The 57,671-nt window shown below is 71.6% G+C and carries 47 protein-coding genes and 4 pseudogenes (1 of these 51 running past the window's edge); 26 read left to right on the forward strand and 25 right to left on the reverse strand.

Annotated features, from left to right (window positions below):
• The first annotated feature begins 211 nt into the window (after positions 1–211).
• The 5 genes from AB0M03_RS21900 to AB0M03_RS21920 all read left to right on the forward strand — a co-directional run bounded on the left by AB0M03_RS21900 (position 212) and on the right by AB0M03_RS21920 (position 5,959).
• A complete protein-coding gene (locus AB0M03_RS21900) occupies positions 212–1,810 on the forward strand; it encodes a 4-coumarate--CoA ligase family protein (protein ID WP_363493332.1) in 1,599 nt (532 codons plus the stop codon).
• Positions 1,811–1,855: 45 nt separating this feature from the next.
• Entirely contained in the window at positions 1,856–2,515 is a 660-nt protein-coding gene (locus AB0M03_RS21905; RefSeq protein ID WP_363493334.1) for a TetR/AcrR family transcriptional regulator, read from the forward strand.
• A gap of 171 nt (positions 2,516–2,686) precedes the next feature.
• On the forward strand, positions 2,687–5,158 hold the full coding sequence (locus AB0M03_RS21910; RefSeq protein ID WP_363493336.1) for a SpoIIE family protein phosphatase: 2,472 nt from the start codon (positions 2,687–2,689) through the stop codon (positions 5,156–5,158).
• 87 nt (positions 5,159–5,245) lie between these two features.
• On the forward strand, positions 5,246–5,497 hold the full coding sequence (locus AB0M03_RS21915; protein ID WP_363493338.1) for a hypothetical protein: 252 nt from the start codon (positions 5,246–5,248) through the stop codon (positions 5,495–5,497).
• A 78-nt stretch (positions 5,498–5,575) separates the two neighbouring features.
• Entirely contained in the window at positions 5,576–5,959 is a 384-nt protein-coding gene (locus tag AB0M03_RS21920; RefSeq protein ID WP_363493340.1) for a VOC family protein, read from the forward strand.
• A gap of 34 nt (positions 5,960–5,993) precedes the next feature.
• On the opposite strand, the gene AB0M03_RS21925 is transcribed toward AB0M03_RS21920, so the two are convergent.
• The 3 genes from AB0M03_RS21925 to AB0M03_RS21935 all read right to left on the reverse strand — a co-directional run bounded on the left by AB0M03_RS21925 (position 5,994) and on the right by AB0M03_RS21935 (position 9,020).
• Positions 5,994–6,380, reverse strand: a complete 387-nt coding sequence (locus AB0M03_RS21925) for an MmcQ/YjbR family DNA-binding protein (RefSeq protein ID WP_363493342.1) — start codon at positions 6,378–6,380, stop codon at positions 5,994–5,996.
• A 67-nt stretch (positions 6,381–6,447) separates the two neighbouring features.
• Positions 6,448–7,353, reverse strand: a complete 906-nt coding sequence (locus tag AB0M03_RS21930) for a diacylglycerol kinase (protein WP_363493498.1) — start codon at positions 7,351–7,353, stop codon at positions 6,448–6,450.
• A gap of 35 nt (positions 7,354–7,388) precedes the next feature.
• Complete coding sequence (locus AB0M03_RS21935; RefSeq protein ID WP_363493344.1) at positions 7,389–9,020, reverse strand: FAD-binding oxidoreductase; 1,632 nt, start codon at positions 9,018–9,020, stop codon at positions 7,389–7,391.
• Positions 9,021–9,040: 20 nt separating this feature from the next.
• Here AB0M03_RS21935 and AB0M03_RS21940 point away from each other — a divergent pair, with 20 nt between their 5' ends.
• The 6 genes from AB0M03_RS21940 (at position 9,041) to AB0M03_RS21965 (ending at position 18,472) form a co-directional block, all read left to right on the forward strand.
• Complete coding sequence (locus AB0M03_RS21940; RefSeq protein WP_363493346.1) at positions 9,041–9,637, forward strand: TetR/AcrR family transcriptional regulator; 597 nt, start codon at positions 9,041–9,043, stop codon at positions 9,635–9,637.
• A complete protein-coding gene (locus tag AB0M03_RS21945) occupies positions 9,634–11,184 on the forward strand; it encodes a glycerol-3-phosphate dehydrogenase/oxidase (protein ID WP_363493348.1) in 1,551 nt (516 codons plus the stop codon). Before AB0M03_RS21940 ends, AB0M03_RS21945 begins: the two co-directional genes overlap by 4 nt.
• 119 nt (positions 11,185–11,303) lie before the next feature.
• On the forward strand, positions 11,304–11,633 hold the full coding sequence (locus AB0M03_RS21950; protein WP_363493350.1) for a trypco2 family protein: 330 nt from the start codon (positions 11,304–11,306) through the stop codon (positions 11,631–11,633).
• A gap of 40 nt (positions 11,634–11,673) precedes the next feature.
• A complete protein-coding gene (locus tag AB0M03_RS21955; protein WP_363493352.1) occupies positions 11,674–16,371 on the forward strand; it encodes a tetratricopeptide repeat protein in 4,698 nt (1,565 codons plus the stop codon).
• Between the two features lie 86 nt (positions 16,372–16,457).
• Positions 16,458–17,918: an oxidoreductase gene (locus tag AB0M03_RS21960; protein ID WP_363493354.1), complete on the forward strand. Its 1,461-nt coding sequence runs from the start codon at positions 16,458–16,460 to the stop codon at positions 17,916–17,918.
• A 254-nt stretch (positions 17,919–18,172) separates the two neighbouring features.
• Positions 18,173–18,472 carry a hypothetical protein gene (locus AB0M03_RS21965; RefSeq protein ID WP_363493356.1) on the forward strand — a complete coding sequence of 100 codons (300 nt, stop codon included), beginning with the start codon at positions 18,173–18,175 and terminating at the stop codon, positions 18,470–18,472.
• A 50-nt stretch (positions 18,473–18,522) separates the two neighbouring features.
• Here AB0M03_RS21965 and AB0M03_RS21970 read toward each other — a convergent pair whose 3' ends face one another.
• Positions 18,523–19,038, reverse strand: a complete 516-nt coding sequence (locus AB0M03_RS21970) for a hypothetical protein (RefSeq protein ID WP_363493500.1) — start codon at positions 19,036–19,038, stop codon at positions 18,523–18,525.
• Between the two features lie 157 nt (positions 19,039–19,195).
• Positions 19,196–20,074 (reverse strand): hypothetical protein, encoded by an 879-nt coding sequence (locus AB0M03_RS21975; RefSeq protein ID WP_363493358.1) that lies wholly within the window; start codon positions 20,072–20,074, stop codon positions 19,196–19,198.
• On the opposite strand from AB0M03_RS21975, the gene AB0M03_RS21980 reads away from it, so the two are divergent.
• The 3 genes from AB0M03_RS21980 (at position 20,073) to AB0M03_RS21990 (ending at position 22,599) form a co-directional block, all read left to right on the forward strand.
• Positions 20,073–21,191 carry a DUF4037 domain-containing protein gene (locus AB0M03_RS21980; protein ID WP_363493360.1) on the forward strand — a complete coding sequence of 373 codons (1,119 nt, stop codon included), beginning with the start codon at positions 20,073–20,075 and terminating at the stop codon, positions 21,189–21,191. The two genes, AB0M03_RS21975 and AB0M03_RS21980, sit on opposite strands and share 2 nt — an antisense overlap.
• A gap of 64 nt (positions 21,192–21,255) precedes the next feature.
• Complete coding sequence (locus AB0M03_RS21985) at positions 21,256–21,915, forward strand: hypothetical protein (RefSeq protein ID WP_363493362.1); 660 nt, start codon at positions 21,256–21,258, stop codon at positions 21,913–21,915.
• A 141-nt stretch (positions 21,916–22,056) separates the two neighbouring features.
• The gene (locus AB0M03_RS21990) at positions 22,057–22,599 is read left to right on the forward strand and encodes a GNAT family N-acetyltransferase (RefSeq protein WP_363493364.1); all 543 of its coding nucleotides are present in this window, start codon (positions 22,057–22,059) and stop codon (positions 22,597–22,599) included.
• Between the two features lie 60 nt (positions 22,600–22,659).
• Here AB0M03_RS21990 and AB0M03_RS21995 read toward each other — a convergent pair whose 3' ends face one another.
• From AB0M03_RS21995 to AB0M03_RS22015, 5 genes and pseudogenes are all read right to left on the reverse strand, one after another.
• The gene (locus AB0M03_RS21995) at positions 22,660–23,001 is read right to left on the reverse strand and encodes a hypothetical protein (RefSeq protein WP_363493366.1); all 342 of its coding nucleotides are present in this window, start codon (positions 22,999–23,001) and stop codon (positions 22,660–22,662) included.
• A gap of 77 nt (positions 23,002–23,078) precedes the next feature.
• Positions 23,079–23,414 (reverse strand): hypothetical protein, encoded by a 336-nt coding sequence (locus tag AB0M03_RS22000; RefSeq protein ID WP_363493368.1) that lies wholly within the window; start codon positions 23,412–23,414, stop codon positions 23,079–23,081.
• A gap of 303 nt (positions 23,415–23,717) precedes the next feature.
• A pseudogene (locus AB0M03_RS22005) lies at positions 23,718–24,233 on the reverse strand (SDR family NAD(P)-dependent oxidoreductase); the annotation flags it as partial.
• A 329-nt stretch (positions 24,234–24,562) separates the two neighbouring features.
• On the reverse strand, positions 24,563–25,696 hold the full coding sequence (locus AB0M03_RS22010; RefSeq protein ID WP_363493370.1) for a virginiamycin B lyase: 1,134 nt from the start codon (positions 25,694–25,696) through the stop codon (positions 24,563–24,565).
• Between the two features lie 566 nt (positions 25,697–26,262).
• The gene (locus AB0M03_RS22015; RefSeq protein ID WP_363493372.1) at positions 26,263–26,457 is read right to left on the reverse strand and encodes a hypothetical protein; all 195 of its coding nucleotides are present in this window, start codon (positions 26,455–26,457) and stop codon (positions 26,263–26,265) included.
• A 79-nt stretch (positions 26,458–26,536) separates the two neighbouring features.
• Here AB0M03_RS22015 and AB0M03_RS22020 point away from each other — a divergent pair, with 79 nt between their 5' ends.
• Positions 26,537–26,713, forward strand: coding sequence for a hypothetical protein (locus AB0M03_RS22020; protein ID WP_363493374.1), 177 nt, complete (start codon positions 26,537–26,539; stop codon positions 26,711–26,713).
• A gap of 877 nt (positions 26,714–27,590) precedes the next feature.
• Here the strand turns inward: AB0M03_RS22020 and AB0M03_RS22025 are convergent.
• Together AB0M03_RS22025 and AB0M03_RS22030 are read right to left on the reverse strand one after the other, a co-directional pair.
• A complete protein-coding gene (locus AB0M03_RS22025; protein ID WP_363493376.1) occupies positions 27,591–27,752 on the reverse strand; it encodes a hypothetical protein in 162 nt (53 codons plus the stop codon).
• Between the two features lie 507 nt (positions 27,753–28,259).
• Entirely contained in the window at positions 28,260–29,372 is a 1,113-nt protein-coding gene (locus tag AB0M03_RS22030; protein WP_363493378.1) for a virginiamycin B lyase, read from the reverse strand.
• A 448-nt stretch (positions 29,373–29,820) separates the two neighbouring features.
• Between AB0M03_RS22030 and AB0M03_RS22035 the strand changes: the two genes are divergently transcribed.
• Positions 29,821–30,354 (forward strand): hypothetical protein, encoded by a 534-nt coding sequence (locus AB0M03_RS22035; protein WP_363493380.1) that lies wholly within the window; start codon positions 29,821–29,823, stop codon positions 30,352–30,354.
• A gap of 142 nt (positions 30,355–30,496) precedes the next feature.
• Positions 30,497–31,471, forward strand: coding sequence for a peptidase (locus AB0M03_RS22040; RefSeq protein WP_363493382.1), 975 nt, complete (start codon positions 30,497–30,499; stop codon positions 31,469–31,471).
• A 136-nt stretch (positions 31,472–31,607) separates the two neighbouring features.
• Here the strand turns inward: AB0M03_RS22040 and AB0M03_RS22045 are convergent, their stop codons facing one another.
• The 3 genes from AB0M03_RS22045 to AB0M03_RS22055 form a co-directional block, all read right to left on the reverse strand.
• On the reverse strand, positions 31,608–32,165 hold the full coding sequence (locus tag AB0M03_RS22045) for a transposase (protein WP_363493384.1): 558 nt from the start codon (positions 32,163–32,165) through the stop codon (positions 31,608–31,610).
• Positions 32,166–32,785: 620 nt separating this feature from the next.
• Positions 32,786–33,052, reverse strand: a complete 267-nt coding sequence (locus AB0M03_RS22050) for a hypothetical protein (RefSeq protein WP_363493386.1) — start codon at positions 33,050–33,052, stop codon at positions 32,786–32,788.
• Between the two features lie 264 nt (positions 33,053–33,316).
• Positions 33,317–34,609 (reverse strand): hypothetical protein, encoded by a 1,293-nt coding sequence (locus AB0M03_RS22055; protein ID WP_363493388.1) that lies wholly within the window; start codon positions 34,607–34,609, stop codon positions 33,317–33,319.
• A gap of 336 nt (positions 34,610–34,945) precedes the next feature.
• Here AB0M03_RS22055 and AB0M03_RS22060 point away from each other — a divergent pair, with 336 nt between their 5' ends.
• Positions 34,946–35,413: a transposase gene (locus AB0M03_RS22060; protein WP_363493390.1), complete on the forward strand. Its 468-nt coding sequence runs from the start codon at positions 34,946–34,948 to the stop codon at positions 35,411–35,413.
• Between the two features lie 37 nt (positions 35,414–35,450).
• Here the strand turns inward: AB0M03_RS22060 and AB0M03_RS22065 are convergent.
• From AB0M03_RS22065 to AB0M03_RS22075, 3 genes and pseudogenes are all read right to left on the reverse strand, one after another.
• Positions 35,451–35,753, reverse strand: a pseudogene (locus AB0M03_RS22065) (hypothetical protein); the annotation flags it as partial.
• A 144-nt stretch (positions 35,754–35,897) separates the two neighbouring features.
• Complete coding sequence (locus tag AB0M03_RS22070) at positions 35,898–36,197, reverse strand: hypothetical protein (protein WP_363493392.1); 300 nt, start codon at positions 36,195–36,197, stop codon at positions 35,898–35,900.
• A gap of 241 nt (positions 36,198–36,438) precedes the next feature.
• Positions 36,439–37,413, reverse strand: coding sequence for a right-handed parallel beta-helix repeat-containing protein (locus tag AB0M03_RS22075; protein ID WP_363493394.1), 975 nt, complete (start codon positions 37,411–37,413; stop codon positions 36,439–36,441).
• 1,631 nt (positions 37,414–39,044) lie between these two features.
• Here AB0M03_RS22075 and AB0M03_RS22080 point away from each other — a divergent pair.
• The 3 genes and pseudogenes from AB0M03_RS22080 to AB0M03_RS22090 form a co-directional block, all read left to right on the forward strand.
• Positions 39,045–39,716: pseudogene (locus AB0M03_RS22080) on the forward strand (transposase); the annotation flags it as partial.
• A gap of 40 nt (positions 39,717–39,756) precedes the next feature.
• Entirely contained in the window at positions 39,757–41,502 is a 1,746-nt protein-coding gene (locus tag AB0M03_RS22085; RefSeq protein ID WP_363493502.1) for an IS110 family transposase, read from the forward strand.
• Positions 41,412–41,759 (forward strand): annotated as a pseudogene (locus tag AB0M03_RS22090) (ISL3 family transposase); the annotation flags it as partial. The gene AB0M03_RS22085 and the pseudogene AB0M03_RS22090, both read left to right, overlap by 91 nt.
• Positions 41,760–42,272: 513 nt before the next feature.
• Here AB0M03_RS22090 and AB0M03_RS22095 read toward each other — a convergent pair.
• The 5 genes from AB0M03_RS22095 to AB0M03_RS22115 form a co-directional block, all read right to left on the reverse strand.
• Positions 42,273–43,991, reverse strand: coding sequence for a DUF4012 domain-containing protein (locus tag AB0M03_RS22095; RefSeq protein ID WP_363493396.1), 1,719 nt, complete (start codon positions 43,989–43,991; stop codon positions 42,273–42,275).
• Between the two features lie 91 nt (positions 43,992–44,082).
• Positions 44,083–44,763, reverse strand: coding sequence for a hypothetical protein (locus AB0M03_RS22100; protein ID WP_363493398.1), 681 nt, complete (start codon positions 44,761–44,763; stop codon positions 44,083–44,085).
• Positions 44,764–44,915: 152 nt separating this feature from the next.
• Positions 44,916–46,130, reverse strand: coding sequence for a DegT/DnrJ/EryC1/StrS family aminotransferase (locus AB0M03_RS22105; RefSeq protein WP_363493400.1), 1,215 nt, complete (start codon positions 46,128–46,130; stop codon positions 44,916–44,918).
• A 77-nt stretch (positions 46,131–46,207) separates the two neighbouring features.
• Positions 46,208–46,870 carry a hypothetical protein gene (locus tag AB0M03_RS22110; protein WP_363493402.1) on the reverse strand — a complete coding sequence of 221 codons (663 nt, stop codon included), beginning with the start codon at positions 46,868–46,870 and terminating at the stop codon, positions 46,208–46,210.
• A 15-nt stretch (positions 46,871–46,885) separates the two neighbouring features.
• Positions 46,886–48,388: a polysaccharide biosynthesis tyrosine autokinase gene (locus AB0M03_RS22115; RefSeq protein WP_363493404.1), complete on the reverse strand. Its 1,503-nt coding sequence runs from the start codon at positions 48,386–48,388 to the stop codon at positions 46,886–46,888.
• A gap of 316 nt (positions 48,389–48,704) precedes the next feature.
• Here AB0M03_RS22115 and AB0M03_RS22120 point away from each other — a divergent pair, with 316 nt between their 5' ends.
• From AB0M03_RS22120 to AB0M03_RS22140, 5 genes are read left to right on the forward strand one after another with little or no spacing between them, the layout of a single operon-like run.
• Positions 48,705–50,549 carry an SDR family NAD(P)-dependent oxidoreductase gene (locus AB0M03_RS22120; protein ID WP_363493406.1) on the forward strand — a complete coding sequence of 615 codons (1,845 nt, stop codon included), beginning with the start codon at positions 48,705–48,707 and terminating at the stop codon, positions 50,547–50,549.
• Positions 50,546–51,259 carry a sugar transferase gene (locus tag AB0M03_RS22125; protein WP_363493408.1) on the forward strand — a complete coding sequence of 238 codons (714 nt, stop codon included), beginning with the start codon at positions 50,546–50,548 and terminating at the stop codon, positions 51,257–51,259. Before AB0M03_RS22120 ends, AB0M03_RS22125 begins: the two co-directional genes overlap by 4 nt.
• Positions 51,252–52,502, forward strand: coding sequence for a DegT/DnrJ/EryC1/StrS family aminotransferase (locus AB0M03_RS22130; RefSeq protein ID WP_363493410.1), 1,251 nt, complete (start codon positions 51,252–51,254; stop codon positions 52,500–52,502). Before AB0M03_RS22125 ends, AB0M03_RS22130 begins: the two co-directional genes overlap by 8 nt.
• Positions 52,499–53,671 carry a Gfo/Idh/MocA family oxidoreductase gene (locus AB0M03_RS22135; RefSeq protein WP_363493412.1) on the forward strand — a complete coding sequence of 391 codons (1,173 nt, stop codon included), beginning with the start codon at positions 52,499–52,501 and terminating at the stop codon, positions 53,669–53,671. The genes AB0M03_RS22130 and AB0M03_RS22135 overlap by 4 nt, the downstream gene beginning before the upstream one ends.
• A complete protein-coding gene (locus tag AB0M03_RS22140) occupies positions 53,671–55,050 on the forward strand; it encodes a nucleotide sugar dehydrogenase (RefSeq protein WP_363493414.1) in 1,380 nt (459 codons plus the stop codon). The genes AB0M03_RS22135 and AB0M03_RS22140 overlap by 1 nt, the downstream gene beginning before the upstream one ends.
• Before the next feature lie 208 nt (positions 55,051–55,258).
• On the opposite strand, the gene AB0M03_RS22145 is transcribed toward AB0M03_RS22140, so the two are convergent.
• The gene (locus AB0M03_RS22145) at positions 55,259–56,569 is read right to left on the reverse strand and encodes a glycosyltransferase family 4 protein (protein ID WP_363493416.1); all 1,311 of its coding nucleotides are present in this window, start codon (positions 56,567–56,569) and stop codon (positions 55,259–55,261) included.
• 256 nt (positions 56,570–56,825) lie between these two features.
• Positions 56,826–57,671, reverse strand: partial view of a UDP-N-acetylglucosamine 2-epimerase (non-hydrolyzing) gene (wecB, locus tag AB0M03_RS22150; RefSeq protein WP_363493417.1) — the 3' portion only. Its footprint extends 273 nt past the window's final position; the window shows 846 of its 1,119 coding nt (coding positions 274–1,119); the start codon falls outside the window, past its right edge; the stop codon is at positions 56,826–56,828.

Here is a 57,671-nt window from a genome sequence, read left to right on the forward strand (position 1 = left end):
TTGCCGCTCCCGGCCCGCCCCAAACCACCCGGGGGCGGGGGGGGCCCCCCCCCCCCCCCACGGCCGGGAGGTGCCCCCCACGTCCCCCTGAGGTACCCGCCTGCACAAGGATTGCTGTACGCCCTCTGGGCTGCGGGGCGGAAAGGGGGCAGGCTGTGATCCGGCAACTCCGCAGCACCGCGAGCTCCCCACCACCCCGCCGGAGGTATGCATGGTGTTCCGCAGCGCCCACCCCGACATCGAGCCCGTCGACCTGCCCATCCACGACGCCGTCCTCGGTGACCTGAACGGCCGCGCCGACCTGCCCGCCCTGGTCGACGGCGTCACCGGGCGCTCCCTCAGCTACGCCGAACTCGACTTCGCCAGCCGCCGCACCGCCGCCGGCCTGGCCGAGGCGGGCGTGCGCCAGGGCGATGTGGTCGCGCTGTACAGTCCCAACACCATCGCGTACCCGGTGGCCTTCTACGCCGCCACCCGCACCGGCGCCACCGTCACCACGGTCAGCTCGCTGGCCACCGCGGGCGAACTCGCCGGGCAGCTCCGCGACAGCGGCGCCCGCTGGATCATCACCGTCTCCGTCTTCCTGTCGGTCGCCACCGAGGCCGCCGCCGCCCTCGCCGCCGACGGGCACCCGATCGCCGAGATCTTCGTCTGCGACCAGGCCCCCAGCCACCGCTCCCTCACCGACCTCGCCACCACCGACGCCCCCGAGCCGGCCCCCCGGATCGACGCCGGCGACCTCGCCGTGCTGCCCTACTCCAGCGGCACCACCGGCCTGCCCAAGGGCGTCATGCTCACCCACCGCTCGATCGCCTCCAACCTGGCGCAGACCGACTCGGTGCACGCGACCGCCGCCGGCGAGCGGATCATCGCCGTGCTGCCGTTCTTCCACATCTACGGACTGACCGCGCTGCTCAACCACCCGCTGCGCTGCGGCTCCACCGTGGTGGTGCTGCCCCGCTTCGACCTGGAGCAGTTCCTGCGGACCATTCAGGAGCAGCGGATCGAGGGCGTCTTCGCGGCCCCGCCGATCGTCCTCGCCCTCGCCAAGCACCCGCTGGTCGACCGCTACGACCTCTCCTCGGTGAAGTACGTGCTGAGCGCCGCCGCGCCGCTCGACGCCGAGCTCGCCGACGCGGCCGCCCGCCGCCTGGGCCTGCCGCGGGTGCACCAGGGCTACGGCATGACCGAACTCTCCCCGGTGACCCACGTCGTCCCGCTGGACGACCCGGCGCCGCCGCCCGGCACGGTCGGCAAGATGGTCGCCTCCACCGAACTGCGGATCGTCTCCCTCGAGGACCCGGACAGCGACCTGCCCGCCGGGCAGAGCGGCGAGCTGCTCTTCCGCGGCCCCCAGGTGATGAAGGGATACTTCGGCCGGCAGTCCGAGACCGACGCGATGCTGGACGCCGACGGCTGGCTGCACACCGGCGACGTCGGCTACGTCGACGAGGACGGCTACCTCTTCGTCGTCGACCGGGTGAAGGAGCTGATCAAGTACAAGGGCTACCAGGTCGCCCCCGCCGAACTGGAGGCCCTGCTGCTCACCCACCCGGAGATCGCCGACGCGGCGGTCGTCGGCGTCACCGACGAGGACGGCACCGAGCGGCCCAAGGCCTTCGTGGTGCGCACCCCCGGAAGCGACCTGACCGGCGCCCAGGTGCAGGAGTACGTGGCGGCGCAGGTCGCCCCGTACAAGAAGGTGCGGGCGGTGGAGTTCCTCGACGCGGTGCCCAAGTCCGCCAGCGGAAAGATCCTCCGCCGGGAGCTGCGGGCCCGCCCGTCCTCCACCGCGGCGGGGGCGATCTGAGAGGATCGGCCCACCCGCCGTCGACCGCCACCGGAAAGCCAGGCCATGACCGCCCACGCCGCCGCCCTGCGCACCCCGCAGCAGGACCGAAGCCGCGCCACCCGCCGCCGCCTGCTGGAGGCCGCCGTGGAGTGCCTGGCCGAGGTCGGCTGGCAGGGCTCGACGGTCGCCGTGGTCGCCGAGCGGGCCGGAGTGACGCGGGGCGCGGCCCAGCACCACTTCCCGACCCGCGAGGACCTCTTCACGGCGGCCGTCGAGCACGTCGCCGACGAGCGGCTCGCCCAGGTGCGCGCCAGCGCCGAGCAGCTGCCGCCGGTCGGCCCGGGCCGCACCGAGGCCGTGGTCTCCATGATCGTCCGCCTGTACACCGGCCCGCTGTTCAGGGCCGCGCTGCACCTGTGGGTGGCCGCCGCCACCGAGGCCGCGCTGCGCGAGCGGATCGTCGCCCTGGAGAACCACGTCGGACGGGAGTCGCACCGGGCCGCCGTGGAGTTCCTCGGCGCCGACGAGTCCCGCCCCGGGGTGCGGGAGACCGTGCAGGCGACCATGGACATGGCCCGCGGCCTCGGCCTGGCCAACCTGCTCACCGACGACGGCGCCCGGCGGGCCGGGATCGTCCGCCAGTGGGCGGGCCTGCTGGAGGCCGCGCTGGACGACGGGAGAGCGGCCGACGGCGGACCGGCCGGGGGGAGAGCGGCGTGCTGAACACGAACGGACCGCTGCTGGACACGAACAGACCGCTGCTGGACACGAACAGACCGCGCCCGGCCGGCCGGCGACCCGCAGTCGCCGACCGGCCGGGCTTTGTGCAGTCTGGTGGGGACCGGATTGGCCGACCTCCCACCGGGAAGGTACCGGGCAGGTGAATTCCTGAAGATGCACGGATTCGACTGGACCGCCACCGACGGCGCCGGCCGCGGTGAGGCGGGCGCCGCTTCGGCGCGCCTGGCCGGCCACCGCCTGGTGCCGCTCGCCACGGCCCTCCTCCAGGAGGACGGCCGCATCCTGCACTGGAGCGAGGAGGCCGAGGCGCTCTCCGGCTACCCCGCCGAACGCGCCGTCGGCTCCTTCGCGGCCGAGCTGCTCGTCCCCGAGGGCCGGCGGCACCAGGCCGACGAACTGTTCAAGCAGATCATGGCGGGCTCCGGCTGGTCCGGCACCCACCCCATCCGGCACCGCGACGGCACCGACATCGAGATCGAGTTCCACACCTACCCGATCGCCGGGCCCGGCGACCAGCGGCTGCTGCTGGTCACCGGCTCCGACGTCCGCGCGCTGCGCCAGGTCGAGGCCGACCTCGCCGTCCTCGACGGCATCTTCAACCAGTCCCCGATCGGCATGGCGGTCTACGACTCCGACCTGCGCTACGTCCGGCTCAACCAGGCCCTCGCCAAGATCAACGGCGTGCCGGTGGACGAACACATCGGCCGCCGGGTCTCCAACGTGCTGCCCGGCCTCAACAGCGCCGAGATCGAGGCCGTGATGCGCCAGGTGCTCACCACCGGCCGGCCGATCGTCGACGCCCGCTCGCACGGCCGTACCCCCGGCGAGCCGCGCCGCGACCGCGCCTGGTCCGCCTCCTACTTCCGGCTGGAGGACTCCACCGGCCGGGTGCTCGGCGTCAGCTCCTCCCTGATCGACGTCACCGAGCGCTTCCAGGCCGAGGCCCGCGCCGCCCGCGCCCAGGAGCGGCTCGCCCTGCTCGCCGAGGCCACCGCCCGCATCGGCACCACCCTCGACCTGCAGCGCACCGCCGAGGAACTGATCGAGGCGGTCATCCCGCGGTTCGCCGACTTCGCCACCGTCGACCTGCTGGAACCGGTGCTGCGCGGCGAGGAACCCGCCCCCATCCAGCCCGACAAGCCGATCCTGGTCCGTGCCGTCGCCGTCGGCGAGGCCTACGAGGCCGGCCTCACCCGGGCCGCCGACGCGGTCGGCGCGACCACCGAGTACGACGCCCAGCGGGTCTACACCCAGTGCCTGCGCAGCGGCCGCCCGCTGCTGCGCTCGCACGTCGACGAGGACGTGCTGCGCGGCCTGGTGCCCAGCTCCGACCGGGTCGGCCCGAGCGTCGCCGCCGGCGTCCACTCCTACCTGATGGTGCCGGTGCTGGCCCGCGGCATGGTGCTGGGCGGCGCCGAGTTCGTCCGCACCCGCAACCCCGAGTCGTTCACCGCCGCCGACGTCGCACTCGCCGAGGAGCTCGTCGCCCGGGCCGCCCTCGCCATCGACAACGCCCGCCTCTACCGGCGCGAGCGGGAGACCGCCCTCACCCTGCAGCGCAGCCTGCTGCCGCAGGAGATCCACCGCACCCTCGGCCTGGAGATCGCCCACCGCTACCTGCCCAGCAGCCTGGTCTCCGAGGTCGGCGGCGACTGGTTCGACGTGGTGCCGCTCTCCTGCGGGCGGGTCGCCCTGGTCGTCGGCGACGTGATGGGCCACGGCATCCGGGCCGCCGCCACCATGGGGCAGCTGCGCACCGTCGCCCGCACCCTGGCCACCCTGGACCTGCCGCCCGAGCAGGTGCTGACCCGGCTCGACGAGACCGCCAACGCCATCGGCGAGGGCCAGTTCGCGACCTGCATCTGCCTGGTCTACGACCCCGTCGACCGCACCTGCACGGTCGCCTCGGCAGGCCACCTGCCGCCGGTCCGGGTCGCCCCCGACGGCTCGTCCAGCGCGGTCGAGCTGCCGCCGGGCGTGCCGCTCGGCATCGGCGGCGTCTCCTTCGAGAGCGTGGAGTTCACCCTGCCGGTCGGCGCCACGATCGCCCTCTACACCGACGGGCTGATCGAGCGCCGCGGCCAGGACCTCGACGAGGGCATCACCCTGCTCGCCCGGACCCTCTCCGGCCGCCCCCGCACCCTGGAGGAGAGCGCGGACGCCGTCCTCTCCGCCCTGGTCGCGGAGGGCACCGACGACGACATCGCGATGATCCTCGCCCGCGCCCTGCCCGTCCCCGGCGAGCGCATCGCCACCCTCGACCTGCCCGGCGAGGGCCCGCTGCCGGCCCAGGCCCGCCGCTTCACCCGCGCCACCCTGCAGGCCTGGGGCCTGGCCGGCCACTCGGAATTCGCCGAGCTGATGGTCAGTGAACTGGTCACCAACGCCCTGCTGCACGCCGACGCACCGCGCCGGCTGCGGCTCTACCGCGACGACCGGACGCTCACCGTCGAGGTGTCCGACGCGGGCTCGCAGGCGCCGCGGCTGCGCTCCTCCGCCGAGGAGGACGAGGGCGGCCGCGGCATGCACCTGGTCAGCGAACTCGCCCACCGCTGGGGCACCCGCCCCACCAAGGAGGGCAAGGTCGTCTGGGCCGAGGTCGAACTGCCTTACCGCGCCGGATAGTTGTTCGAGGAATTTGCCGGTTTCCCGCACGGCAGGACCGCGGGTGCTCGACCATGGAGTACCGCGTACCGAGCCGGGGGCGGCACGGTGCTCCTCGCCCTGCTGCTGCTCCGGGTGCCGATGCTGGTGCACTACGGCGGGCAGACCGTCGACGAGGACCAGGCGGACTCGGTCGTCGCCACGGTGGGAAGCCTCTTCGCCCTGACGGCGGTCTCGTTCATCGCTGGCCTGACCACCTTCAGGGTCGGCCGCGCCTACACCGGCCTCAACAAGCTGCGCCGGGTCACGGGCGACGGCGGCGCCTCGGTCCGCGTGAAGGGCCACAAGTTCTGGCCGTAGGGCCCGTGGTGGAAGTGCTGCCGGAGTCCCGGCGCAATTCGGTGGCGGACCGGGCGTTGCCCGGGCAGGCTCGTGTGCATGGTCTCAGTGGTGCAGAACGTGGCGATCGACTGTGCGGATGCCTACGGGCTGGCCCGGTTCTGGAGCGAGGTGCTCGGTTGTCCGCTGCATCCGGAGGTCGAACCGGGTGACCCGGAGACCGAGGTGCTGCTGCCGGAGGGGCCGTTGCTGCACTTCAACCAGGTGCCGGAACCGAAGACGGGCAAGAACAGGATCCACCTGTGCCTGCGCCCGAGGACATCGCGGGAGGAGGAGGTCGAGCGGCTGCTGGGCCTCGGCGCCACCCTCGTCACCGATCGCCGGGGACCCGACGGCGCAGGCTGGGCCGTCCTCGCGGACCCCGAGGGCAACGAGTTCTGTGTTCTCCGCAGTGAGGCCGAGCGGGCTGCGATGTCCTCCTGAAGCCTGCGCCCGACGGCCGGTGCCCCGCTCGTGGTCACTGCGCCCGGTCGGTCCGGGCACGCACGCCCGGCCAGTCCAACCGCAGTTGTTCGGCGCGCGGCAGCGAGGAGACCACCAGGTCGTACGAGTCCTCGATCATGTCCAGCACCAGCCGTTCGGGCACCGAGCCGTCCAGCAGCACGCTGTTCCAGTGGCGCTTGTTGAGGTGCCAGCCGCCGGTGACGGCCGGGTACTCGGCCCGCAGCCGGACCGCCAGCTCGGGGTCGCACTTCAGGCTCACCGACAGCGGCGACCCCTCCAACGCGCTGAGCGCGAACATCTTCCCGCCGACCTTGAACACCGAGGTCTCGGCGTTGAACGGGAAGGTCTCCTCCGCTCCGTTCAGTGCCAGGCAGGCTGCCTTGAGGGTTTCGGGCGTCATGCCCCCCAGTCTGCCCCGCCGCACCGACAACCCGCCGGGCGGGCTGTCGGCGCGGGGCCGGGTGCGGTCACACGGTGTCCGCACCCCGGGCGCCTGCCGGCACCAGCAGGCGCAGCGCTCCCGGCACCACCGCGACCTCGACCGGCAGCGGGCCGATGTACTCGCCGTCGGCGTAGGCGGTGATGCCGGGGGACTCGATGCGCAGGGAGGGGGTGCGGTGGATCTCCACCTCCTCGTGCTGCACGTGGGTGCCCTTGAAGACGGTCGGGAAGAAGCGGGCCACCTTCAGGCGCGGCATCGCCCGGACGACCGTCAGGTCGAAGAGCCCGTCCGAGGGATCGGCCTGCGGGCACATCCGCATCCCGCCGCCGTAGCTGCTGGTGTTGCCGACGGCGGCGAGCACGAGGTCGCGCTCGATCACCGTGCCGTCCGCCAGCACCAGCCGGAACGGCAGTGGCCTCAGGTTCGCGAACTCGACCAGGATGGCCAGGTTGTAGCGCATCCGGCCGCGCGGCCACGTCAGCCGGTTGGTGCGGTCGCTGACCAGCGAGTCGAAGCCGGTGGCGAGCACCGAGCCGAACCAGCGCTCGGTGCCGTCGGCGGTGGTGGCCCGCCCCAGGTCGACGGTGGTGCAGTGGCCGTCGGCGATGACGTCCGCGGCGGCCTCCGGGTCGCCGAGCGGCAGCCCGTACGCGCGGGCGTGGTCGTTGCCGGTGCCCGCAGGGACGATGCCGAGCGGCGTGCCGGTGCCGGCCAGGGCCTGCAGGGCGAGGCTGATCATGCCGTCGCCGCCGGCGGTCACCAGGGCGTCCACCCCGCGGCCGACCGCCTCGCGGGCGAGGCGGATCGCGTCCTCGGGGTCGGCGCCCGCGGTGTTCAGCACCTCGATCCCGCGCTCCCGCAGCCGTGCGGTGGCCCGGCGGGCGGCCTTCTCGGCGTGGCCGCCGCCCGCCGCGGGGTTGGTGAGCACCATGACGCTGCGCGGCGGGCGGCCGGTCGCGGGGGCGGTCACGGGATCAGCTTGCCGGGGTTGAGGATGCCGACCGGGTCGACGGCGTCCTTGACGGCACGGAGGATCTTCACCCCGAGGTCGCCGATCTCCCGGTCCATCCACGGGCGGTGGTCGGCGCCGACGGCGTGGTGGTGGGTGATGGTGCCGCCGTTGGCCATGATGGCCTCGCAGGCGGCGCGCTTGGCCGCGTCCCACTGGGTGATCGGGTCGCCCTGCTGGGCGGCGAGCACGGTGAAGTACAGCGAGGCGCCGGTGGGGTAGACGTGCGAGATGTGGCAGAGCACCAGGCTGCCGCTGCCGAGTTCGCCCTGCAGGGCTGCGGTGACGGCGGTCTTCAGGCGCTCCAGGCCGGCCCAGTCGGTGGCGGTCTCCAGGGTCTCGCACAGCGCCCCGGCGTCCAGCAGCGCGTCGCGCAGGTACGGCGCGGAGAAGCGACCGTGCTCCCAGGCGACGGCGGGCCCGGCGCCGAGGGAGGTGCCGCCGGCGGCGAGCAGCACCGCACGGGTGCGCTCGTGGCGGGCCTCGGCCTGCTCCTTCGTCCCCTCGAAGACGGTGACGGCCAGGCAGCCGCCGGTGACCTGCTCGCCGCCGATCTGCTCGGTCATCGCGAGGTTGACGGCGGTCTCGGACTCGTCCGAGAGCCGGAGCACGGTGGGCCCGGTGCCCTGCTGCTCGACGGCGCGCAGAGCGGCGGCGCCGGTGGCGAAGTCCGGGAAGCTCCAGGCCTCGTGGACCTTGGCGGCGGGCAGCGGGTGGATGCGCAGCCGGACCCGGGTGATGACGCCGAAGGCGCCCTCGGAGCCGAGGAACAGCTCGCGCAGGTCGGGGCCGGCCGCGGAGGCGGGGGCACGGCCCAGGTCGAGCACCCCGGCGGGGGTGACGACGCGCAGGCCGCGGACCATGTCGTCGAACCGGCCGTGGCCGGCCGAGTCCTGGCCGGAGGAGCGGGTGGCGGCGAAGCCGCCGATGGTGGCGAAGCGGAAGCTCTGCGGGAAGTGGCCGAGCTCCCAGCCGTGTTCGGCGAGCAGTTCCTCGGCGCGCGGGCCGGTGAGGCCGGCCCCGAGGACGGCCTCGCCGGAGACCTCGTCCAGGGAGTGCAGGGCGTCCAGGCGGCGCAGGTCGAGGGAGACGACCGAGGCGAAGGAGCCGCGGAGCGGGTCGAGCCCGCCGACCACGCTGGTGCCGCCGCCGAAGGGCACCACGGCGATCCGGCGCTCGGCACAGACGGCGAGGACGGCGGCGATCTCCTCCTCGTTGCCCGGCAGCAGCACGGCGTCCGGCGCGTCCTGCGGCTCGCGGCTGCGGCGGCGCAGCAGGTCCGGGGTGGACTTGCCGCCGGCCCGGGGCAGGCGGTCGGCGTCGGCCGCGCTGACGTGCTCGGCGCCGACCGCGGCGGCGAGCGCGGCCAGGTCCTCCGGGGACAGCGCGGACGGGCGGAGCACCACGTCCTCGGCCGCGAGCGGGGCGGCGGCCGCCTCGGCCGACACGCCGAGGAAGGCGGTCAGCAGGCCCTTGATGTCCTCGGACAGCGGCTTGGCGAGGGCCGGGTCGCCCCAGGCGTCCCACTTCATCGGGGGGAGCGGCAGGACGGCGCCGCCGACCTGACCTGCTTGCGTCTCAGATGCCATGCGTTACAGTATTACGCATTATGTCAAGCAGTAACGAGAGCGGCCCGGCGGACACCGTGGCGCCTGCGACCAGCACCGATGACGCGATCCTGGACGCCGCCGCCCACCTGATCGTCCATCTCGGCGTCCAGCGCACCCAGCTGAGCGAGATCGCACGCCGCGCCGGTGTCAGCCGGCCGACCGTCTACCGGCGCTGGCCGGACGTCCGTGCGATCATCGGCGCCCTGCTGACCCGCGAGATCCGCCGCACCCAGGAGCAGGTCCCGCTCATCGGCGAGGACCGCGAGGCCTTCGTCGAGGCCGTCGTCGAGGTCGCCGTACGGCTGCGCGACCACCCGGTGGTCGGCGCCCTGCTGCACTCGGACACCATCGTCGAGTACGTCGTCGAACGGCTCGGCACCAGCCAGCGCGGCCTGCTCGACGCCATCGGTGCCGCCGTCGTCCAGGGGCAGCGGCACGGCTCCATCCGGGCCGGCGAACCCACCGAACTGGCCGCCATGGTGCTGCTCATCGCCCAGTCCACCGTCCAGTCGCACCGCATGGTCGCGCAGCTGCTGCCCGAGCAGGCCTGGCGCCGCGAACTGGCCCGCGCACTGAACGGATACCTCGCACCGTGACTCCTTCCGCCGCTTCAGGGTTCGCCGGTACGAGTGCGCTGAACGCCCGCCGGCGGGCGGCCGAACTCGCCGCCCTCGGCGATGCACCCGCCGTCGACCTGCTCGTGATCGGCGGCGGCATCACCGGCGCCGGCATCGCCCTCGACGCGGCCTCCCGCGGCCTGCGCACCGTCCTCGTCGAGTCCCGCGACCTCGCCTTCGGCACCAGCCGCTGGAGCTCCAAGCTCGTCCACGGCGGCCTGCGCTACCTCGCCTCCGGCCGGATCGGCGTCGCCCGGGAGAGCGCCGTCGAACGCGGCATCCTGATGACCCGCACCGCCCCGCACCTGGTCCGCGCGCTGCCCCAGCTCGTCCCGCTGCTGCCGTCCGTCGGCCGGGGGCAGGCCGCCCTCGTCCGGGCCGGCTTCCTGGCCGGCGACGCGCTGCGCGCCGTCGCCCGCACCCCCGCCGAGCTGCTGCCCCGGGTCCGCCGCATCGGCGCCGCCGAGACCGCCCGGCTCGTCCCGGCCGTCCACACCGCCGGCCTGGCCGGAGCACTCGTCGCCCACGACGGCCAACTCGTCGACGACGCCCGGCTGGTGGTCGCCGTCGCGCGCACCGCCGCCCACCACGGCGCCACCGTCCTCACCCGCGTCCGCGCCGAGCAGGTCACCGGCGTGTCGGCCTGGCTCACCGACACCCTCACCGGTGAGTCCATCGCCCTCACCGCCCGGGCCGTGGTCAACGCCGCAGGCGTCTGGGCCGGCGAGGTCGACCCCGGCATCCGGCTGCGGCCCAGCCGCGGCACCCACCTCGTCCTGGACGCCGCCGCCCTCGGCCACCCGAGCGCCGCCCTCACCGTACCCGTCCCCGGCTCCACCAGCCGCTTCGTCTTCGCCCTCCCGCAGCAGCTCGGCCGGATCGCCCTCGGCCTCACCGACGAGGACGCCCCCGGCCCGATCCCGGACGAGCCGCAGCCCACCGAGGCCGAGATCGGCTTCCTGCTCGACACCGTCAACACCGCCCTGCAGACCGCCCTCACCCGCGAGGACGTCCGCGGCGCCTTCGCGGGCCTGCGCCCGCTGATCGACACCGGCGGCGGTGCCACCGCCGACCTGTCGCGGCAGCACGCCGTCCTCGAGTCCGCCAACGGCGTGATCACCGTCGTCGGCGGCAAACTGACCACCTACCGGCAGATGGCCGAGGACGCCGTCGACCGCGCCGTCCGCACCCGCGGGCTCTCCGCCGGCCCGTGCCTGACGAAGCGCCTGCCGCTGGTCGGCGCCCCCGGCCGCAGCGACAGCCGCCCCACCGACGGCCTCCCCGCCACCCTCGTCGCCCGTCACGGCGGCCTCTCCGCCGAGGTCGCGGCAGCCGCCGTCCACCGCCCCCTGGAGACCGTCGCCGAAGGCATCGACGTCACCCGTGCCGAAATCGCGTACGCCCTCACCCACGAGGGCGCCCTCGACGCCGAGGACGTCCTGCACCGCCGCACCCGCATCGGCCTCGTCCCCGCCGACGCCGACCGCGCCCGCCCGGCCGTCGAGGAGATCGCGGCCGAGGGCTGACGGCGCAGCACAGGCATGGTGAACTCCGCCAAGTGACACCTGCCCGGGGCGTCCGGCCGCTAGCCTGACGGCCAGTCGAACGGGTGCGGGGTGCGCCCGGCTGTCGTGGGGGGTGGGGTATGGAGATCGGTCTGGCCGATGCCGTGGACGCCGTGCGCAAGGAGCTGATGGAGGCGGCCTCCCGTGGAGAGGGGCAGCCGCTCTCCTTCGAAGTCGGCCCGATCGAGATGGAGTTCGAGATCGAGCTCCGCGCCGAGGCCAAGGGAGGTGCCAAGTTCAAGGCCTGGGTCGTCTCCGCCGAGACCGAGGCGGGTGTGTCACGCGGCCGTACGCACCGGGTGGCGTTCACACTGACCCCGCGGACCGGCGACAACTCCTCGCTGGTCGTCAGCAACACCAACGGCCGCCCTGTCGCCCGGGAGAACGTGGCCGACCGCATCGAGGACTGACCCGGACCGTCGGCGCAGGTCGAGCACGCGAGGGGGAGTCGTGGATCGCAACAGGCTGGTCGCCCTCAACTGCGAGGGCAGCACCAGCAGCGGGTACGTCATCGGGCCGCGCCTGGTGCTCGCGTCCGCGCACGGCGTCGGACCGGTGGGAACCGGGCTCCACGTCATCCGGCCCGGGCGAACGGCGTACTACCGGGCCTCCGTGGTCTGGCGTGGCACCCCGGAAGGACGCGACGACGCCGCGCTCGTACACGTCGACGCCCCGGACTGGCTGCCGGTGGCGGGCACGGCGGAGCCATGGGGAAGGATGACCACCACGAGGGTCGGCCAGGCGTGCGAGACCTGGGGGATCCCCGAGGTCGTCCAGACGCCCGCGGACGAGTCGGAGGAGCTGCCGCCCCTGGAGGCCGTGCAGCTGTCCGGGACGATCAACCCCGGCAGCGGCTTCGTCGGGAACCGGCACCTCTTCGCCCTGTCCGACCACTCGATCACCCGGTGGTCGCCCGGCAAGCTGCCGTGGGCCGGTCTGTCCGGTGCGGCCGTGGTTTCCGGCGGGCTGCTGATCGGCGTGGTGAAGGCCCAGGTCCGGCACTTCGGCCACGGCATGCTGGACGTGGTTCCGTCCTACGTCCTGCACGCCGACGACTCCTTCCGGAACGCGCTGAAGGACTACGGCGCCGACTCGTTGACCATGGGCGACGCCGAGTTCGACGAGCTGCGCCGCCGCGACACCCCCGGCCCCTCGATCGGCCCGGTGCCGCCGGGCAGCCTGCTGGAGGCAGGCCGACAGGTGGTGGGCTTCCACGGTCGTGAGGACATCCTCGACCGGCTCGGGCAGTGGTGCGAGGCGCCGGGCTTCGGTGTCCGACTGCTGTACGGGCCCGGGGGTCAGGGCAAGACACGTCTGGCTGCCCGCCTGGCGGAGGAGCTGGTACGGCACGACAAGCAGTGGAGGGCCCTGTGGCCGGCCGCTACGGCCCCGGGCACCGAGCTGCAGGGTGTGCGGGACACCGCGAAGCCGATGCTGGTGGTGCTCGACTACGCGGAGGCTCGGCAGGATCAGCTCGAGGGGCTCCTTACGGCCGGCGAGTTGCACCGCGGGGGTGTCCCGCTCAAGGTGCTCCTGCTCGCGCGTACGGCCGGCGAGTGGTGGGACATCGCCAAGGGCGCGCGGTACGGCGCAGCACTGCGCCGGGCACCGGTGGACGGGCTGCCCGAACTCGCCCCCGACGAGGAATCGCGTGCCTCGGTCTACCGCCGGGCGGCGAGCGCGTTCGCCGAGAGGCTGGCAGATCCCGACGACACCTCGGCGCAGGCGACTTGGCGCGCCCGCGCGGCGAGCCTGCCCGAGCCGCCGCCCGGGACCCTGGCGTCGGGCAACGTGCTGACCCTGCACATGACCGCACTCGCCGACCTTCTCGACGCCGGCCCCGGCGGGTCGCGCCGTCCCGCGGACGGTCCAGCCGCGGACGACAGGGACGCCGAGGCCCGCATCCTGGAACACGAGCAGATGTACTGGACGCAGGTCGCCGAGCGCTTCCCGCTGGCCCGGGGAATCGGACGTCCCCCCGTTCTGGGCGAGGCCCTGGCAACGGTTGTGCTGCTGGGCGGAACCGCGTTGGACGAGGAGGAGCGGGAGGACCTCCTGCGCCGGGCACCGATGCTCGCCGGCCTGGAGGACCACGAGGCGGCCGTCGTGCGGGCGTGGATCGAGTCCGTCTACCCGTCACCGACCGAACGGCCCTGGGAGATCCTGCAACCCGACCGGTTGGCGGAGCGCTTCGTCGGGACCCACGTCCTGACCAACCGCAGACTGCTGCACAAGCTGCTCTCGCCGAAAGGTGTCGCAGGGGACGTCACCGATGCCCAGTGCGCCCGGGTGCTCACCCTGCTGGCCCGTGCCGCAGCCCACCCGCCGCTGCTCGGCACGCTCGACGACCTGATCACCGAGGTGTGCACCCGCCACGCGGAGCGACTCGGGCGGGTCACCATGGACGTTGCGACCCAGGTGGAGCGGCCGCAGCCACTGATCGACGCGCTGTGGAAGCGTACGGAGGCCGCGGAAACTTCGATGTCGGTCCTCGCCGACTTCACCGATCACCTGCCGCGCAGCTCGCACGTCCTGGCGCCCTGGGCGCTCCGGCTGACGGAAAGGACGATCGAACTCCGCAGGGCCGCCGGGACCGGCAGCATCGAGGACACGATCGCGCTGGGCGTCGAGTACCGGCGTCTTGCGGGCAAGCTCACCGACATGGGCCGGTCCGCGGAAGCCCTGACCGCCGCGGAGCGGGCCGTCGAACTCCTCGAACCGCTCCTGAGGACCCGTCCCGAGGCCGTGCGGATCCACCTGGCAGCCGCTCTGAACAACCGGGCGGTGTGCTTGGGTCTGCTCGGCAAGCGCCGCGAGGCCCTCGAGCCGGCCCGACAAGCGGTCGCCCACTACCGCGTCGCGGCTTCCGGTGAGCCCGTCCCCGGCGACGCCCTCCGCCAGTTGGTCACCGCACTGAGCAGCCTCTCGTCGGCACAGAGCCAGCTCGGGCAGAACAGCGAGGCCCTGGAGACCATGGCGGAGTCGGTGGCGTTCCAGCGCGTGCTCGCCCAGGACGGTACACCCGGCGCGGCGGGGAATCTCGTGTTGTGGCTCAACAACCTCTCCATCCGCTGTACCGATGTGGGGCACTACCAGGACGCCCTCATGGCGGCCGCCGAGGCGGTGGCCGTGTGCGAGCCGCTCGCCGAGCAGTACCCCGATGCCCACCGTGCCGACCTGGCCATGGCCCTGAACACGCTGTCCAGCTGCTACGGCGATGTGGGGGACCGCGCCAAGGGGCTGCAACTGAGCCGGCGGTCCGTCGACATCCGCGAACGGTTGCATCTGGAACGTCCCGAGGCGTACGGGCCTTCGCTCGCCCTGGCACTCAACTCGCTGTCGATCAACCTCGGCCGTGCGGGCCTCGTGGAGGAGGCTCTGGAGACCGCCGAGCGTTCGGTCGCCCTCTACGAGGTCGTGTGCGAGCGGCAGGACGGATACCGGCACGAGCTGGCCATGTCCCTCAACACCCTGGCCAATCAGCGATGGGACGCCGAGGACACCCGTGGGGCAGTGGAGGCGGCGCAGGAGGCCGTCAAGATCTACACGGACCTCGAACTGGCACTTCCCGGTGTGTTCACGGCGGACCGGGCGATGAGCCTCGCCACCGTGGCGGGGTGCCTGTGCGCCGACGGACAGCTGGAGGCGGCCGTCGAGCGGTCCTTCCAAGCCGTGGCCGTCTATCACGGCCTCACCGAGACGGAGCCGCGTCCGGTTGCCGCGGACTTCGCCCGCGCGCTGCGCAACCTCCGGTTCCACCTCGTGGCAGCGGACCGGACGGTCGAAGCGCTGGAGCTCATCGACACGGCCCTCGCCTGCTACGCAGGGGCCGGCGACACGCTCTACCCGGTGACTGCGGAGCTGCTGACCGGCCGCGTCATGTGTCTGCGGTCGCTCGAGCGGGTCGACGAAACCCTGAAGCCGGTGCGGAAGCTCGTGCGGCTGGCGCGAAGGCACGCCGGGGCACGGTCGTCCCAGGGGCCCTCCGAGCTGCTCGACCAGCTGCGCATGCTCAGCCTCTTCGCATTCCTCAACGGCAGGCGCACCGAGGCGACCGAAGCCATGACGGAAGCCGCAGCACTCCTCCGGGACCTGGCGTCGCACGAGCCCGAACGGTACGAGCCCGACCTGGCCGTCGCGCTGGGCCGGTTGAGGAACCTCCTGCCCAAGCTGGCGCGATACGACGAGGCCGAGATCGCGGCCCGAGAGGCCGTCGATGTTCGGCTGAGGACCGCCGAACGCGGCGGGGCATCTGAAAGGGTGGACGTCATAGCGGAGTCGGCCGGCCTCGCCGACCTCCTGATGATGCGTCTGCACGCCGTCGAGGCGCTGGCCGCCATCGACCGGGCGCTCGGCCATCAGGCCCGGCTGACCGATGACGACCTCGCGATCCACGGCCCGGCCGTCGAGCTGGCGCAGCGGAGCCGCGGATCTCTCCTGCTGATGCTGGGCCGAGAGGACGAGGCGGTCGCGGTCGTCACGGAGTCGGTGCTCAAGGCCGAGCGTGTTGCCGAGAACGTTTCGACCCGGACGTTCGGAATCGTCCTGGCCCGGCTCGCGGCCGGATCGGTGCTGACCGACCTGGAACGGCGTGAAGAGGCTTTGCCCCACCTCGAACGCGCGGCGGCCCTGTGCCGCTCCCGCACGGAGGCCGGGGAGGCGGGGTACGACACCCTCCTCGCCACCTGCCTCGGCGTGCTGGGCACCTGTCTGGCCCTGGAGCCGGGCGATCCGGAACAGGCACTCGCCGCCACCACCGAGGCCCTGGAGATCGCCCTTCGCCACGCCGTGAGCGACCCCGAGGCGGTGCGCACCGGCCTCGGCCGGGCCATGGCCCAACAGGGCCTGCGGCTGGCGGAGGCCGGCCGCACCGAGGAGAGCCTCCCGCTCACCGCGGAGGCCGTGGCCCTCGCCCGCGAACTCCTCGAGACCGATCGGCGTGCTCACGTACTCGAGCTCGTGGAGGTGCTCCACTCCTTCGCGGAAGCCCGGGTCCAGGCCGGCACCGGCGTGGAATCGGCGGCCGCACTGGATGCGGTGGCCGAGGAGATCGCGCTGCTCCGTGAGGTGGAGGAGGACGTGCCCCACCTGGTGGGGCAGATGCTCGGCAAGGCCGAGGCACTCCGCGAGCGGTTGCTCGGCGGGTAGCCGCCACCGCCCGGGCCCGGGCGGCGGTCATCCGTACGCCGTCCACTACGCTCCTGACCCGGTGTCAATCGGGTGGGGGAGTGGCGGTGCCGGTGTACGAGGAACTCGGTGAGGCGGAGCAGCGGTTGTGCGAGGCGTTCCCGCGGGGTGAGGAGCTCGACCTGAGCGGGGCCGCCGACCGCACCGTCCGGGCCGGGGTGGTGGCGGAGCTGCTGCTGGGCGGCGGGCCGGGTGCCGCGCGTGGCAGGGTCGGCGGGCTGCGGCTCACCGGGGCGGTCGTCACCGGGCAGCTGGACCTCACCGGCGCGACCGTCGAACTGCCCGTCCAGCTGCGGGACTGCACCTTCGAGGAGCGGGTGCTGCTGCGCGGGGCGACCATGCGGTCCACCTCCTTCCTGGGCTGCCGGATGGCAGGAGTGGACGGCTGGCTGCTGCGCGTGGACGGCAACCTGTTCTTCGAGGACTCCGTGATCGACGGCCGGGTGACCCTCACCCGCGCCCACATCACCGGCGAACTCCGCTTCAGTGGCGCCCGGTTGACCGCAACCGAACTGTTCGGCGACCAGCCCGGCACCGAACCGGCCTGGGCGCTGTGGGCCGGCGGGCTGGTGATGGAGGGCGGCTGTTTCGCCCGCAAGGGGTTCCGCAGCCGCGGCGGCCTGCGGCTGGTCGGTGCGAACTTCGGCGGCGGGCTCTTCATGGAGCGCGCACAGCTCGACAACCCGCGCGGGGACGCGATCAGCGGCGACGACCTCACCGCCTCCACCATGATCCTCACCGAGGGGTTCACCGCCCGGGGGACGATCCGGCTGCCCGGTGCCACCGTCCGCAGCCGTCTCTCGCTGGACGGTGCGATGCTGCACGGCGACGGAGCCACCGCCCTCGACGCGACCCGCCTCACCGCCGGGGACCTCCACCTCACCCCGGCCGCCACCCCCGAAGGCACCCTCGACCTGAGCGCGGCCCAGGTCGCCGTCCTGCACGACAACGACCGTTCGCGCAGCGCCGACACCCGCCTCGACGGCCTCTCCTACACCTCCCTGCAGGGCGCCACGGGCCTCGCCGACCGCCTCGCCTGGCTGGAGCGGAGCCCCGGCTACACCCCGCAGCCGTACGAGCAGCTCGCCGCCTGGTACCGGAGGATCGGCCACGACGACGACGCCCGCCGCGTCCTGCTCGCCAAGCAGCGCCGCCGCCGGCGCACCCTCGGCCCGCTCGGCCGGGCCTGGGGCCGCCTCCTCGACGTCACCGTCGGCTACGGCTACCGCCCCTGGCAGGCGGCCCTGTGGCTGCTCGCCCTGATCGCGGGCGGCACCGCCGCCTTCAGCCACGGCACGCCCACCGCGGTCCAGCCGGGCCAGGGCGCCCCGTTCAACCCGCTGATCTACACCATCGACCTGCTGATACCCATCGGCGGCTTCGGCCAGCGCACCGCCTGGTACTGGACCGACCTGCACCAATGGCTCGGTTACACGCTGATCGCCGCCGGCTGGCTGCTCACCACCGCGACCCTCGCCGGCGTCACCCGCTCCCTCAACCGCACCTGACTTATCCGGTCGCTGTCGCTGTCGCGGGCTCTGCCTCTGCCGCGGGCCGGGATCGGATGGTGTACCGGGCGTTCGGGGTGCTCGCCGGCCCCGGCGTGCTCTCGCACGCTCTGCTCGGCGAGGGACTGCGGGCGGGAGGATGGGCGGGCCGTTCCGGCAGGGGGACACCAACGGCCGTCGCGGACGTGCACGCGGCGCCGGTCGGAGGTTGGCTGGTGCGGTCCGACAGGGCACTACCGAGCAAGGGGACGAACATGGCTGTGGTGATGTCGATGCGCTGGGCCGGGGTCACGCCGGAGCAGTACAACGTGGTGCGGGACGCGGTCGACTGGGAGCAGGTCCCGGCGGCCGGCGGCCACGTCCACGTGGCCTGGTTCGACGGGCAGGGCCTCCACGTGACGGACGTCTGGGAGTCCCCGCAGGCCTTCGAGGCGTTCATGGCCGAACGCCTCGCACCCGCGGTCGAGAAGGCCGGGATCACCGGCGCCCCCGAGACCTCCTTCGCCCCGCTCCACCGGCGGTTCGTCGCCCCGGGCGTCAGCGGCGCCGAGTAGCGGGCGCCCGGGTGCGGTGGCCGGGGTCCGTGCACCGGCCGCCGCACGGCTCACGTGGTTGTACCGTGCACGCGGTGCCGCTTCGTGTATGACCAGGTCACCATCGTCATCAGCACCGGAACGGCGAACAGCGGCGCGAAGGCACAGGCCCACACGGCCATGGCCGCGTCGCTCGACATGTACGTCCGGCTGTCGACCGTGAAGGCGACCACGATCTGCCACAGCGCGACCAGCACCAGGACACCCGAGGCGGTCCGGGCCAGCGCACCGAGCGTCCGCGGCCGCAGCGGCTGCCACCGGTCGCTGACGAGCAGCAGTGGAAACAGCGCCGCCAGCTCGGTCAGGACGGACAGCCCGACGACGTAGGCGATGCCCCAGCCGGGGATGTCGAAGACCTCCCGTAACACCTGGTCGCTGTAACCGACGTAGACGCCGGACGCCATGGCGATGCGCCACAGGCCGGAGGGAAGCACGCACAGCGCGACGGCATGGGCGGCCCTGCGGGCCCGGACGGGCGCAGGGACAGGGGCAGGGAGGGCGGCGGCAGGAGTCGTCATGGCGAACATGCTGGCCCTGCGCACCGTGCACCCGCATCCTCCGCCGAGGCGGACCGTTCTCCTCCCTCGGGCCGAGCGGTGCGACCGCGGCACGACCGCAGGAGGACCCGCGCATCGTCCGGTCGTCCGGTTCCGCCTCGAAGCGGGGACGCCGAGCTGCTGCGGCTCACCGCATGACCGGACGGTCGGCGGACGTGCACTCGGCCGCGACGTCGAAGACGGCTGCACAGCCCGGGCATTCGGCCTCACCGAACAGGTGGGCGATGCCGTCGGCGAGCACCTCCTGTCCGTCACGGACGGCGATCCGGTGCATCCACCGGCCGGTTCCGGTGAGCTCCTCGACAGTCGCCGGCCGCAGGTCCCGTCGGATCTCCTCGCCTCCGTCCCACACCTGCGAGTAGCAACCGAAGTCACCGATGGCGATCGTCACTTCCACGCCGCACTGGGGACAGTCCACGCGATTGATGTCGTCCGTGAAGCCCTCCAGGGCGTTCGCCCAGTGGTACTCCTCCCGGACCGCGAGCAGGGCACGGAAGGACACGAGGTAGCCGACCGGCCGCGAGCGCAGGTGCCGGTCCAGCACCGCACCGAACTCCTCGACAGCATCGGCGCAGTCGGCCGGCAGATCGTCGCAGCCGTGCCGTCCGGCCGCGCGCTCCAGGATCTTCCCGGCCAGGCCGCGCGCCTCCGCACTGCGCGGCGCGAGGCGCACCAGGTGCGGCAGGGCGGCGAAACCGGCCGGGGACACCAGGTCGTGCTCGAGGACGAGCCGCCAGGCCGGCTCCTTCCACGCCTCTGCGTCTTCGTGCCACCGCACCCGCTCGAGGAGCTGCGGAACACGATGGACCTCGCGCCCCCAGTCGTACATCTGCGCCCAGTCGATCACCCGGACGTCGAACCCTCCCGAAGCGGCGTGCTCCTGTAGCGCCGTGTCGGGCACTACTTGCAAGTTCCTCCTCGGACCGGCGGTACGCACGGTCAACCGTGACCTGTCACAGAAAAGCCCTCGCCCGACCGGGCGCCGATCGGGCACCATCCCCGGCATGACCATGCCGTCCTTCGTCCCTGGACTGGAACTCTCCCGGCGCTTCTACCTCGAAGCCGTACGGCCTTTGCTGGACGAGGCGGTTCCCGGGGTTGGGCACTCCGCCGCCCGCCTCGGCAGCGGCTCGGAAGTCCTCGGATTCGACACCGCCCGCTCCGCCGACCACGAGTGGGGACCCCGTCTGCAGATCTTCCTGAGCTCACGCGACGCCGCGTGCCACGGCGCGAGGATCACGGCCCTGCTCTCCGAACGACTGCCGAAGACCTTCTGCGACTACCCGACGCACTTCGCTCCCACCGACGAGGCGGGCATCGGGGTCATGCGGGCAACGGACGGACCGGTCCACCACCGAGTTGAAGTCACAGACCCTGGTGCCTGGTTCACCGCACATCTGGGCTTCGACGCGCGCAAGGACATCACCCTGGCGGACTGGCTGGCCACCCCCACTCAGCGCCTCGCCGAGGTCACCGCCGGCGCCGTCTTCCATGACGGCCTCGACCAGCTGGCCCAGGCCCGCGCCAATCTCGACTGGTACCCCCACGACCTCTGGCTCTACCTGCTCGCCTGCCAGTGGCAGCGCATCTCCCAGGAGGAAGCCTTCGTCGGCCGCTGCGGCGAGGTGGGCGACGAACTCGGTTCCGCTGTCGTCGCCTCCCGCCTGGTGCGGGATCTGATGCGGCTCTGCCTGCTCATGGAGCGCCGCTATCCGCCCTACAGCAAATGGCTCGGCAGTGCCTTCGCCTCTACGTCCCAGGCACCCGCGCTCACCCCGGTCCTCACCGCGGCCCTCGCCGCCACCGACTGGCGCACCCGTGAGCACCACTTGGCCCGCGCCTGGACGGCCGTCGCGACCGCGCACAACCAGCTCGGCCTCACCGACCCTGTCGACCCCGCCACGCGGCCCTACCACGCCAGGCCGTTCCAGGTTCTCCACGCCGAACGCTTCACCACGGCGCTGACCGCCCGCATCACCGATCCGGACATCAGTTCCCTGCCCACGATCGGCACCGTCGACCAGTTCGTCGACAGCACCGACGTCCTCAGCCGTCCGGAACTGACACGAGCCGCCACCCGCGCAACGGTCTGCTCCTCTGAGAGCCCCGGTACGAGCCGATAGGGGGAGCCCGGAGGCCCCGGGAAACCTTTTGAGGGCACCACCCCTGACCTGCCACCCTGGTGAGATGCTGCTCAAGCTCACCGGCTCCAGCTGTTCGGGCAAGACCACGCTCGCCTACTCCGCGGGCGAGCGGCTGGAGCGGATCGCCGTGCACGACTTCGACGAGCTCGGCGTACCGGATGGCGCCGATCGCCGCTGGCGCAACCGCATGACCGAGATGTGGGTGCGTCGTGCGCTGGAGTACCAGGACCGGGGAGTCGACCTCCTGCTGACCGGGCAGTCTCCGCTGGGGGAAGTCCTGGCCAGTCCCTCGGCCCCGTTGCTGGACGGAATCGCGGTGTGTCTGGTCGACGTGTCCGACGAGCTCCGGCGCGGCAGGCTCACCGTGCGCGACCCCGGCCGGTGGGACGCTCCGGCGGTCGACGCCTTCCTCGGCTGGGCCGCCTGGCACCGCGAACACGCCGAGGATCCCCGATACCGGCCCGACGTCATCACCGACGACAGCTGGCCCCGTATGGCCTGGCACCGCTGGACCGGGTGGACCGCCGGCGATCGGCGATGGTGCACCCACCTGCTCGACACCACGGACCGGCCCGTCGCGGAATCCGTGGACCAGGTCGAACAATGGGTGACCGAACAGCGCGACGCGCTCCGATCCGGCCGCCTCACCCTGTCGCGGGGCTGGTCGGACCGGCCGACGGCCCGACCCGGCCACGACTCCTGATCCACCGATGATCGCAGGCTTCACCAAGTGCCCAGGGGCAGCGAGCACTGCGGCGAACCTTTCCGGTCAGAACGCGAGGGCGTGTATTGAAAGTGCCCGGCCGGGATGATGGAGAGCCCGTTTGTCATCCAGAATGATCGGATGGTCACGCTTGAGACTCCCCGTTTGATCCTGCGTCGCTGGCGTGAGGAAGACGTTGCGCCCATGGCTGCCGTCAATGCCGACCCCGAGGTCATGCGGTGGATCCGTGACGGCAGCGTCCGTGACGAACAGCAGACTCGCGGCGGGATCCAGGCGTGGGAGAGCGAGTGGGAGTCACGGGGTTTCGGCCTGTTCGCCGTGGAGATCCGGTCCACTGGCGAGCTGGCCGGGTTCACCGGCCTTTCGGTGCCCCACTTCTTGCCGGAGGCACTGCCGGCGGTCGAGGTCGGCTGGCGGCTGGGACGTTCCCACTGGGGGCAGGGCTTGGCCACCGAGGCCGCTGCGGCCGCTGTACGGTTCGGGTTCGAAGAGCGAGGGCTGGAGAGGATCGTCAGCATCGCTCAAGTGGGCAACGACGCCTCCGAACGGATCATGACCAAACTGGGGATGCACCCGGTCCGCGAGACCGTCAATCCCACCTGCGGTCGGCGGGTGCGGGTGTTCGAGTTGTCGTGGGACCAGTACGTCACGACCACTCGTTGACGGCGGCTACGAGGACGGTGGCCTCGTAGCGCACGGACTTTCTCCAGCACCGCCCACTGCTCATCCGTGAGATCTCCCGCCGCATGAACCGAGATCATCCACAGCTGAAGATCCACTTTCGATGCGCGGCCTGTCGTCGGTAGTGGCTGGTGCGGGCACGGGCTTGGTGCCGTCGTCGCCGGTCCGACCAGCGGAGTCTTCCACCGGCTCGCGCCAGGCGGCGACGAGATCGTGGAAGCGCGAGAAACGGGCGCCAGGAACAGTCTCGCCACTGAACGTCTCGCCGTTGAGCCAGCAGATGTCGAAGACGTCGGTCTCGGTGTCGAGTAGGCAGCACACACCACCGGTGGTGGCGGTGAGGTCGGTGAACACCTTCCTGACGCTCGCGGACTGCACGAACATCCGGCTCATGCTCGAGGTAGCGGCTGTGAACTGCAGTGACGCGAAGTTCTGGTGCCATGCGGGGGAGAACCTGACAGTCAGGTAGATGCACCCGACCGACACTCGTCCCCACTCGTCGCCCTGTCGGAATCACGGAGGAAGAACTCGCGCACCGCGTCGTCGACGTCGACGTCGATCGAGGTATCCAGTTCGAGCGTGCCGCCCGCCTCCCCTGTCCCGAACAGGCATCCTTTCATGATCTGGGTAGGTCGCCCAGTTGATTCCGGGGTGGCCGGCTTCGTCCGGCCGCAGTCGGCAACGAGCGTGAACATCGGCTCGTTTCCGAGGAGGTCAGCTCCGAGCGGAAGGGCTGCCGCCCAGTGGTCACCGGGGACCCGGCAGCGGATGAAGACGTCGATCTCACGCGGCTCCACCTGCCGTTCCTAGCTGCGACCTGACTGACGAAGGCATGGGACGGGACGCGGTAGGTGGAACCATGGGGGTGTGGTGACCTTGCGATGCGGATCCCCGGGTCACGATGGTCGGAACCAAATGGTCACGCTGCTTGCAACCTGCGGTGAATTGCCATCCATGTTGGAACCAGTAGCGGTGCGGAGCGTTGCCCCAAGCACCGGAGCGTCGGCCGGGGCGGCCGAAGCAGTCGATGAACCTGTTCGAGACGCGCGGGCGAAGCGGCCTCACCCTGGTGGCTGCGCGGGTGAGGATCGCCGTGCACTTCACCAGGGCACTACGCCGGCGTCCTCGAAGAACTGGCCCGTCGGGCCGTCGTCGGGCAGGGTCGCGAGTTTGACGGCGATGGCCGCGCCCTGTTCGGGGGTGCGCACACCCCGGAAGCCGTTGAGGTCGGTGGCGACGTAGCCGGGGCAGCCGGCGTTGATCAGGATGTTCGTGCCGCTCAGCTCCCGGGCGTACTGGAGGGTGACGGCATTCAGGAACGTCTTCGACGGCGAGTACGCCGCGGCCACTGGGCCTGTGGTCAGCTCACCAGCGGTCCCCGACTGCCGGGTGAGGGAGCCGACACTGCTGGACATGTTCACGATCCGCGGTGAGGCAGAGCGGCGCAGCAGCGGCATCATCGCGTTGGTGACGCGGATGACGCGGATGACGCCGATGACGTCGGTCTCCACGACCGTGCGGATGGTGGCGGGGTCGACGCGGGTGGGCTCCTGGGGCGTGCCGCCTGTGATGGCGGCGTTGTTGACGAGCACGTCGAGGCGCCCGGCCTGTTCCTCGAACCACCGCCCACGTCCTGCACCGGTCCCGCTGGCGCCGCCGACGCCAGCACCAGGCCCGAACTAGCCACTACAAGCGACGAGGCACCAGCCAGAAAGCTGATGCCTCATCACAGTAAGCACCGTTGCAGTACTGAATCAGCGGTATTGCCCCTAGGTGGTCTGGTAGGTCCCGGTCGGTACGGCGCCTTGTCGGCGGGGCCGACCGGCACGGGGACACCGAGCCTAGCGGTGGCATGCGGGTTCAGGTAGGGGGTGGGGCCGGAGTAGGACGTGTCGGGAGCCGACGGTTCACCTCCGCCCCGCCAGGGGCTACCTTTTCCGCCTCGTCAGGGGGTCACCTTTCCGATCTGGCTCGCGGTGTTCTCGGTGAACCAGAGGTTGCCGTCGGATCCGGTGGCGATCTCCGACGGGCTGGCGCCGAAGGTCGGGACCGACAGCTCGGAGATCGTCCCTGACGTCGTGATCCGGCCGATGTCGTTGCCGACGTTCTCGGTGAACCACAGGGCACCGTCCGGCCCGGTGGTGATGCCCCACGGGAACGGGAAGAAGAGTGGATCCGTCAGGTTGTAGGCGGTGAACACACCCGCCGTGGTGACCTGTCCGATCTGCGATGCTCCGGCGTCGGTGAACCACAGGTTGCCGTCCGGCCCCGAGGTGATGCCGATGGGCAGCGAACCCGACGAGGGAACCGCGTACTCGGTGACCGAACCGCCGGTGGTGATCGTCCCGATGCTTCCGGACAGTACCTCGGTGAACCACAGGGCGCCGTCCGGCCCGGTGGTGATGCTCAACGGGAAGGCGGCGAGGGTGGGGAGCGTGTACTCGGTGATCGAACCGCCGGTGGTGATCCGGCCGATCTTGCCGGCACCCGACTCCGCGAACCACAGGGCACCGTCCGGCCCTGTGGTGATGCCCCACGGGTAGGCGCCGAAGGTCGGGAGGGCGTATTCGGTGACCGTGCCGCCGGTGGTGATCCGGCCGATCTTGTCGGCGTTCGACTCGGTGAACCACAAGGCGCCGTCCGGCCCCGCGGTGATCCCGGCCGGCCCGGACCCGCTGGTGGGCACCGAGTACTCGGTGAACGTGCCGGCCGTGGTGACGCGGCCCACCGCGTTCGCGGCGTTCTCGGTGAACCACAGGGCGTCGTCCGGCCCCGCGGTGATGCCGACCGGGGACGAACCGGCGGTGGGCGTCGCCAGTTCGTCGATGGTCGACGTCAGGCGCGTCTGCGACGGGCCCGGTCGGGATGCCGCCTCCTGCCGGGCGCGCTTACCGAGGCAGTTCACCAGCCCCTCCGGTCCCTGGTGCCGGACGCAGGAATTCACCCACGGGCGCAGGGATCCGGGGCGGTGCGGGGAGTCGCCGAAGGCGACGGTGCCGGGCGCTCCGACCGCGGCCGTCAAGGCCAGGACGGTGAACGCGCGACAGAGCCGCCGAAGGCGGCCGGGACGGTGGGACATGAGACACCTTCCGAAGGACACGGCCAGAGCCGGACGCCGGCATGACACGCCTCGCCGGCGCCGGGCTCACTGGTGATGGAGACGACACAGCTGCCCTGATACCGCGACACGCGGCTCAGGCCGATATCGCTTCGCGGTCGCGCTGCCCACGAACAATTCCCACCGGGTCGGCGTCAAAAACAATGCTGGAAGAGGAAGACTCGGACGGCGCCTACGAGACTCGCCGCGGCGCCTCCCACATGACTTCATCTCGCATATTCGACTCACTGTCGACGAGACGTTCGCTTCCCGCGTCCGACTCGGGCGAGGTGGGAGCCGCACCTTGCCAACCAGCAAGAACGTCAGCAAGATGACGTCGGAAACCGCACCACGATGACGCTCGACCGCTCGTTGTTCTCTACAGGTTGATTGAGCCACTCTGACAGCGAGAACGAGAGCCCCTGATCCTTTCGGGGAGTAGACGGGCAAGACGCTGGACCATGATCAGCGGCGAGTTCCAGAGGCATCCGGTCGAGTGGCATTCCCGGAGGACCCGGCCGGCTCCTGCTTGGCGGTCGCGTCGGCCGTCAGGGCTGGTCGCTGGTGTGGCCGAGCACCCAGGACAGCGCACCGCCAACGCCGAAAGCGAAGGTCCGGCCGGTGATCGTCGCGGTCCAGTCGTGAGCACGACGCAGCGCGGCCTGCTCCTCGCCGCCGAGCCGGGCGTCGTTCGGTCGGCCGTGTTCAAGGGTGTCGGCGTGAGTGATGGGGGCGGCGTGCAAGTGGCCGGCCGCCCACTGGACGGCGGCCGGCGCGCCGAGGACGCCCGGAAGCGGAGAGGGATCACCTGTCCGCGAGGTCGTGCGGGAGGTCGTCGTCGAAGTCCCCGCGCCGCCCGTCGCGCCCGGCGACTACCGGGCCTGTGAGGTCTGCCTCGGACGCGGCCTGGTCGGCCGGTACGGCACCACCCCGCACGGCGGACACCGCCTGCACCTGCACGCCGACGACGGCACCGCCGTCCGCGGACTCACCGTCTGACAGCCACACCGCCTACGTCCACCACACCGCCAAGAAACACGGCATCCACTGCACCGACACCACCACCAGGCAGCACTGAACCCGCCTCCGGAACCCGCGGGATACGCCAGCACGTGAGACGGCCTCACTCGGGGCCACCGTCCCCGTCGCGTGGAAGATCCGATGACCAGTCATGTCGCGTTCGACAGCCCGTCCGCCGACCAGGCCCACGTCCACGCTCCCGGCCTCGACCAGGAAGCCGCCCACGTGGCCCGCCTGCTCGTCTCCCCGGAGTTGCTGCACGCATCTGCAGCCCGGCAGCGCGAAGTCCTGCTCCGGCAGGCCCGCGGTCGACGACCGGCGCTGGTGGCAGGACCGCGAGGACGCCTCGCTGGCCGTGTCCCGGGTCAGCGCGGAAAGCCTGCTGTGGTTCGACCGCGCCTTTCCCCCGCGCACGGCCGGGCCTTACGGTCCGCCGCTTCCTCCTGCGGCTGTGGGAGAGCACCGCGCCGGTCGCCAAGCCCGCCGTCCCGAAGGCCCGCGAAGTGACCAGGGCTCTGATGACTCACCCCGCCGCCCTGGCCGAGGCCGACCGCACCATGCTCAAGGAGCTCCGCGGCCGCTGCCCCGACCTGGACGCGGCTGGCCGCCTCGTCACCGACTTCGCCCAGATGCTGGTCAACCGGCGGGGTGCGAGTGAGCTCGGCGCGTGGGCGGACGCGGCCGAGACCAGTGCGCCGGGTCAAGCCCGACCTCCTGCGCAAGCGGATCCTGCTGGCCGGCTGAGCACCACCGGTGTCGTGCGATGCCGGCCCGGAAGCAGCAGCCTGGCCAGTAGGGTTGGGCCATATCCCGAAAGCGCCGCCCAGCCCCCGCTCCCGCCGAGCCGAGCCCCGCCTCACAAGACACCCGCGACCCGGACACCCTGCGCGCCGACATCGAAAAACTCGCCGCCGAGAACGCCGCCCGACGCGCGGCCCTCTCCCGACCCCCACACCACCTGCACCCTGTTCTGGCCCGAGAAGGAGTTCACCCTCCTCCTCCAGCGGTGGCCCGCCATGGCCGACACCTACGGAACCGACCACCCCGAGCACATCCGCCGAGTCGAACAGGACCTCCACCGGCTCTCCCGAGAAGGCGCAGCCAGCCTGGGCATCGTCCGCGGCACCATGACCGGCCTCGAAGACCACGCCCCCCGCTGCCAGGCCGCCTCCCCGAGCACACCAACACCCACCAGGACTACGCCGCAGACCTCGACGACCTCGGCCAGGCCACCGCCTGGCCACCACCCCGCAACGGCCCCTGCTGGTGCGACTCCGGCCGCAAATACAAAAAGTACTGCGGCAACCCCGCACTCACCTGATCCTGACCCTGCCAAGATCCGCACTTCACGGAACTCGCGCCAGAACCAGATCGAACCGGCCGTTGACACCTCAGTAACCACCAGGGCTCCCAGGCAAAGAGTTGAGGCGTCAGATACCTCACTCAACTGCCTGGGAGCCCTGTCCGTTCTTCCCGGTCTACGACCGCCCGGCTGTCGCCCGGTCGGTAGTCGCTCTGAAAGGGATCAGGGGGTCACGCGTCCGATTTGGCTGACGGCGTTCTCGGTGTACCAGAGGTTGTCGTCGGATCCGGTGGTGATTTCCAGGGGGCTGGCGTCGGAGGTGGGGATGGACACTTCGGAGATCGTTCCGGTGGTGGTGATCTGGCCGATGTCGTTGCCGTAGGTTTCGGTGAACCACAGGGCGCCGTCGGGGCCGGCGGTGATGCCCCAGGGGAAGGGGAAGACGGGGTCGGTGAGGTCGTAGCCGGTGAACGTGCCGCCGGTGGTGACCTGTCCGATCTGGGCGGCTCCGGCGTCGGTGAACCACAGGGCGTCGTCGGGTCCTGCGGTGATGCCGATGGGCAGGGAGTCCTGCGCGGGGATGGTGTGTTCGGTGACCGTGCCGCCGGTGGTGATCTGTCCGATGCTGCCGGAGAGGACCTCGGTGAACCACAGGTCGCCGTCGGATCCGGCGGTGATGCTCAGCGGGTAGGCGCCGGAGGTGGGGAGGGCGTACTCGGTGATGGTGCCGCCGGTGGTGATCCGGCCGATGTTGTCGGCGCCGGGCTCGGTGAACCACAGGGCGCCGTCGGGGCCGACGGTGATGCCCCACGGGTAGGCGCCGGAGGTGGGGAGGGTGTACTCGGTGATGGTGCCGCCGGTGGTGATCCGGCCGATCTTGTCGGCGCTCGCTTCGGTGAACCACAGGGCGCCGTCGGGACCCGCGGTGATGCCGGCCGGCCCCGAGCCGGTGGTGGGTACGGAGTATTCGGTGAACGTGCCGGAGGTGGTGACGCGACCCACCGCGTTCGCGGAGTTCTCGGTGAACCACAGGGCGTCGTCCGGCCCGGCGGTGATGCCGATCGGGGCGGAGTCGGCGGTGGTGGTCTCGAATTCGTCGATGGTGGGGGTCCGCAGGGCCTGCGGTGCCCCCGGCCGGCCGTGTTTCCGGAGACAGTTCACGAGCCCCTCGGGCCCCCGGTGCCGGACGCAGGACTTGACCCACGGGCGCAGGGATCCGGGGCGGTGCGGGGAGTCGGCGAGGGCGACGGTGCCGGGGGCGCCGACCGCGGCCGTCAAGGCCAGGACGGCGAGCGTACGACAGAGCCGCCGAAGGCGGCCGGGGTGGTGGGACATGGGGGACCTTTCCAAGGACACGGCGGGAGCCGGAGCGTCGGCATGACCCGCCTCGCCGGCGTCGGACTCGAAGGTGGGATGGCGCAGCTGCCAGAGGACGGCGACACGCGGTTCGCGGCGGTATCGCTTTCGCGATCGTGCCGCACACGTACAATCCCCACTGAGTCATCGTCAGAAACAGCGATGGGAAAGATATATCGGACTCTTTCCCGTGGCGTCCGGTGCGGCATCTTCTTGTGTGACTGTATTTTGAAAGTCCCACTCGCCCGTCGACGGTGCGTTCGCCTCTCGCGTTCGGGCCCGGTCGGAGTCGTCACCCTGTTGCTCGCGTTCGGCCAGGTGGAGGACCGGCGTTTGATCATGGTGCGTGTGCGGATAATCATACGAGTCGCCATTGGAGCGGAACCTGACTTCTGCCGTTCCGGTCCTGAATGAGGAAGGAGAGTCCATGCGTATCCGATATTCCGTGGCTGCCGGGGTGGCGATGGCCGTCGCCGCCGCCGGGGTGGCCAGCGCCGCCGACACCCCGGTCACGTTCTCGGTCTCGGGTGGTTCGTTGTCGATTTCCGTTCCTGCCGTCCCGGTGGGTCTGGGCAGCGCGGCGCCCGGAGGCTCCGTCGGCGGACAGCTGGGCAGTGTCACGGTCACCGACGCGCGGGCTCTGCTCGCGGCCAGCTGGACCGCGTCCGTGGTCTCCGGCAGCTTCACGACGGGTGGTGGCACGGCCGCGGAGACGGTCCCGGCCAGCGCGGTCTCCTACTGGTCGGGAACCGCGAGCGCCACCACCGGTACGGGTACCTTCACGCCCGGTCAGGCGACGTCGGGTCAGGCCCAGACGCTCGACACCACCCGCACCGCCTACAGCCTCTCCGGAGGCACCGGCAACAACTCCGCGACGTGGAATCCCACGCTTGCGATCACGATTCCCGCCGGCGCAGTGAACGGCATTTACACCGGGACGGTGACACATTCGGTCGCATAGCTCGGCGCGTCTGTTGTGCGCGGTCGCGGCGGCGCTCGCGTTGGCCTGTGGCGCGAACACCGCCGCGGCCGTCGGCCTTGGCCGGACGCCGCCTTCCACCGCCCAGGCGCCGCCGCCTTCCACCGCCGAGAGCAGCATCGGCGTGAAGCTGCTCGACGCGCCGCGGGATCGTGAGGACGACCCGCGCGCTCGCATGTACATCGTGGACCACCTCGCGCCCGGCAGCGTCATCCACCGTCGGCTGCAGGTGACGAACGATTCCGACGTCGACCGGCGCGTCGACCTCTACGCCGGCTCCGCCGCGGTCGACGGCGGCATCTTCACCGTCGGAGCCGACCGAACCCCGAACGAGCTCACGACCTGGGTCTCGGTGGACGACTGCACCTCGGACGAGGACGTGTCCGGTGAAGCGACGGACTGCGGCCCGTCGAAGGCGGAAGGGGCCGTCCAGCCGTCCGCCGCCGTCGTGCGCGACGTTCCGGCGCACGGCACGGCCGTGGTCCGGGTCAGCGTCCGGGTGCCGCCGAAGGCGTCCGTCGGCGAGCGGTACGCGGTCGTCTGGGCGCAGGTCGCGGGCAACACGGGCCCGACGGCGAACGTCCGCCTGGTCAACCGCGTGGGAGTGAGGATCTACCTCGACGTCGGTCCCGGTGGGGAGCCGCCGTCCGACTTCCAGATCGAGGAGCTCACTCCCGCGCGCGCGCCCGACGGGACCCCGAAGGTGGTGGCCAAGGTCCGCAACACCGGCAAGCGCGCCCTCGACCTGACCGGGTCCCTGACGATGACCGACGGGCCGGGATCGCTCAGAGCCGGTCCCTTCACGGCGAACCTCGGCACCACGCTCGGCGTCGGCGAGAGGGAGCCCGTCACCGTCCCCCTGGACAGGCAGCTTCCCAACGGCCCCTGGAAGGTCCGCCTCACACTGGTCAGCGGCCTGGTCCAACGCACCGTCACGGCCACCCTCACCTTCCCCAGCGGCTCCCAGACCGGTGCGTCGGTCAGACCCGACGTGGTGGACGCCGCTTCGGTGATGCCGGGCATCACCGTGGGTGCGGCGGTCGTCGTGCTCCTGGTCGCCTGCGGCTACGGGATGGTGCGCCGCAGGCGGGCGGGCTGAAGGCCTGCCCGCGCCTGCCCGCGCGTTCGTCGACCGGGGGAGTGCGGCGATGCTGAACGGAAAATCGAACCTCTGCTGGGCAGGCGGCAGCGTCCGTTTCGCGGAGCGGGACGGACGAACGCGTGAGCGGGTTCGGTCAGGCAGTGGGCGCGAGGGTGACCTGGTGGCCGAGAGCCTGGGGCCGGCGTACGGGGTCGCAGGACTTGCGGGCGCTGTTCAGGCGGCGCTGGTGCCGGTCCGCGCCGAGGTCCTGGTAGCGGGCGGCGGGGTCGTTGATCGGGTGCCAGGCTATGACGGGGATCGAGCGGGCGACAGCGACCAGTGCCTCGGCGTGGTCCCCGGCGTTTGACGATCCGGCGGTGGCGTGCGCCGAGGAAGGTGTCGGTGCGGGGTCGCGGCGTTGGCTGCTTCGCCCAGGGCGCCCTTGCGCCGGGGATTGCCCCGGCCGGCTGGGCCGGTGGTGTTCTTCGTGTCGGACTTGAATGGTCCGGGGGCAGAGCTTGGCCCGGGAGACCGGGTGCTCCGGGCTGGGGAAGCGGTTCATGTCCAGGCCGATCTCGGCGAGGATGATCTGCGCGGCGGCCGCTCCGGCTCCGGGGACGGCGTCGAGGCGCTCGACCAGCTCGGGCCCGGGGCGTCCGGCGGCGGTGGTTGACGCGCCGTCGTGCTCGGCAGCGGCGGCCGGGTCGGCCAACCCGCCGAGAAGCGCGGTGATGTGCCGGTCGAGTTCGGAGATCTGCCGGTGATGTGGTCGACGGTGTCCAGCAGGATCCGCAGGGGACGGCTGTGATGGTCCTCGAACTGACCGGTCAGTGCCTCGACGAGTGGTTGGCGCTCGGTGACCGGGCTGCCTCTGGCCGGCTCCGCGAGCGCGCGCGGGTTGCGTTCGCCGGCGGCCGGGGCGTCGCGCACGGCCCGGCCGGAGACGTCGAAGAGGTCGGAGACCACGCTGGAGAGCTTGATCCGGCGTCTTCGAGGGCCTTCTCGACGCGGTGCTTGTGGCGGGTGCGGTCCTGCGTGAACGCGATACGGGTGCGTGTGAGGTCCCGCAGCCGGCGCACCGGCTTCGGCGGCACGAACGAGGCGCGGACCATGCCGCGCTCGGCGAGCTCGGCCAGCCGCATGCAGGTGGTGCCGACCCCGGGCAGTGCGACCGGTCGGGAACGGCATGCGCGACGAGTGGCTGAGCTCGGCGTCCGCGGTGGCGATCTCATCGGTGGGGTACTGACAACGGCGAGCGAGCGCCGCAGTGCGGTGCGGACCGCGCAGGCGGGGGCGGGCGGTGTCCGGGTCGGGGCCGGGCCTGGGTCCTGATCAGCTCACTCGCGGGCAGACCACACAGTTCTCGCGGACCTCTCCGGGGGCGGTGACGACGAGTGTGCGGATCTGGTTGATCGTCCGGGGGCGGGCCTTGACGGCCGAGCGGCGGACCACGCACAGGGCCCGGACGGCTTCCACGACGCCGTCGCGAATCTTCGGGATGCCATCGTGCGAGCGCAGCCACTTCGGCAGGCGACGGTAACCGTCAGGGGTGGTGGGGAACGACGCGGTGGCCAAGTGCCGGCCGATGGAGGCGATCACGGCGGCCGGTGGAAGTCGGCGTGGGGGTCCAGGTCCCGGACCACCACCATCTCGTCTGCCGTGCCGGTGCCACTGTCCTTCCGTGCGACGTGCGAGGGATGGCGCGCGTGCCGGTCGGGCTGCAGGACAAGACTGTGACGGGACCTCTGACCGGGCGCCTGTGCAGCGGCACGGCCCGGACCGCCGACGATTCGTGCAAGGGCAGCCGGAGCGTCGGCCGGGCGAAGAGTCAGACTCCGGGCGGCGCCGTCTACATCCTCGGAGTCAGGCGACGGAGTGGGTGACGGTACCGGTGTAGGTGCCGACCACCGCGGCGGCGGGGAGCGTGACCACCACCGTGGGGTTCCAGGCCGCGGAACTGTTTCCGTTGCCGGTGGAGCTGAAGGCGGTCCTCGCACTGCTGAGCGCCTGTGCGGCCGGGGCGTCGGCCTGGCCGGGCGACACTGTCACGGTGCCGGTGGAGTTGGTCGCGGCTCCGGACCAGTAGGAGACATTCGAGGCGGTGACCGTCTCGGCGGTCGTGGCACCGCCGGTGGTGAAGTTCGTGGCGGTCACCGTCGCCGTCCACGTGCTGGTGGCCAGTCCTCGCTGGTCCGTGACGGTCACCGTGCCGAGGGCCGCACTGACGGTGCCGGAGGGTGCGGCGCTACCCAGGGCTTTGGTGGTGGGCACGGTGATCGACAGTGTGCCGGTGGTGGGGATGATGCTGAGCTGGGTGGCGTTGCTGCCACTGGTCTCGACGGTGCCAACGACCGCCCGGGTGAAGCTGGCCTTGCCTCCGGAGGCGGCCGTCAGCTTCCCCGCGGCGGTGTAGACCGTGCCGCCGCCGGTGAGCCACGAGCCGTTTCCCGAGACCGTGACCGCCGCGGTGTTGTTGCGGTCGGCGATGACGGAGAAGCCGGTGAAGGCCCCGGTGGTCGGTGCGCTGAGGGTGGTCTTGCCTCCGGTCTGGTCGGTGAGGAACGCGCCGCTGGTGGACGCCGCGCACGCGGTGGGGTAGGTCGGGCAGGCGAGGTAGATCGTCACGCCGGTGCCGGTCAGCTTCCCGCCGGAGACGGTCATGCCACCGGTGACGACGTAGGTGCCGGGGTTGAGCGCGAGGGTGCCGGCCAGGTTCGTGATGTTGGTGTAGACGCCGGGGTTGATCGTCTGGGTGCCGGAGACGATGTGGTTGACGCTGGGGTACGGGGTGGCCGGGGTGGTGGGGCAGGCCGCGGCGGCCGGGCACTGGGCCAGGGCGGCGTACGGGTCGGTGCCGGCGCTCTGGTTGGTCGGCGCCGGGTTGTACGAGCCGCCGCCCGAGGTGGCGAAGCCGGCCGGCGCGGCCGGGCCGCCGATGGTGCCCCCGATCGCGGTGACCGTGGTGGTGCCGCTGACCAGTGCGGCCTGACTGTTCGTCGAGTTGACCAGGATGCTGCCGGTGACCTGCAGGCTGCCGGGGTGGACGTACAGGGCGTTCGCGGCGCTCGCACTCAGGACGCACAGACTCGCCGTGCACTCGCCCACGGCCCGGGCCACCTGCAACGGACCCGCCACCACCGAGATCAGCGTCCACACGACGGCAAGAACCGCAGCATGAACCGCAGACGACAGGCGACACAGTCCGCGGCGGCTACGCCCTGTCGTGACCGTCCGGGCCGGGTGGTGCATCATCGAGGCGGCGGCCGGTCTCCTGCTGCCGTTTCCACGTCGATCCGTGCCTGCCCGGGCGATGCCTGACCATCCGGTGGTGAGTCTCGCCGTCACCTTCATCAGCCTCAACACGGACTAAAACGTACCAAATGCCCCACGGCGAATGCATGTTCCCGCGTGGTCTCTGTTCAGGTGATTCTTGACGGTGATGTGATGGCCGGTCAGGTGGGGCGGGGTGGGGGAGCATCCAACGGAGCGCTGGTGACGGCCTTGAACGGCCGGTTCGACGAACACCACGCCTACGTGCTGGGCTCCCTGCTTGCGGCAATCGACCACGTCCAGAGCCGGATCGAGGACCTGACACGGCACATCGAGACGTCCTTGACAGAGCTGTCAGGGCCGCAAGCGGACGGTGACTCCGAGAGGCCGGCTCCGGTCGGTGGCGCACTTACTCCAGTGGAGCGGCTGGACGAGATCCCGGGCATCGGCGCCATCACCGCACAGATCATCCTTGCGGAGATCGGCCTCGACATGAGCGTCTTCCCCATTCCGGGCCACCTGGTCTCGTGGGCGAAGTTCTCACTGCGCACCCTCCAGTCGGCAGGAAAGAACCTCCCGGGCGGCACTGAACCGCCCCGGTGTGTCCGGGGACTCGGTTTGTTGGATGAGCGGCCCGGACGGGGTCGCGGTGGTGATCGTGGTGGGACTGTTCGGCCTCGGCGGGGGTGAGGTCGTCGCAGGCGGTGTGCAGACGGTGGTTGTTGTACCAGTCGACCCAGGTCAGGGTGGCGATCTCGACGTCGGTCAGGGACTGCCACGGCCCGTTCGGCTTGATGACCACGGTCTTGTAACAGGCCGATGGTGCTCTCGGCGAGGGCGTTGTCCAGCGCGTCGCCGACCGTGCCGACGGACGGTGCGATCCCGGCCCCCTGTTGATGGTCGGTGTACCGAATGGCAAGGTACTGACCGGACTCAACCGGTGGACCAGGCCGGTGAGGTCGGTGGCGCCGGCGCGGAACCGGGCGGCCACCGCCATCCCCAGGGCGTCCAGGACCAGACCGGTGCGCATGTGGCCGGCCGCCGACCAGCCGATGATCCGGCGCGCGTGGACGTCGATGACGAACGCCACGTAGGCGGTGTCGGACAGGGTGTGTCACGTACGTGAAGTCGGTGACCCACAGCCGGTTCGGCGCCGGCCGGTCGAACCTGCGGTTCACCAGGTCGGCAGGGCGGCGGCCGGATCCGGCACCGTCGTGCGGTGCTTCCTGCCGCGGACCGCGCCGGACAGGCCCGGCTCGCGCGTCAGGCGCTCCACGGTGCACCAGGCCACTGCGATGCCCTCCCGGTTGAGCCGGAGCCGGAGCCGGAGCTCCAGCGCCTCCACCCGCCGCGTCAGCACGGCGATCAACTCGGCCTGCCCGGCATTCTCCGACCGCAGCACCACACAGGAGGAGCAACCCTCGGTGTCCACCCCGTCACCATACGCACCGTCAGTCAGGAACTGGCGATCCATCAATCGATCAAGGACTCGAATCACCTGAACAGGCACCCCTGGCACACCCCACTCCCAGCCACCCAAACCACTCCAACACCCGTTCTATGCCAACGACTTGATGAAAGCAGCAGCAGTATCGAGCCGTCCAAGATCCCGGGGGACTTCGGCTCGCGCGAGGCATCGACTGGCATACGGAGCCGTTGCGGGGCGCGGTGGCACAGCGCGGCGGTGAGACGGGCCGCCCTTTCAGGGCGACGGTTCATTGCAGTGGAATTGATGTGTTGTTCTGGATGGAGATTCTAGTGAACGGGTAGGTCGAAACCGCGTCGTAGATGACGAATTGCGTGTACTGCCGAGCCGGCATGGTGCGGCCGAGTGATTTCAGCACCTGTTCCCAGTGGGCGAGATCGATCTGTATTCGATTTTGCGTGATCGTTACGTCGTGGAGGCCCGGCGCCACGGTTGACCAGAGATCGACCACGTTCGCGGCCCGGTAGACGGTGTTGTTCGAGAAGGTGGTGTTGGAGGCAACAATGTTGGTTCCGCGGTAGTAGTCATTTATCGTGTTGTTCTGGATGTTCACCTTGTCGCCGTGCACTTCGATGGCGGCCGCAAGGGAGGCGTTACCGTTGAACTTGTTGCCATAGATCACGGTATTGGTGCCCGAAGTGTAGACGGAAGAATGGTCGTGCCACGGGACGTTTACGGTCGAGAAAGTACTGTAGGACAGGACGACGTCGCGCGTCGCACTTCCGGTGACGACCGTGTTCGTATTGTTTGTGTTGATGAACATGTTTTGCGTTATGGTGATCCCCGTGCCGGCGAGAAAGGCGAGGACGAACCGTGGCGAAGCCGGCGTCGGGCTCGTTGTAATCGGGTTTCCTGACGCGTTCTGGTCGAAGACGATGCCCGTGATCTTGAGGCCGGAAAGGTCCGTGGTTGGCGGAGCCGTCATGATGGCGCGATAGTCGCCGTAGTTGTCCTTGACCTTGAGGGTCGTCCCGTGTCCGTTGATTACTTCGCCTCGCGGGATGGTAAGGCCGGGCCTGATGATGAACGGCGCGGAGGAGGGGCGGTACGGCAGATCCACTACGCCGTTCTTCGGATTGTTGAGAAGCTGCTGGATGTAGTCCGTGTCATCAACGGCGCCAGCATCTGCCGAAGGGGAGACCTGCTGTGTCGCGGCCGCCGTACCCGCCATCAGCGGAATGGCCGGGAGTGAGAACATGGCCATCGCCACAGTCGTGGCCACGCCCGGCCGGAGAAATCTCCGCCGACTGCGGGGTCCTGCCGCCGGTTCCTGGATCCGGCGGACCGGCGTCCGCTTCGCCGGACTTCCTTGAAGAGGGCGAATTCGGCCTGGCAGCGCCCGCGGGAGTATTCGCCGGCGCTTCTTTGTCGAGGAGTGCGAGTTGGTCACGGGAGAATCCTTAGCTGGATGGAAAGGGTCGGGAAACCTGCCGGGCGCCACATGGTGTGATTTGTTGCGCACGTGCCGAGATTTCTCGGGAATTCCGGAAATGAATTGATCATCGGCCTGGTGTGGTTCGTCAGCCCTGCCGGCGGGCGGTTCGCACTGCGACGTCGACTCGTCGGCAACTGCGATCGGTAATCGACCAGGAATTTCGCTCGACATTTCCCGAGGGTCGTTCAGGTAATCCGTCGCATGACGCTGCGAAAGACCGGACTCCCACGCCCCCGGTGCCGGGATTGGTCCTCCCCCACGGGTGAGCAGGGGATCAGACCCGGGCCGACGGCGGCGCCAAGATCAGGAAGTTCTCCAGGGGGCCGCTGCGGCGTCGGCTGGTCCCGAAGCGGGTGTCCACGCGGCCGCACCACGCCAACACGCCTCCATGCAGCTCGCCGAAACCGGGTGCACCGGACGAAGCAGGCTCGCCCGACGCGTCAAGGTCGGCTTTAAAGCCATCAAGGGGGTGTAAAGCGAATCACGGGCGGCAAGGCGAGGGCAGGCAGCTTCGGTGTCGCCGCCGTTCGTTCCAGGCCGTCCCTTCCGGGCGCTGCGGTCAGCAGCACGGGATGCTCGGCCCAGGACGGTCGGCGGCTCCGGCCACCGGATACGGTGCGCGGTCGCGGCGACCAGTGCGACGAGAACGTCCAGACTCGGCAGTGCGGCGTCGCGAATGCCGCAGCACGGCCCACGGACGCCGCGACCCGTTCTCGGTGCTTGAGCGCAGGCCCGGCTGTTCCCGCAGATCCTCCGGGGAGCTGAAACGGAGGGCGCGGATGCGGTGGCAGGAGCGGAGCCGTGGCGGAGGTTGATCGGCGAGCCGCCGGCGGCGTCCGCCGTCATGACGCGCTCCCCGTCGACGGTGCCGGCGCACGGCGCCTTGCAACGACGCGCGGGTTGACCGTTCGAGCGATCCGTACCGCGCAGCGCGGTAGCCGCTCGAATACACAGAGAGTGCAGGTCGAAAGGAGCGCTGAGGGCGGTGCGCCGGGCGGCGAACTCGATGGCGTGGCATGGCTGTCGATCGTTGCGCACCGGACACGGGAGGTGTCGCGGGGCGAGGTGAAGCACATCGCGGAGAGTCCCTCAAAAAGGACACAGGAGTGCCCGAGGAGATGGGAAGAGACACTGTCACGACGCACGGGCCTGGAACGAAACCCCCGGTGCGATGCCCCGCCCCGCACACCCCCGGCCCAGAAATGGCGTCGGCCGTCTCGGGCGCTTCTGCGCCGACCACTACGCCTGGCTACTAGGTACCAGGCCCCCATCATTGGCACACCAGTCACGCCGAGTCAAGGGGGTCTGTCCGGATTTCGGCCTGTTTCGTAGTCGGTGGTGACACTGTGCACCTGACTGTAATCATGAAGTGTGGATGAGCCAACTCTGTTGTGGGTGTGGTGTTTTCCGGGTCGTCGGCGTTGGTCGTCGAGGATGTGGCGGATGGCGGTGAGGTGGTCCGGGTGACGGCCCGGACCGGGGATGGCCGGGTGCCGTGCCTGGTGTGCGGGGTGCCGACCCGCGAAGGTGCACGGAATCACTGGCGGACGGTGACGGACGTGCCGGTGGACGGCCGCCGGGTGGTGGTCCGGGCGAGGCTGCGGCGGCCGGTGTGCCTGGCGCTCGGCTGCTCGCGGCAGATGTTCCGCGATCAGGTTCCCGGCGTCGTGGAGCGCTACCGGTGCCGCACTACTCGCCTGGCCGACCGGCTCGGATCCGTGGTGAAGGAGTTATCGGGCCGGGCGGGCGCCCGCCTCTCCCGTGCCCTGGCCTGTTGCATCTCTCGCTCGACCACCTGCGCATGCTCATGCGCCGGGCATCGCCGCCGCCACGCGTTCCGCGTGTGCTCGGCGTCGACGACTTCGCCCTCAAACGCCGGCACCGCTACGCGACCGTGCTCATCGACGCCGAGAGCGGCAAGCGGATCGACGTCCTGCCCGACCGCAGTACCCAGACCCTGGTCGCACGGCTGCGCGAGCACCCCGGGATCGAGTACGTTTGTCTGCCACGACGGCTCCGGCTCCTACGGCGAGGCGACCCGCCAGACCCTCCCCGAAGCAGTGCAGGTCAGTCATCTTGGCCCCGGGCGGGGACGCCTGCGGGCGTGAAAACATGTGGGCCGGTTCCTCGCCCGGTGGACTCCGGTCGTTTCGTGGGATCTTGAGCCTGTGGGTCGGTCTGGTGCGGGGGCGCTTGAGGGGCCGCGCACTGTTGCTTCGAGCACGTCGGTCAGATTCTCGTCTTCCCTCGGTCCCCTGCGGGCGGGCACCGCTTCGTGGTGCTGGTTCGAGAGCTGGGAGACGGACGGTGGCGGATGCCACGGTCGGCGCCGAGGGCGTCGATGAGGTGACCGAGGAGTCGGTCGAGAAGGTGGAACGGGTTGCGGCGATCGACATCGCCAAGGCCTCGGGCATGGTGTGCGTGCGGGTCCCGCACGACGACGGCTCGGGCCGGCGAGTGCAGCGGGTCTTCCACTGCGCGGCGACCTCCGGGGCGATCCTGGACCTGGCCGACCACCTGATCTGCCAGGGCGTCACCCAGGTGGTGATGGAGGCAAGTCGACCCACTGGAAGCCTGGTTCTTCCTGTCGGAGGCCCGCGGACTGGACTGCTGGCTCGTCAACGCCCGCGACGTGAAGAACGTCCCGGCCGCCCGAAGACCGTCGAGCTGGACTCGGTCTGGCCGGCCAAACTCGCCGAACGCGGCATGCTGCGACGCTCGTTCGTGCCCCCGAAGCCGGTCCGCGAGCTGCAGGACCTGACCCGCACCCGCGCGGTGCTGACCCACGAACGCACCCGCCACAAGCAGCGCGGGGAAAACTCCTGGAAGACGCCGAGATCAAGCTGTCCACCGTGCTCTCCGACATCTACGGTGCCTCCGGCCGCGCGATGCTGGAGGCACTCATCGCCGGAGAAGGCTCCCCGCACCAGCTGGCCTCCCTCGCGCACGGCAAGGTCAAGGCGTCCCCGTCCCAGCCCGGCCGAGGCCCTGCGCGGCGGCTTCGACGAGCACCACGCCTTCATGCTGCGGACGCTGCTCGACATGATCGACCACCTCACCGTGCAGACCGATCGCCTCACTGCCCGCATCACTCACCTGTTCGCGCAGCCGGCCGATGCCTCCGGCCCCGGCCCGGAGGCTCCCGCCTCCGGCGCGAGCGGCAACGACACACCGGGCCAGGGCCTGCTGCTGGCCCTGACCGACGTCGAGCGCCTGGACGAGACCCCCGGCGTCGGCCCGGGCACCGCGCAGGTGATCCTCGCCGGGACCGGCCTGGACATGGCCGCCGTCTTCCCCACCCCCGGCCACCTCGTCTCCTGGGCCCAACTGTCCCCGCGCGCCATCCAGTCCGGCGGCAAGCACACCAGCGGCCCGACCGGGAAGGGCAACCCGTGGCTGCGCGGCGCGCTCGGCGAGGCCGCGATCTCCGCCGCCCGCACCGACACCTTCCTCGGCGCCCGCCACCGCCGCCCGGTCAAACGCCGTGGCCACATGAAAGCCCTGGTCGCCGTCGCCCGCTCCATCCTCGTCGCCGTCCGGCACCTGATGACCGACCCCTACGCCCGCTACCACGATCTCGGGCCCGACTGGCACACCCGCCACCTCGATCCCGCCCGCAGGACCCGCGACCTCGTCCGCCGGCTGAAAGCCCTCGGCCACGACGCCACCCTCACCCCCGCGACCAGCCGACCTCCCCGTCCACAGCCCGCCGTCACCGAACGCCGACGGGCCATCCCGTGCTGCCCGGCCAACCCCCTGGTTTTCCGGTCAGCGACCGGTGGCACCTGTGGTCCAACCTGTACGGAAAGGTCCTGGCCGAGGTCCGCTCCCACGCCGCCTGCTGGGCGACCACGGTGAACCCCACCAGGCCCGGAGGCGTCCGCGAGCAGACCACCCGCGAACGCCGACAGCAGGTCCACAATCTGCTCGGCCAGGGCGTCGGGCTGCTCGAATGCGCCCGCCGCCTCGACATCGCACTGCACACCGTCAAGCGCTACGCCCGCATGAAGGAGCCCACCGCAGAGCGCCGGGCACCCCGCTACAAGCCCACACCGGTCGATCCCTGTCGCGACCGCCCGCGCCGACGCCGGGCCGAGGACCCCGCGGTGCAGATGCATGGCCGAGCCGGGTTCCCCCTGCTCCGCCACCGCATCCTCTCCAGTGATCACCACACAGCGCTACCACCGATTACGGGACGGAGCCCCGGCACGGTTGTCAGTGCCCACCGGCAGGTTGATCATCGTGCGGCTTCGGTACTCGTCCCGGGTGGCCGACGCACGGCAGGAATTCCTCGCCGGCTCCATGAAGATCATCTGCGAGGACCGAGAACTTGCGGGCTCACGGAACAGGCCTGGACGGCATCAACGCGGCGATGAGCATCGCCGAGGACAGCCGGACTGAACATGTCAGCCTGTGGAACGCGGGTGAGCCGGGGACCTTTCCCCCGCACAGCGCGTCGATCAGGGCGGGAGAGCGGAAGTCAACGGTCAAAACCGGATCACTGACGCACCGGCACCGGCACCGGCACCGGTACTGGTGCCGGTGCCGGTGCCGCGGACGGGATTCAACCGGTGATCTGCGGCGTCGGCGTCGACACCGCGCCGTCCTGCAGTCGACCCGCGGTGGCGTCAGTTCGGCTCTTGGCACGGTGCGGCGACCACCTGGGTGGTCTGCGGCCGCACCAGTGGCTGCACCGGCACCACCGGTGGCCGGGCCGAGGCGGGTTCGCGCAGGTGGATGACCAACTCCCGTACCTGGCCCGGCTCCAGCTCGACCTCGCTGGCCAGCACCGGGTGGCTGCGTTCGGTCCCGAGCGACATCGGCAGCGGTCGTCCGTCCAGCTCGGCGCCCCTGAACTGCGCTCCCACAGTGGCGTAGAGCGAGACCCAGATCCGTGTGGAACCGGGCGAATGCGGGTGCGTGCGGTCGTCGGAGCGGAGCCTGACGTACTCCGGCAGGCCGGAGACCGGGGCGTTGTTGGCAAGCCGGACGCGGACGAGGCTCTCGCGCATCCCGGCGACGCAGGGCGCCAGTTCATAGCGCAGTGATCGGTCCAGATAGTAGTCCAGCTTGTTCCCGGCGGAGTTGTTGACCACCAGAGCCGCGTAGGGGCCGTTCTGCTGCGGCACGCTGCCGGCCAGTTCGGTGTCCTCGAGAGCCTCCTGCGTGTGCGGGTCGGTGCTCCAAATCCGCAGTCGGCCGTCGCCGGCGAGCTGGTGCAGGGCCCGTAGCAGTGCGACCGGGTCGTGCCGGCCGTGCAGCAGGGCCTCGGTGACCGACTGGGCGACCTGGATGAGGAAGTCCTTACGGGCCGATTTGTCGGTGTAGCGGGTGTAGGCGGTGCTCTCGGTGAGCGCGACCGCGTTGGCGGCGGTCAGCTGTTCTCCGTCCGGTAGCTGCACCGGGCCGGTGGCCTCCAGTAGTCGAGCCAGCCCCACCGGGTCGGTGGCGATCGCCCCGTCCAGCTGCTGGCCGGTCTTCTGGCGCCAGAAGCCGGTCCAGATCTGCGCCGCGTACGGAAAGTGCGCGGAGAGGTTGGAGTTGGCCATCAGCCGGGTGCTGTCACCGCCCGCGTACCTGCTCTCGAAGTCCGGGCCGAGGTCGACGACCGGTTCGGGGACGGACGTCAACGCGTCGTCGGAGGACAGATCGTGAACGGTGATCCGCCCGTGGTCGGCGGTGAGGATGCCGAAGACGCCGACGAGACCGCCGGTGCCGCGGGCCTCGGCATTGGTCTGGAAGCCGAAGAAGTACGAACGCGGGCCCGATTCGCCCAACACCGGGGGGAGCATCCGCACCGCCGTGCGGGCACTCTCGGCCGACCGTGCCAGGCGCGCCGCCTGTGCGGTCAGCCTGACACGCGCGGCGTCCAGCCGGCCGATGCCGGTGGCGCCCGGCAGCGCGGTCAGGTTGTGCCCGATATGTTGGAGGTTCGTCTCGATGCGGGCCAGCACCGGCTCGGCCGCCGCCAGCCGCTCGAGTTCCACGCCGCCGTCCTGGCGCATGATCCGGGCAGGGTCGGCCACCTCGCGCAGCCGCACCGCGTCCGGTAGCACCTGCGTGGCCGCCTCGTCGGCGGCCACGCTGATGCCGTGCACGGTACGGAAGGGGCGGCCGGCCAGCGGGAGTTCTCCGAGCGCCGTCCACCAGGGCGCGGAGGTCGCCCTGCGGGCGGCGCCGGTGTGCTCCCTGAGTGAGGCCAGCTCGTGCTCGGAGGGCGTCGCGCCGCGTTCGAACGTGGCGGCAAGCCGGGCAACGTCCTGTTGGGCTGCGGAGAGGTGCGCGTGCACCGCCCGTGCCTGGAGCAGCACACCGCCGCTCAGTGCCGCCAGGGGCAGGAGGATCACAGCGGCGCCGAGAAGGATCCGGCGGCCGGGCCTGCGGTGCTTTGCCGGCCCGGCCGCCTGCTCGGGCTCATCCGCCCGGTGAGTGGGGAACTCAGCTCGCACGTGCCCGCCGACGACGGCTGCGGACCAGGAGCAGGGTCAGGCTTCCGACGCTCAGCAGAAGCCCGGCGGAGGCCACGGTGAAGGTCATGCCGGAGAGCCCCGTCCCGGCGAGCCCGCCGGCCTCATGGCCGCCGTTCTCATGGCCGCCGTTCTCATGGCCGCCGTTCTCATGGCCGCCGGTTCCCGGCGGGGAGGGCGGTGCTCCGTGCCCGTCTTCGTAGACCTCGATGCCCACTTTCTGGACGCGTTCGGTCCCGTCCGGGTTCTCACCGGTCAGCCGGATGGTGTGCGGGCCCTCTTTGATCGCCTTGGGGAGGGTCACCTCCGCCACCACGTCGCCATTGCTGTCTGCGCGCACGGTCGTCAGGTGGACGACCGAGCTCAGGACGTCGATGGACACCGGCGATTGGGGGGCGAAGCCGCAGCCGAAGACGGTCAGCGATCCGCCCTCGGGCACGAGCGCGGTGCTCACCCTTGCCGCGCACGAGGACGGCGGATAGGCGATGCCCGGTGGGCGGTGGGCCTGGGCCGACGGCGCTGCGCCTAACGCCGCGCCCAGGGCCGAGATGAGGAACACGATGAGGATTCCGAGGGAGCCACGATCCCACCGCAGGGTTGTTCGGAAACCGGTGGAGCGTCTGTCCTCTGCTACGACGGATCTGCTGTTCATTGAAGGATCCTTCCGAGTACTCGGCCGTATGGCCGGCGATGCATTCAGAGAATGCGCATCTCCACGTAAACACGCTGGTCGCGGTGATCCCAGCGGTGACCGGCAGATGGCGGTCGACGTTGACCGGAACGAGCGACTCCGCGGACGATGCGTCAGGGATTGGGGTGTGGCTCGGGGCCCGGGCTTTCCAGCGTCCGCCGCACGGCGTCGATCACCCGGTCGAGGTCGGTGTCGGTCAGGCGGGGGTGGACCGGCAGGGACAGCACCTGGCGGGTGATCAGCTCGGCGCGCGGTGTGTCGCCGCGCGCGATCCGGGGGTGGTCGCGGTAGCAGTCGTGGTCGAAGGCCAGCCGCGGATAGAACACCCGCGCCTCGACACCGGCCTGGTCCAGCGCCTCGATCACTTCGTCACGCCCGGCCCGTGCATCGTCGGTGAGGCGGACGGTGTACTGGTGCCAGACGTGCAGCCGGTCGGCCGGCTGCCGAGGGGTGATCAGCCCGGGGACGCCCTCCAGGCCGGTGGTCAGCCGGGCCGCATGGGCGGCACGCCTGCGGTTGATCTCGGGCAGGCGGCCGAGCTGAACCGAACCGATCGCGGCCTGCATCTCGGTGAGCCGGTAGTTCGAGCCGGTCACCAGGTGCTCGTAGCGGTTGCGCATGCCGTGGTTGCGGATCAGCCGCAGCCGGTCGGCGATCCGGGCATCGGGGGTGGTGACCACGCCGCCCTCGCCGCAGGTGATGTTCTTGCTGCCGTACATGGAGAAGGTCGCCGTCGAGGCGGCTCCGACGGACTGCCCGGCTACCAGGGCGCCGTGCGCCTGCGCGGCGTCCGCGATCACGGTGAGCCCGTGGCGCTCGGCCAGCCCGGTGATTTCCGGCATGTCCGCCGGCAGGCCGTAGAGGTGGACCGGCATGATCGCCCGGGTCCGCGGCGTGATCGCGGCGGCGACGGCCGCCGGATCCAGCAGGAAGTCGTCGTCGATGTCGGCGAATCGCGCGGCGGCGCCCACCTCGAGAAGCGCGTTCAGCGTCGCGCCGAAGGTCAGCGGTGTGGTGATCACCTCGTCGCCGGGCCCGATGCCGTGCGCGCGCAGTGCCGCGACCAGCGCCGTGGTCCCGTTGCTGACCGCGACGGCGTGCGCGGAACCGTGGGCCGCGGCAAAGGCCCGTTCGAACTCCTCCACGCGCGGGCCGCTGGTCAACTGTCCGGACCGGAGCACTGCGAGGACGGCGGTCTCCTCCTCGACACCGAGCTGTGGCTCGCCGATCCGGATCCGGTGCTCCTTTCGACTCGGCGGGCCCGTGGAGACGTCGGCACGGACGGTCTCCGCCGGGTCGCGGTCGGCGCCGGCGGCTGGGGGCACCACCGGTCCCGTCCGCCGCTCCCGCGCGGGGGATGCCGGACCGTTCTCGAGCTCTGCGGCTGGCTCGGTGGCCGCTGGGTTCATGTTTGCGGGCCCTTTCCGTCGATCGGGATGATGGTCTGTACAGGCACGGTGGCGGGCTGCGGGGCCGGGCCGAGCAGGGCGGTGACGATCTGGGTCACCGCCCTGTCGATGTCCTTGGCGCACGCGGTGAGCATGGCTTCGGTGCCGTCCGGATCTGCGATCTCGTCGAGGGCCGGCTCCTGCCAGGGCATCCGGCCGCGGTATCGGGCCGCCGCCGCGACCAGCTCCCGCGCTGCCTCCCCGGCCGCGGGCCCGTCGGCGGCTCGTGGTGCGTGCAGGCCGGCGGTCACCGGGGGGTGGCGCACCAGCCGGGCGAACTCGCGGATCAGGAAGGTGCGTCGGGAGGCAGCCGGGCACAAGGCGATGACCGCGTCCCGGTGCGCCAGTTCGGCGGTCAGCACCAGGTCGTCGCCGGCCACCATGGCGGCCGTCAACCGGCGGCTGATGAACCCGGCCGGATCGGCGCCGATCCCGGTCAGGAGTTCCGCGGCCGGGAGATGCATCGGCAGGCCGTCCTGGCCGTGGGTGCCCGCACTGGTCACGGCGAGCCACGGCTGCCCGGTGGTAGCGGGCAGCATCCGCAGCTCGGTGATCCGTTCGGCCAGGGGTGATCGGCACAGGTTCGCGGTGCAGACGTAGCGGAGGCGGAAGGTGGTCACCGGGGCCCGCCGTGGTCAGCGCGCGACCGGCGGAGCCGTGTCCGCGTCCACGGCGCTGCCAGGGAGTTGCTGGCCACCAGCCTGGGCGCCGGCGCCGGTCCTGGTGCGTGCGGCGCGCGCACGGGTCACCCGGGTGCCGTACTTGCGGGGCTTCTCGGCCTGGTAGTAGCGGTAGCCGTACAGCCAGCCGCCGTCGGTGTCCCGGCGCTGAGGTGCCATGCACAGCACCCCGGCGAGCACCGGAGTGCCGGCCGCGGTCAGCGATTCGACGACCCTGCGCAGTTGCTCGATGCGGGTCCGACCGTGCCGGGCGACGACGATCGCGCCGTCGCAGTGCTGGCCCGCCGCGGCCGCGTCGGCGAAGGCCAGCGTCGGCGGCAGGTCGAGCAGCACGACCTCGTAGCGCGATCGCAGATCCTCGATCAGCTGTTCCATCCGCTGGGAGCCGAGCAGGTCGCCCGGGTTGGGCGGCAGCGTGCCGCTGGTCAGTACGTCCACGTCGTCGTCGCCCCAGGTCTGGACGGCGTCGTCCAGGGAGGCGCGGCCGAGCAGGACGTCCGTGAGACCGGCTCCGTTCGGCAGCCCGAGGTACCTGCCGACCTGAGGCCTGCGCAGATCGCACTCGACGATGATCGCCTTGGTGCCGGCCGTGCCCAGCGCGGCCGCCAGATTGCAGACCGTGGTGCTCTTGCCGTCATGGGGCATCGCGCTGGTGAACATGATCACCTTGCGTGGCGCGTCGACCTGGACGAACCCGAAGGCGACCCGGAGCTTGCGGAACGCCTCCATCCTCGAACCGACCAGATCGGCGTCGTACAGCACCGGGGTGCCCCGCGCGGCCGGGTCGTACGGAATGGCGCCGAGTACCGGCTTCCCGCCGAGCGCATGGGTGACCTGCTCGGCGGTCTTGAGCGAGGTGTCCAGCGTGCGGGCGACGGCGGCCAGGCCGAGCCCGGCCAGCAGGCCGAGGGCCAGGCCTGCGGCAATGTTGCGGACCGGCTTCGGCGACACGGGCTCGGAAGAATAGCTGGGCTGGGCGACCACCCGGATCACCACCGTCGAGGCCCCGCCGGTCTCCGGGCGCTCCAGCTGGTTGATCTGCTGCGGGAAGACGACCGCGATCACACGCGCGATCTCCTGCGCCTGCGCCGGCGAGTCTCCGGTCACGGTCGCCCGCAGCAGCACCGTCTGCGGGACCGCCTTCGCGGAGATCCGCGACTGCAACTCGCGCGCATCGACCTTCAGTTCACCCGTCTTGACCACGGCAGCCGCCAGCATCGGGCCGGTCAGCAGGTTGGCGTAGGACTCGAGCTTCTGCTGGGACAGGAGGCCGGCCTGGTAGGCCTGCATCACATTGGACGAATCGACCTGCGCCGAAACCAGGAAGGTGAGGCTGGAGGAGTACGTGCGGGCCGCCCGTGCGGTCAAGCCCGCACTGACGGCTCCGGCCAGCAAAGTCACGACGACGATGAGCTTCCAACGATCCCTGATCAATCCGAGGAGACTCCGCAATGCCATACCCGTCTCGCCTTCTCACCGTGTCTGCAGGTGCGCGGTCAAAAATCTCTGTCATGATTCACACTACCATCAGTAATCGTTCAACTACTCTCAGACATGGCGCCCTGTCATGTTCGGCACCGTTCGTGCCGGCACCGCAGACAGGGCGTTCGAACGGGGAACGAACGATCCGGCTTGATCGGGAGCCACGTTGCACGGGGAATGTGCCAGTCACGCGGTGGTCCGCCCTGCTGCGGCCGCCGAACGGACCGACCTCACTCGGCCGCATATCGAAACCACCAGCTGGTCTCACGTCACCGCCCGCCGTCGCGCGCGGGTGGCCTGGGCCGCCGCCGACGCGCTCGTCTGGGCGTGCAGTCTGCTGATCGTCGACCCGAACGGCGAGGGCGGCGTGTCGGCCGTCAGCGGCCCCGGGGTCCTCGCCTGCCTCACCACCTCCGTGGCCGCGGTCCTGGCCGGAGCGGTGTGCGGTCTGTACTCCGGGCGGTTTCAGCTGGAGAGCCGCGCGGAGCTGGGCGCCGTGCTGGGCACCGCCGGGCTGACCGCGCTCTGCCTGGAGGCCGTCGGCGGCGACCGGTTCCCGCTGATGGGCGAAAGGCCGGCCGTGGCGGAGATCGCCGCCATGGTCAGCGCCCTGGGGATGATCACCGCACGGGCTGCGGTCGCCGCCGTCCGGCGCAGGCCGAGACGGCCGGCACCGGCTGCGGTCAAGGTGATCGTGTTCGGCGCAGGCAGTGCGGGCACGCAACTGGTGCACCGGCTGGCCGGCCAGCGCGGCGCGCGGTACCAGCCGGTTGCCCTGCTGGACGACGACCCGGGCAAGCACCGGCTGAGGATCTGCGGTGTCCGGGTGCGAGGTGGCCGGGAGCGGCTCGCCGAGGTCGCGGCCGAGACCGGGGCCCAGATCGTGGTGATCGCGATCGCCGGCGGGCGCGGCGACGGTCGGGTGATCGCGGACCTGGTGTCGCTGGCCGAGTCGGCCGGGCTGACGACCAAGGTCATTCCGCCGGTGCACGAGCTGGTCTCCGGCTCGGCCAGGATCGACGGCGTCCGCGACCCGCGGATCACCCACCTGCTGGGACGCGAGCCGATCCGCCTCGACCTGACGGCGGCTGCCAGCCGTTTCGCCGGGCGGCGGATCCTGGTCACCGGCGCCGGCGGTTCGATCGGCTCCGAACTGTGCCGCCAGCTGCACCGGCTGCACCCCGCGTCGCTGGTGATGCTCGACCGGGACGAATCCGCCCTGCACGCGATCCAGCTCGCGCTGCACGGCCGTGCGCTGCTCGATTCCGACGAGACCGTGCTCGCCGACATCAGGGACGCCGCCCGGATCAGCGAGGTGTTCGCGCAGGCCCGGCCGGAGATCGTGTTCCACGCCGCAGCGGTCAAGCATCTCCCCCTCCTGGAGCGGTACCCGTCGGAGGCGCTGAAGACGAACGTGGCCGGCACGCTGAACGTGTTGCGAGCGGCGGCCGCCTGCGGTGTGGAGTCCTTCGTGAACATCTCCACCGACAAGGCCGCCGACCCGGTGAGCGTGCTCGGTACGTCGAAACGGATCACGGAACGGTTGACCGCGCACATGGCCGAGCAGGCGCCGGGAACCTGGGTGTCGGTCAGATTCGGCAACGTGCTGGGCAGCCGCGGCTCCCTGCTCGACTCGCTGTCCGCGCAGATCGCGGCGGGCGGCCCGGTCACCGTGACGCATCCGCAGGTCGCCCGGTACTTCATGACGGCCACCGAGGCCGTTCAGCTGGTCCTGCAGGCAGTGACCGTGGGGCACAGCGGCGAGGTGCTGGTCCTGGACATGGGCGAGCAGGTCCGCATCGCCGACCTCGCGCGCCGAATGGCGGCCACGGCGTCGCACCGGGTCGAGATCGTGTTCACCGGGCTGCGGCCCGGCGAGAAGCTGCTCGAGGACCTGCTGGGTGCCGGGGAGCGCGACCACCGGCCGCGGCACCCGCTGGTCAGGCAGGTGCCCGTACCGGCGCTCGAACCCGGTGGGGTGACGGAGATCGGTCACCTCACCGATCCCGACGAGGTGCGCGCGGCCCTGGTCCGGCTCACCGCCGCGCCCGGCCCGGTGCCGGTGCCGGTGCCCGGGAAACCAACGGCACCGCCCGCCCGCCCCGCGTCGCCCGAACCAGCGGAGGCCGGCCAGTGACCGCCCGGACGACGCGGCGCCGACGTGGGGCGGTCACGCTCGTCCCGCCCGCCGCCGCAGGGCCGGCGTTCGCCACCGCGGCCAGCAACCGGCGGTCCTACCAGGGCAAGCGACAGCTCGACCTCCTCGTGGTCTGCCTGCTGATCGGGCCGGCCGCGGTGATCTGCGCGGCGGCCGCGCTGACGCACTTACTCGCGCACGGCAGGCCGGTGCTGTTCCGGCAGCCCCGGGTCGGCCGCGACGGACGGCTGTTCGTCCTGCTCAAGCTGCGGACGATGGGGGATCCGCCGGACGGGGCGGCCACGCCGGAAAGCACCCGAATCGCACGGGTGACCGCGGTCGGCCGGTGGCTGCGTCGGCTGTCGATCGACGAACTGCCCCAGCTGATCAACGTGTTGCGCGGGGAGATGAGCCTGGTCGGACCCCGGCCCACGCTCCCCTACCAGGTGGGCCGGTACACCGACCGGCAGAGGCTGCGGCTGCGGGCGACACCCGGCCTGACCGGCCTGGCACAGGTACGCGGACGGCAGCAACTGAGCTGGCCGGAACGGATCGAGTGGGATCTGCAGTACCTGTGCCGGCAGAGCCTGCTGCTCGACCTGAAGATCCTCCTGCACACCGTCTGGACGGTCCTGGCGCGGGACGGCGCCACTGCCAGCCATGACGGCGATCCGATCGCTCACACACCAGAAAGGACCCTAGGTGCCTGACAACAACGCCCGGATCCGGCTTGCCAGCCCCGACCTCGGGGAGGAGGAACTGGACGCGGTACGCCGCGTGCTGCGCAGCGGTGTACTCACCAACGGCCCGGAGAACGAAGCCTTCGGTCAGGAGTTCGCCGACCGTCATCGGGCGCGGTTCGGCGTGACGTTCTGCACCGGCACGGCCGCGCTGAACGCGATGCTGCTCGCCGAGGGCATCGGCCCGGGCGACGAGGTGATCGTTCCGTCGATGACCTTCGTCTCCACCGCCACCGCGGTGTGCCACGTCGGTGCCAGGCCGGTGTTCGCCGACATCGACCCGCAGACCTTCAACCTCGATCCGGCCGTGGTCGCCTCCCGACTCACGCCGGCCACCCGCGCGGTGCTGACCGTGCACTATGCCGGGCAGCCCGGCGACCTGGACGCACTGGCGGGGCTGTGTGCCGAAGCCGGGGTGCCGCTGTTGGAGGATGCCGCGCAGGCGGCCGGTGCCGAGTACCGGTGCAGGCCGGTCGGCACGTTCGGCCGGTCGGCGATGTTCAGCTTCACACCGACCAAGAACATCACCACCGGTGAAGGCGGCATCGTGCTGACCGACGATCCGGACGTCGCCGAGCGGCTGAGACTGCTCCGCAACCACGGCCAGACCGGGCTGTACCGGCACGAGAGCCTGGGCCACAACTGGCGGCTGACCGAGATGCAGGCCGCGATCGGCCGGGTGCAACTCCGCAGGTTGGACGGCATCCTGGAGCGCAAGCGCGCGATCGCCGAATCGCTGACTCGGCGGCTGGCCGGGGTGCCCGGCCTGACTACGCCGTACCAGGCGCCCGATGCCCGCGGCACCTGGATGCTGTACACCTGTCTGCTGCCAGGAGTCCGCGACCGGGTGCTCGCGGACCTGCTCGGCCGGGGCATCGAGGCCAGGGTCTACTTCCCGCCGGTGCACCGGCAGCCGCTCTTCGCACGGTGCGGCGCGGGCGGGAGGGCGATCGCGGACGGCGGGCCTGCCGAGCTGCCGGTCACCGAGGCGGTCGCGGAGGCGATGCTCTCGGTCCCGGTGCACCACCGTCTGACCGAGGCCGACGTGGCGGAGATCGCCGACGCGGTGATCGCTGCGGTGGGCCGGGCCGCGGCGGCGCCGCCCGGTGCCGCCTCGGTGCTGTCCGCGGCCGTTCCGGCGGGCCGCGCATCCGCTGCGGGGGTCGTGCCGCTGGACGCGGTGAGCGCTCCGAAGCCGGTCGGTGACCGGTGACCGCGCTCCGCGCCGGGGTCGTCGGGCTCGGCACGATGGGCAGGCACCACGCCCGGGTGCTGGCCACGATGCCCGGCGTACGTCTGATCGGGGCCTGCGATCCGGCCCCGCAGGCCGCCCGTCACGCCGGCGCCGGCCTGCCGGTCTTCCCGGACCTGGACCAACTGCTCGGTCTGGGCCTGGACATCTGTGTGGTGGCCGCACCCACGCTGGCGCATGCCGACATCGGCACCCGGCTGGCCCGGGCGGGCGTGCACGCCCTGATCGAGAAGCCGCTCAGCGCGAGCGCCGAGGAGGGCCGGGCGCTGGCGGATGCCTTCGAGCAGGCCGGGCTGGTCGGCTGCGTCGGGCACATCGAGCGGTTCAACCCGGTGATCCGCGCCATGAGGGACCGAATCGCCCGGGGCGAGATCGGCACCGTGCTCCAGGTCACCACCAGCCGCCAGGGACCGTACCCGCGGCGCATCCGCGATGTCGGGGTGATCCTCGATCTGGCCAGCCACGACATCGATCTGACCCGATGGATCACGGGGTCGCCGTACCTGAAGGTGTCGGCGGTGACCAACCAGGTCACCGGTGGCAGCAGCCACGAGGACCTGGCCGCGGTCGCCGGTGTGCTCGAGGACGGCACCGTCGTCAACCACCTGGTCAACTGGCTGTCGCCGGTCAAGGAGCGGCTGGTGACGGTGACCGGCCAACTCGGCTGTCTGCGCGGTGACCTGCTGGCTCCCGCGCTCCGGCTGCACCGCCATGACCTCCGCTCCGCCCCTGACGACCGGGCCGCCGGGCCGGTGGCCGGCAGCCCGGGCATCGCCTGCGAGCTGGCCGCCCACGAGCCGCTGAGGGCCGAGCTCGAGGGTTTCGTGGCCGCCGTGCACGGCCGGGCCGAGCACATCGTGCCCATGCGCGCCGGCGTGGAGGTCATGGACGTCACCAGCGCCATCCTCTCGGTGCCGCGGGTCGGCGTCGAGGTGCCGCACGGCGGGGCCGATATCGTCCTTCCCGGCCCCGAGCGGGTCGTTGCCGTCGTCCCGCCGCGGCCGGGCGAGGACGGTGCCGCGCACGGGGCCGCGTTTGCGCACGCGGAGCCGCCCGCCGCATCGCACGGGGACCTGCCGGTACTGGTCGCGGGCTACGTACCGGCCCTGAACTCGCGGAGGTTCTTCTGATGGCCACGGTCACGGTGGTAGGGCTGGGCAAGATCGGTCTGCCGCTCGCGGTCACGATCGCCGCCGCGGGACATCACGTGAGGGGCGCCGACATCGATCCCCGGGTGGCGGCCGATGTGGCGGCCGGCGTGCCGCCGTTCCCCGGCGAACCGGGTCTCGCCGGGCTGCTCGCCGAGGTCACGGGCGAGGGGACCCTGCGGGCCACCACGGACACCACGGCCGCGGTGGCCGACAGCGAGCTGATCGTCATCGTGGTGCCGCTGGTCATCGGCGCCGACCGGCGGCCGGACTACCGCGTACTGGACGCGGCCGTGGACGCGGTCGGCGCCGGTCTCCGGCGCGGATCGCTGGTGATCGTCGAGACCACCCTGCCGGTGCACACCACGCGACAGCGGATCACCCCGCGGCTCGCGGCCGCGTCAGGGCTGCGCCCGGGCACCGACTTCGGCGTCTGCCACAGCCCGGAGCGGGTCTCCAGCGGTACCGTTTTCGCCGACCTGGCCCGGTACCCGAAGCTGGTCGGCGGTATCGACCGGAGCAGTGGGGAGCGCGCGGCCGCGTTCTACGCTTCCGTGCTGCGCTTCACCGAGCGGACCGACCTGCCACGTCCCAACGGGGTCTGGGACCTCGGTTCGGCAGAGGCGGCCGAGCTGGCCAAGCTGGCCGAAACCACCTATCGCGACGTCAACATCGCGCTCGCCAACGAGTTCGCCTGCTTCGCGCAGGACGCGGGGCTGGATCTGCTGCCGATCATCGAGGCGGCGAACAGCCAGCCCTTCAGCCATCTGCACCGGCCGGGGATCGCGGTCGGTGGGCACTGCATCCCGGTCTACCCCTGGCTGTACGCCGCCGGCGATCCGGCGGCCCGGATGCCGGTACTGGCCCGCGAGATCAACGACGCGATGCCGGCCCGGGCGGTCCGGATGCTGGCGACGCTGGCCGGCGATCTGCGCGGCAGGCGGGCCGCGGTGCTCGGCGCCGCCTACCGCGGCGGCGTGAAGGAGACGGCGTTCAGCGGCGTGTTGCCGGTCGTCCGCGCGCTGGTCGAGCACGGCGCGATCCCCCTGGTCCACGACCCGCTGTACGACGACGCGGAGCTGACCGCGCTCGGCCTGCAGCCCTACCACCTGGGCGAGCCGTGCGATGTCGCGATCGTGCAGGCGGACCATGCGGAGTACGCCCGGATCGGGCCCGCCGACCTACCGGGTGTCGCCGCGCTGCTGGACGGCAGATCGGTGACCGATCCGGCGCTCTGGTCCGGCGTGCCCCGGCTGGCCATCGGAACGGGCGGCCCGGTCCGTCCTGGGCCGCAGGCCATGGCCATGGCCATGGCCCAGGACGGTCGGTACGCCTTCGCGGGGGTGTCGACCGTGACCTGACCGGCGGCATCGACCGGTCGTCACCGGCCCGGCCCGGCCCGGTTTCCGGGCCGGGCCGGTGCTCGTCGAGATGAGGGCTCGGCCGGTCCGGCGCGGGGCACCGGGCGGCCATGACGGGCGTGGCGCGGGGGTGCTCGACGGCGGCGGGCACCCCCGCCGCCGTCCGCACCGTTTCCGCCGGCCGCCCGGCGCCGGCGATGTCCTCAGGTCACGTGCGTACGTCGGTGCCCGGGCGGCCCCCGGAGGGTTCGAACGGGTTTGAGACGGCGGTGAGGAACGCGTCGGCCAGTGCGGTCATGCCGTGGTTCAGGTACACCCAGCGGCGGCCGAGTTCGCCCATCCGTTCGCGCTCGGTCTCGCTCATCGCGGCGAGGGCGGACAGTGCGTCGGCCACGGCCGACGGCGACTCGGCCGGCACGCACAGGCCGCCGCCGGACTCGCGGACCGGGCCGCCCGGTGCGTTGCTCGCGAACAGCACGGGCTTGCCGGCCGCCAGATAGTCGAACAGCTTGTTACTGCTCAGGCCGTACTTGAACACGGCGACGTCGCGCACGCAGAACAGCGTCACGTCCAGTTCCGCCAGCACGGCCGGTACCGCCTGCTTCGGCACCGGCGGCCAGAACAGCACGTTGTCCAGACCGTGGCGGTCGGCGAGCTGCTGGCACGCGGCCTTCTCCTGGCCGTCGCCGACCAGCACGACGGCCACCTGTGCTCCCCTGGTGCGCAGTTCGGCCGCGGCCTCGACGACGGTGCCGATGCCGTTGGCCGGGCCGTGCGAGCCGAGATAGCCGGCCGTGAGAAAGCCGTCCTTGCGAAGGCGCCTGATCCGGTCGATCAGCTCGGAGGCCCCGCTGCCCGCGTCCGGTGGGTCAGGCAGGGCACGCCCACCGGTGCCGTCGGCCCCGGGCCGGTCGCTGATCCCGTTCGGCACGTAGTGGATCTTGTCTCGCGGGACGCCGCGGGCCTCCAGGTAGGCGGCGGCCCCGGGCAGCAGGCAGATCACGGCGGACGCCTGCCGGTAGGAGAAGGACTCGGCCAGCCGGAGCAGGCGGGCGGGCAGCCCGTTCGGGCGGAGGGCGCCCATGTCGATCAGGGTCTGCGGCCACAGGTCCCGCACCTCGACGACGAACCGGGCGCGGCGGCGGCGGGCCGCCAGCCAGGCGGCGAGCACGGCCGCGGGGTGGACCGACGAACCGACGATCACGTCCGGCCGCTCCAGGCGGCGCTGTGCCGGCAGCACCCGGACCGTGTAGGCGAGCATGTTGAGCACCCGCCGGTATCCGTTGCTCAGGTAGGGCGGTGTGCGGACCCAGAGGAAGCGGACGCCGTCGATGGTCCGCATGGCGGTCCTCTCGCCGGGCGCGAGCCGCTCCTCGCGTCTGCTGAAGTGGCTGAAGCTGCTGGCGAAGACGGTGACCTCGTGCCCGGCCGTGGTCAGTGCCCGGCCGATCTCGTAGTGCCGGGTGCCGGCCGCGCAGTCGGGTGGCGCGGCGTAGTGGTTGAAGATCCAGATCCTCATCCGGGCTCCTTCGTGGATACTCCCGGTTTCAGCCGGGGGCGAAGCTCCCGCGCGTAGCGGGGCAGGGAAAGTCGCGCCGTCGCCAGGGCGGTACGGCGTCTTGGCGGGTGATCGCCCACGCGCGGTCGCGATCCGACGGCGTCTTCTGTGGGCCGTGACGGCCGCTCACGTGGGGCGGCCTGCGAGTTCCGCTTCTACCCGGACGATATGCAGGCGGCCGAACCGTCGCGCAGGTTCGGGTGTGTCCGGGAGGAAGTCACGTCGTCGTCAGGGCTGCGGCCGGGGGCGCGCCGGGCGCGGTTGCGGCGCCGGCCCGTGAGGCCAGCGCGGCGATGATCCGGGCGGCGGCCCCGCCGTCGCCGAACGGGCTCGGCGGCTCACCGGCGGGCCTCGGCCGGGCCACCGCCGCCGGCAGGTCGCGGAGGTCGGGCACCAGGACGTTCCAGCCGTCGTGGAGCGTCTCCGGCCATTCCGTTTCGGCGCGCAGGGTGGAGCACGGGACGCCGAGCGCCAGTGCCTCCTTCTGCAGGCCGCCGGAGTCGGTGATCAGTCCGCTTGCCCCGGCCAGCGCGGCGATCATGCTCCGGTAGGGCAGGGGGTCGACCGCGCGCAGTGCTCCGCGTGAAAGGTCGATGCCGAACGCGCGGCAGCGGGCGGCGAGCCGTGGGTGCACCAGTAGCCAGACCGGCTGTGGGCAGGCGGCGAGCGCGGCCACGACGGCGGCCAGTCGCTCGGGATCGTCGGTGGTGGCCTGCCGGTGCACCGTGGCGAGCAGGTACGGACCGGGGCTCTCGGTGAGAAACGGGGGCGGTTCGTCCCCGCGGGGCCCGGCGGACCGGTCCCTGACCGTCTTCAGTGTGTCCAGCATCAGATCGCCGACGAGTACCGCGCGGGCGTCCAGGCCCTCGGCGGCCAGGTTGGTCATTGCCGCCGCGGTCGGTGCGAGCAGCAGGTCGGCCAGGTGATCGGCGACGATCCGGTTGCGTTCCTCGGGCATCCGCCGGTCGAAGGACCGCAGTCCTGCCTCCACGTGCGCGATCGGCAGGTCCCTCGCGGCCGCCGCGAGGGTTCCGGCGAGGGTGGAGTTGGTGTCGCCGTAGGT

This window comes from Kitasatospora sp. NPDC051914, from assembly GCF_040680995.1.
Taxonomy (GTDB): domain Bacteria; phylum Actinomycetota; class Actinomycetes; order Streptomycetales; family Streptomycetaceae; genus Kitasatospora.

What these genes read in the sequence shown, in the direction of transcription:
- AB0M03_RS21900 (WP_363493332.1), top strand. Translation starts at nt 212, where the DNA reads ATGGTGTTCCGCAGCGCCCACCCCGACATCGAGCCCGTCGACCTGCCC.
- AB0M03_RS21905 (WP_363493334.1), top strand. Translation starts at nt 1,856, where the DNA reads ATGACCGCCCACGCCGCCGCCCTGCGCACCCCGCAGCAGGACCGAAGC.
- AB0M03_RS21910 (WP_363493336.1), top strand. Translation starts at nt 2,687, where the DNA reads ATGCACGGATTCGACTGGACCGCCACCGACGGCGCCGGCCGCGGTGAG.
- AB0M03_RS21920 (WP_363493340.1), top strand. Translation starts at nt 5,576, where the DNA reads ATGGTCTCAGTGGTGCAGAACGTGGCGATCGACTGTGCGGATGCCTAC.
- AB0M03_RS21925 (WP_363493342.1), bottom strand. Translation starts at nt 6,380, where the DNA reads ATGACGCCCGAAACCCTCAAGGCAGCCTGCCTGGCACTGAACGGAGCG.
- AB0M03_RS21930 (WP_363493498.1), bottom strand. Translation starts at nt 7,353, where the DNA reads ATGGTGCTCACCAACCCCGCGGCGGGCGGCGGCCACGCCGAGAAGGCC.
- AB0M03_RS21935 (WP_363493344.1), bottom strand. Translation starts at nt 9,020, where the DNA reads ATGGCATCTGAGACGCAAGCAGGTCAGGTCGGCGGCGCCGTCCTGCCG.
- AB0M03_RS21940 (WP_363493346.1), top strand. Translation starts at nt 9,041, where the DNA reads ATGTCAAGCAGTAACGAGAGCGGCCCGGCGGACACCGTGGCGCCTGCG.
- AB0M03_RS21950 (WP_363493350.1), top strand. Translation starts at nt 11,304, where the DNA reads ATGGAGATCGGTCTGGCCGATGCCGTGGACGCCGTGCGCAAGGAGCTG.
- AB0M03_RS21965 (WP_363493356.1), top strand. Translation starts at nt 18,173, where the DNA reads ATGGCTGTGGTGATGTCGATGCGCTGGGCCGGGGTCACGCCGGAGCAG.
- AB0M03_RS21970 (WP_363493500.1), bottom strand. Translation starts at nt 19,038, where the DNA reads ATGTTCGCCATGACGACTCCTGCCGCCGCCCTCCCTGCCCCTGTCCCT.
- AB0M03_RS21980 (WP_363493360.1), top strand. Translation starts at nt 20,073, where the DNA reads ATGACCATGCCGTCCTTCGTCCCTGGACTGGAACTCTCCCGGCGCTTC.
- AB0M03_RS21975 (WP_363493358.1), bottom strand. Translation starts at nt 20,074, where the DNA reads ATGCCGGGGATGGTGCCCGATCGGCGCCCGGTCGGGCGAGGGCTTTTC.
- AB0M03_RS21985 (WP_363493362.1), top strand. Translation starts at nt 21,256, where the DNA reads ATGCTGCTCAAGCTCACCGGCTCCAGCTGTTCGGGCAAGACCACGCTC.
- AB0M03_RS21990 (WP_363493364.1), top strand. Translation starts at nt 22,057, where the DNA reads ATGGTCACGCTTGAGACTCCCCGTTTGATCCTGCGTCGCTGGCGTGAG.
- AB0M03_RS21995 (WP_363493366.1), bottom strand. Translation starts at nt 23,001, where the DNA reads ATGTTCGTGCAGTCCGCGAGCGTCAGGAAGGTGTTCACCGACCTCACC.
- AB0M03_RS22010 (WP_363493370.1), bottom strand. Translation starts at nt 25,696, where the DNA reads ATGTCCCACCGTCCCGGCCGCCTTCGGCGGCTCTGTCGCGCGTTCACC.
- AB0M03_RS22025 (WP_363493376.1), bottom strand. Translation starts at nt 27,752, where the DNA reads ATGGCGGGCCACCGCTGGAGGAGGAGGGTGAACTCCTTCTCGGGCCAG.
- AB0M03_RS22030 (WP_363493378.1), bottom strand. Translation starts at nt 29,372, where the DNA reads ATGTCCCACCACCCCGGCCGCCTTCGGCGGCTCTGTCGTACGCTCGCC.
- AB0M03_RS22035 (WP_363493380.1), top strand. Translation starts at nt 29,821, where the DNA reads ATGCGTATCCGATATTCCGTGGCTGCCGGGGTGGCGATGGCCGTCGCC.
- AB0M03_RS22070 (WP_363493392.1), bottom strand. Translation starts at nt 36,197, where the DNA reads ATGGATCGCCAGTTCCTGACTGACGGTGCGTATGGTGACGGGGTGGAC.
- AB0M03_RS22075 (WP_363493394.1), bottom strand. Translation starts at nt 37,413, where the DNA reads ATGGCCATGTTCTCACTCCCGGCCATTCCGCTGATGGCGGGTACGGCG.
- AB0M03_RS22085 (WP_363493502.1), top strand. Translation starts at nt 39,757, where the DNA reads ATGTGGGCCGGTTCCTCGCCCGGTGGACTCCGGTCGTTTCGTGGGATC.
- AB0M03_RS22100 (WP_363493398.1), bottom strand. Translation starts at nt 44,763, where the DNA reads ATGAACAGCAGATCCGTCGTAGCAGAGGACAGACGCTCCACCGGTTTC.
- AB0M03_RS22115 (WP_363493404.1), bottom strand. Translation starts at nt 48,388, where the DNA reads ATGGCATTGCGGAGTCTCCTCGGATTGATCAGGGATCGTTGGAAGCTC.
- AB0M03_RS22140 (WP_363493414.1), top strand. Translation starts at nt 53,671, where the DNA reads ATGGCCACGGTCACGGTGGTAGGGCTGGGCAAGATCGGTCTGCCGCTC.
- AB0M03_RS22145 (WP_363493416.1), bottom strand. Translation starts at nt 56,569, where the DNA reads ATGAGGATCTGGATCTTCAACCACTACGCCGCGCCACCCGACTGCGCG.